The following is a 57,671-nucleotide window of genomic DNA, read 5'->3' as shown; positions in this document are numbered from 1 at the left end:
CAGGTAATTCTTGACGGGGGAATCCGGCATGGTGCCGACATGGCCAAGGCCCTTTGCATGGGTGCGGACGCGGTAATGATGGGGCGTCCGGCTCTCTGGGGTCTTTCTCATTCTGGCGCCGAGGGGGTTGCAGGGGTCTTGCGACTGCTCATCGACGAGTTTCATGAGGTCATGGCCTTGATGGGCTCGCCGACTGTCGCCGATTTCGGGCGGTCTGGAGTCTCATATCCCATGTGGGGCCATCTTTCGCCACGCTGACGCCCGCCAGGGCCTGCTGGGCCGTACGCGTCATGCCGGACGCGCGTGAAAGCCCCGCGCGCCGCCTCGCCGCCACACCGGCAGCCGCCCAGCGCGTTCCAGCATGCGTGCCACTGGTGCCCCGGGACGCCGCTGCACTGGGCCGTGCTCAACGGCTCGGTGGGGGAGGCCGTGGCACGCCTTCATCGACCGCCGCCTGTATCTGCCCGACGAATGGACGGCCGACCGCGAGCGGTGCCTCGAGGCCGGAGTGCCGGCCGACGCCGGCCACGGCCGTGATCCGCAGCTTCGGGCCTGGTGTCACGGGCAGAAGGTGCCGTACGTGTTCGGCGTCCCGGTCGACCTCCCGCTCGACGGCCCGCCGGGCAAGCCGGCCGTGAAGCGCGCCGAGGGCCCCGGTCAACGGCTTGGGGGGGGGGGGGGGGGGGGGGGGGGGGGAGGGGACAAAAGTAACGGTCATCTGCCGCCCCTCACTCCCTCCAGGCGCTATGCTTCCCACCCCAACCTCTCTGGCCTCTACCCCTCTCGCCCTATCATTCGCCACCCTCCACCCCCCCCCTCTCCCCCCCCCCCGCCCCCCCCTTCCCCCCCCCCCTCCCCCCCCCCCCCCCCCCCCCCCCCCCCCCCCCCCGCTCCGGTGCCATTCCGTGCTCCCAGAGGCGCATGAGCGTGCATGGCGCCACCATCACTCAGGTCGCCCTCTTCACGTTTCCGCAGTTCAGGACGCCCGTCCTTGAGTCAGCCCCCCATGTGGCACCACTCGGACTTGCGTATGGCGCCATCATGGTGCCATGATGGCATTATGGACCTCACCCCGTATGTCGACACCCTCCGCCGCGAACTCGCGGTGGCCGCCGAAGCCGGCGGCGACGAAGCCCGTGAGCTGGCCGAGAGGCTCACCGCTCCCCTGGAGTCGGCGACCCGGCTGACCATGCTCAACGTGCTCTCCGCCGCGATGGACGAGATCACCCGCGAACTCGCCCCCGGCTCGGTCGACGTACGGCTGCGCGGGCTCGACCCCGACTTCGTCGTGACACCGCCGCCCACCGGCGGCGGCGCCCCCGCGGAGCCCGCCGCGCCCGTCGAACCGCTCAAGACCCCGGCCCCGGCGGACGCCGACGAGGGCGGCACCGCCCGCGTCAACCTGCGCCTGCCGGCCCATCTCAAGGCCCGCGCCGAGGAGGCCGCGAGCCGCGAGGGTCTGTCGGTCAACGCGTGGCTGGTGCGCGCCGTGTCGGCCGCGGTCGACGGCGGTACCCGGCCGCGTACGACGGAGAAGACCCAGACCGTCGGACAGAGCTACACGGGCTGGGTGCGCTAGCCGCGCCCCCGCCCGCACCACTTCACCCACACCACGTCCCACCAGCGGGGACGCCCTGAAGACCCAAGAGGACGGGACAGCCATGCCTTCTTTCGACACTCCCGAACCGATCTCGGCCACGGCGCACGTGGAGGCCGGTTCCATCCAGTTCACCGCGGGCGACCGTCTCGACACCGTCGTCGAGGTGCGGCCCCGCGACCCGAAGCGGGACCAGGACGTACGGGCGGCCGACCAGACCGAGGTCACGTACGTGAGCGGCGTCCTGACCGTCAGGACGCCCAAGCAGCGCTATCTCGTCGGGCGCACCGGCACCGTCGATGTGACGGTCGAACTGCCCACGGGCTCGCGCGTCGACATGACCGGCGCCTGGGCCCAGGTGCTCGGCGAGGGCCGGCTCGGCGAGGTACGAGTGAAGACCTCGTCCGGTGACGTCCGCCTCGACACGACCGGGCCGCTCCAGCTGACCGCCTCCCACGGCTCGATCACCGTCGACCGGATCGAGGGCATGGCTGAGATCACCACCAGCTCCGGCAGCCTGCGCGTCGGCATCGTCGACGGTCCCGCCGTCCTGAAGAACTCGCACGGCACCACGACCGTCGGCACCGCGACCGGCGACCTGCGGGTGAGCGGCGCCAACGGCGACATCGACATCGCGCGCGCCGAGGGCTCGGTCGTCGCGACCACCGCCCATGGCACCCTGCGCGTCGCCGAAGTCGCCCGCGGCACAGTCCAGTTGGAGACCTCCTACGGCGCCATCGAGGTCGGCATCCGCGAGGGCACCGCTGCCTGGCTCGACGTCAGCTCCGGCAACGGGCAGGTACGCAACACACTCGCCACCTCCGAGACCCCGGAGAAGACCGAGGACACCGTCGAGGTCCGCGCCCGTACCCGCTACGGCAACATCGACGTGCGCCGCGCCCGGGCCTGACACCGGCCCCGCCAACTCGCCCACTCCCACTCCCACTTCCCAGTGACTTCAGCCTTCGAAAGGGAGGGCTCCGTGCCTTCTTCTGTCATGCCCACATCCAGGCGGGGCGGCGGTCCGCTGTCGCCCGCCGCCGTCTCCGCCATCGGTCTGCGCAAGTCGTACGGCGACAAGACCGTGCTCGACGGCATCGATCTGCGTATCCCGGCCGGGTCCGTGTTCGCGCTGCTCGGGCCCAACGGCGCCGGCAAGACCACCGCCGTCAACATCCTCTCCACCCTCATCACCGCCGACGCCGGCGACCTGCACGTCGCCGGTCACGACCTGGCCACCGACCCGCAGGCGGTGCGCGCCGCGATCGGCGTCACCGGGCAGTTCTCCGCCGTCGACGGCCTGATCACCGGCGAGGAGAACATGCTCCTCATGGCGGACCTGCACCACCTCTCCCGCAGCGAGGGCCGCCGAACCGCCGCCGAGCTGCTGGAACGCTTCGACCTCACCGACGCCGCGAAGAAGCCCGCCTCCACCTACTCCGGCGGCATGAAGCGCCGCCTCGACATCGCCATGACCCTGGTCGGCAGCCCGCGCATCATCTTCCTCGACGAGCCGACCACCGGCCTCGACCCTCGCAGCCGCCACAACATGTGGCAGATCATCCGGGAACTCGTCTCCGACGGCGTCACCGTCTTCCTCACCACCCAGTACCTGGAGGAGGCCGACCAGCTCGCCGACCGCATCGCCGTGCTCAACGACGGCAAGATCGCCGCCCAGGGCACCGCGGAAGAGCTGAAGCGGCTGATCCCCGGCGGCCATGTCCGGCTCCGCTTCTCCGACCCGTCCGCGTACCAGTCCGCCGTCCTCGCGCTGCGCGAGGTCACCCTCCCCCAAGCTCTCGGCTCCGCTCGAGCAGGGGGTGCCCCCATCGACGACTCCCTCACGCTGCAGATCCCCAGCGACGGCACCCAGCGCGAGCTCCGCTCCATCCTCGACTGGCTGGACGCGGCCGGCATCGAGGCGGACGAGCTGACCGTGCACACCCCCGACCTCGACGACGTGTTCTTCGCCTTGACCAGCGGCACCAACCCGCCCCCCAAGGAGGCTGTCCGATGAGCTCCCTCTCCCTCGCCGTGCGCGACTCGTCCACGATGCTGCGCCGCAACCTGCTGCACGCGCGGCGCTACCCGTCCCTCACCCTGAACCTGCTGCTCACGCCGATCATCCTGCTGCTGCTCTTCGTCTACATCTTCGGCGACGTGATGAGCGCGGGCATGGGCGGCGGCGGCGCAGACCGCTCCGAGTACATCGCCTACCTCGTGCCGGGCATCGTGCTGATGACCATCGGCGGCACCGTGGTCGGGACCGCGGTGTCCGTCTCCAACGACATGACCGAGGGCATCATCGCCCGCTTCCGCACGATGGCGATCCACCGCGGGTCCGTGCTCATCGGGCACGTCGTCGGCAGCGTGCTGCAGTCGGTCATGAGCGTGGTCCTCGTGGGCGCCGTCGCGGTGGCCATCGGCTTCCGGTCCACGGATGCCACGGCCCTGGAGTGGCTGGCGGCGTTCGGGCTGCTCGCGCTGGTCGCCCTGGCGCTCACCTGGATCGCCGTCGGGATGGGCATGGTCAGCCCGAACGCCGAGGCGGCCAGCAACAACGCGCTGCCGCTGATCGTCCTGCCGCTCATCTCGAGCGCCTTCGTCCCGGTCGACGCGATGCCGGGCTGGTTCCAGCCGATCGCCGAGTACCAGCCGTTCACGCCGGCCATCGAGACCCTGCGCGGGCTGCTGCTCGGCAGCGAGATCGGCCACAACGGGTGGCTCGCGGTCGCCTGGTGCCTGGGCCTCACCGTGCTCGGCTACTACTGGTCGAAGGCGGTCTTCAACCGCGATCCGAAGTAGCCAAGACGACCGCGCGGGACCCGCCTCCCGCATCTCGTCCCACCCGAGGGCGGCGTACCCCGACACGGCATCGGCGTACGCCGCCCCGCCCCGTACACCGGGAACGAGCGGGTTGAGCGAACGAACGGCTATACGTACAAGGTGGTTGGGAAGGTCGGTACGACGTCGCCGTTGGCCACCCGTAGAGGCCCGGTTTCAGCCGGTGCCAGCCGGACTCCGGCACCTGCCGGACCATCTGCGTTGACCCGAATTCTTCGCGAGCACATCAAGGCCGAGGAACTGAAGCCCGGCGATCTGCTCTTCTCGGGAGAGGGGGCGCCATGTTGGCCGGCTCGGTCTTCCGCCGTGCCTGGCGCACGGCCCGCGTCGACCTGACGCAGCTGGACGAATAGGGGCGATCGGCGAGCCTGGTGACCATTGGAGCGGGGAGCCTGCTGAGGTTGAGTCGCAACCTCAGCAGCACCTCCGTGGTCTGGCAATGTGTATTTGTGCATGAGTTCTTGGATGACCGGCCCGAACCGCTGACGGCTTGCTGGATCGACTGGATCGCGGTTCCCACCGGAGATCAGTCAGGAGTCATGGAGGTCCTGGGTCTGGCTCAACCCAGGCCTGTGACGTTCGCGCTGGCCAACGACGTGGTTGATTCCGACAGCCACGGAGGAACTGCCGCGGACTTCGGCCCCCTCGCGCGGGTATTCGTGACCCCCGAACTCGACGGCTGGACCTTGGTCATCGGCCGCTGGTGCAGCCCAGTCGTGGACGAGCGAAGCGAGGACGTTCTGCGGCTGTGTGCAGCGCTGAGCGCCCGCTACGGCCAGGCGCAGGCCTACTACTTCGGATGGCAAGGCGACGGTTCAGCGTGGATCGTGGCCGAGGACGGTGCCGTAGTTCGACGCTACTGCGAGACGGGTGACGGCGAGGATGAGCTGCTGACCCTCGGGGAGCCGCTTCCCTTTGAACGGGCTCGGCGGGCAGAGCTGGGTTTGTCGCCGGAGTGGGACGCGGCGGAGGAGAACGAAGACGACGAGGACGAGTGGAAGTGGGCCGCACACGACATGGCCCCTGAGATCGCCGAGGCGCTCGGCGTCAGCCCGCTCGCCATCACGCCGGACACACCGGTACGGGGAACCGGCGTACTGGCCCTGACTCCGTACGGTGTCGCCCACGGCGTCCCGCCGGGCGCCTCACCTCACAGCCGGGCAGGAGAAGCGTGATCGGCGCCCCGGAAAACGCCACCGTCGTATCCACCGTGGCCACCCGCAGAGCCCCGGTGACAGCCGGAGAGCGACTCTTAGTCTGCTCAATGAGCAGGCTGAAAGTCCCTGGCGTTGTCGAAGATCGACGCAGGCCTGACCTGCAAAAAAGCCCTCCGCGAGGGAGGGCTGAACACCGGCAGAAAGAGTGCCCCCGGCAGGACTCGAACCTGCGGCCAAGCGCTTAGAAGGCGCCTGCTCTATCCACTGAGCTACGGGGGCCGGAAGGTGGCCGTGGTGGCCTGGAGCCCCGGGGTGGGGGTGGGACCGTGACCTTGCCGGGTCAAGGATAGGGCTCCGGTTGCCTTGCCCCGGCTGCTTCGCCCGCGTGGCACGTTGTGGAGGTTCGGTGAAGCGGTCCCGATAATCGCAGGCAGGTACGAATCCTGCAGCGCTTTTGACGTCCCACGCCCCGGGTGTTGTGCACTCGTTATGCCTGCGCCCCAGTCGTCCCTTCTGTCCCTGGCGCCCGATCGGCGCGCAGGGGTTGCCATACGCTTCAAAAAGACTCCAAAATTGGGCATTCTTCGCATGTGGTGACCATGGATGTACGGCCTCAGCTGCTTGAAGCACTCTCCACCCTGCGCGACCGAGTCGCTGCCGTGCGTCTTCCGCTCCCCCTTCCGGGGGCGCCACGGGCGCGGCAGGCCCGGGCCGAACTGCTCGCGCAGCTCGACGACTACTTGGTGCCCCGCCTGACCGCACCCGAAGCACCGATGCTCGCCGTTGTCGGCGGATCCACCGGGGCCGGGAAGTCCACGCTGGTCAACTCCCTCGTGGGACGGCAGGTCAGCGAAGCCGGGGTGCTGCGCCCGACCACTCGTACGCCGGTGCTGGTGTGCCATCCGGAGGACCGGCACTGGTTCGCCGACACGCGCGTACTGCCTCAGCTCGCCCGCGTGTGGCGGCCGCATCAGGAGGAACGCGGCACCGGGCGGGAGCTGCGGGTCGAGACCGTGGGCAGCCTGCCGCGCGGGCTCGCGCTGCTCGACGCGCCCGACATCGATTCGCTCGTCGTCGAGAACCGCACGCTGGCCGCCGAGTTGATCTGCGCCGCCGACGTGTGGGTGATGGTGACGACCGCCTCCCGGTACGCGGACGCCGTGCCCTGGCATCTGCTGCGTACGGCAAAGGAGTACAACGCGACGCTGGTCACGGTGCTGGACCGGGTGCCGCACCAGGTGATCAACGAGGTGTCGCGGCAGTACGGCGCGCTGCTGACCAGGGCCGGCCTCGGGGACGTCCCCCGCTTCACCATCCCCGAGCTGCCCGAGTCGACCGGCGGTGGCGGGCTGCTGCCCGGCAACGCCGTCGCGCCGCTCGCCGCCTGGCTCGCACACCGGGCGCAGGATCCGGCGGCCCGGCAGCAGGCGGTGAGCCGTACCGCGGCCGGCGTCATCGCCTCGCTGAACCGCCGGATGCCCGGGCTCGCCTCGGCGGTGGCCGCTCAGCACGCCGCCGCCGTACGGCTGACAGGAGCCGTCGAGGAGGCGTACGGGCGCGAGGGCCGGCGCGTGCTCGGCCGGCTGAAGGCGGGTGCCGTGCTCGCCGGGGACGCGTTGACGCGGTGGCGCGGGTTCCCGCTCGACACCACCGCCGGCGAGCTCCTCGACTCCCTGGTGGAAAGCCTCACCGCGCTCCTGCAGTGCGCCGTGGCCGCGGCCGACGAGCGCATCGCCGAGACCTGGCGCCGGGAGCCCGCGGCCGCCGACGTCGGACGGGAGGGCCCGGACCGGGAGGCGGGCGAGCGCATCGGCATGGCCGTACGGCGCTGGCGGCGGGTGCTGGAGGAGCTGGCCGAGGAGGAGGTACGGCTGATGGAGCGCTCGGCGGCGCCCGACCCGGAGGCCGTGGCGGCCCTGCTCGCGGCGGCCCTGCTCGGCGGGCAGCGGGCCCGCACGGCCGGCGAGCGGCTGGCCGAACGGATCGGCGCCCAGGCCGCGCTGCGGCTGCGCGACCGCGGCGGCGAGCTGCTCACCACGCACCTGGACCAGGCGCTGCGGGCCGAGCGGGACCGCCGGCTCGCGCCGCTCGACGCACTGGAAGTGACACCGGAACCGCAGGCGGAGCTGATCGCCGCGCTGTCCGTACTGCAGAAGGAGAGGTGACCGCGGTGACTGCCGTGACCGACCAGGACGAACACAACGAGACCCGCTGGGACGACGGACTGATCGCGCGGCGCGTGCCGGACGCCCAGGCGGGGGCGGCGGACGCGGACACGGACGACGAGGACTGCCGGTTGCTCATCGACCTCGGCCTGGACGGCAGCGGCGGGATGGGCGGGACCGGCGGCGGGCACGGGGAGGACGGGGACCGGCTGTCCGGGGACCGGGCCGCGGTGGCGTCCGGCGGGCCTCTGCGCGTACGGCTGGACGCCCTGCGGGAGCTGATCGGGCTCTCGCACACCCGCCTCGACGGCAAGACCCTCGCCGAGGCGGGCCGGGTGCTCGACGAGGCGGCCGCCCGGCGCGGACTCTCGCCGCAGCACACCGTCGTCGCCATCGCCGGGGCGACCGGGAGCGGCAAGTCGACCCTCTTCAACGCCCTCGCCGGGACGCAGATCTCGGAGACCGGGCTGCGCAGGCCCACCACCGCCGCGCCCATCGCGTGCAGCTGGACGGACGGCGCCGCCGGACTGCTCGACCGGCTCGACATCCCGGGCCGGCTGCGCCGCAGGCCGATGAACGGCGGCGAGGCGGACGAGGCCATGCGCGGGCTCGTCCTGGTCGATCTGCCCGACCACGACTCCGCCATGGCCACCCACCGTGAGCATGTCGACCGGGTGCTGGCGCTGGTGGACGCGGTGATCTGGGTCGTCGACCCGGAGAAGTACGCGGACGCCGTCCTGCACGAGCGCTACCTCCGGCCGCTGGCCGGGCACGCCGAGGTCACCTTCGTCGTACTGAACCAGGTGGACCGGCTGCCCGGTGAGGCCGCGGACCAGGTGCTGGACGACCTGCGCAGGCTGCTCGACGAGGACGGCATGGCGCTCGGCGAACACGGCGAGCCGGGGGCCACCGTGCTGGCCCTCTCCGCGCTGACCGGAGAGGGCGTCGGTGAACTCCGGGAGATGCTCGGACAGTTCACCCAGGAGCGGGGCGCCGCGACGCGGCGGCTCTCCGCCGACGTGGACGGGGCCGCGTGGCGGCTGCGACCGGTGTACATGGCCGACGGGCGGCCGGAGATCAGTACCGCGGCGCGTGAGGAGTTCGAGAACCATCTCGCGGAGGCGGTGGGCGCGCTGGCCGCCGGCCAGGCGGCGGAGCGCGCCTGGCGGCGGAACGCGGGGCGGGCGTGCGGTACGCCGTGGCTGCGGCTGTGGCGCTGGTACCAGGCGCAGCGCTTCCCGCGCGGCCTGGTGCGCCTGCCCACCCCGTCCGCCGCGGCCGAGGTGGGGATCACCGCGCGCCAGCGGGTGGAGCAGGCGGTGCGTACGGTCGTGGACGACGCGGCCGCCGGGCTGCCCAGCCCGTGGGCGCAGGCGGTGCGCGAGGCGGCGGTACGGGGGGCGGAGGGGCTGCCGGAGTCGCTGGACGAGCTGTCGGTGACGGAGGGGGTGCCGCCGGGGCGGCCGCCGAGGCCCGCCTGGTGGCCGGCGGCGGTGCTCGCGCAGGCCTCGATGACGTTGTTGCAGATCTATGGCGGGCTGTGGCTGCTGGGGCAGATCGTCGGAGTGCTCGAGCCGGCTCTGTTGCCGCCCGTGCTGCTGATGCTGGCCGGGATCGTGGGCGGGCCGCTGGTGGAGTGGACCTGCTCGATGGCGGCCCGCGGTCCTGCGCGCCGGTACGGGCAGGACGCCGAACGGCGGTTGCGGCAGGCGGCGGCCGGGTGCGGCCGGGCGCGGGTACTGGAGCCGGTGGCGGCGGAGTTGCTGCGCTACCTGGAGGTGCGGCAGCAGTACGTGACGGTGGCCGAGTTGTCCACAACCCGTCACTAGTCCACAGCCCCGAGCGGGCTTCCGCCGATCGGCGCACCATGTGAGCAGGAGGACAGGCAGGGACGGGGCAGGCAGGGACGGGACAGGCAGGGACGGACGGGGAGGGACCGCCATGAACGACACGACGATCACACTGGTGGGGAATGTCGCTACACGGGTGGAATACAAGGAGTCGGCGGCGGGCGCGGTGGCCCGCTTCCGGTTCGCGGTGACCGCGCGCCGCTGGGACCGGGAGAAGGACGTGTGGACGGACGGGGCCACCAGCTTCTACACGGTGTGGGCCCGGCGCATGCTGGCCACGAATCTGGCCGGCTCGGTGTCCGTGGGCGAACCTCTCGTCGTGCACGGCCGTCTGAGGGTGCGCGACGAGGAGCAGCGGGACGGGAAGCGGTGGTTCTCGGCGGACATCGAGGCGCTGGCGGTGGGGCACGACCTGGCGCGCGGTACGTCGGCGTTCCGGCGGGTGGTGAAGGGCGAGCCGGCATTGACGGAGCCTCAGAAGGCCGCGGCGATATAGAGGTTACGGCGGCGGGACGGTATGCGGGTCGATTTGTCGGTAGTGCCGGGGCTGGGCGGGTGGGCGCCATAACGATTCCGATTCGGAATGGTTGTGGGGAGGCAGGACCGGGGAGCGTGATCCACTCCCTCTTTAGGATTCCGTCGTACTCACAGGGCACTTGAGTCTCAGGCGAGACGGCTCCCCCACACGCGTCACCGGCGCGAACGCCACTCGCCCGGAGGGGAATTCCTTGTTTTCTACGTTCTCCGCGCGAGGGCGGGGTCCCGCCCGCCTTGCTGCGGCACTCCTGGTATCCGGTCTCCTCGCGTCGGGGGCGACAGCCACCGCCGGTGCGGCGGCGGCCGATGAATCCCCCCACTACCAGGGGGGCGCCAGTGCCACCTTGGACGGCCTGAGGACTTTCGACAGCGCCGTACTGACACTGGAGGGCACGCGGCGGCAGATCCCCGCCGGGCTCTTCGAGATGAGAGTCGACAACGGGGGCACGCTCCAGACGTACTGCATCGACCTCCACAACCCGGTGCAGAAGGAGGCGAAGTACGTCGAGACTCCCTGGAGCGGCACCTCACTGGGCAGCAATCCCGATGCCGGCCGGATCCGCTGGATACTTCAGCACTCCTACCCGCAGGTGAACGATCTCGACGGGCTGGCCAAGGCGGCCGGTGCCACCGTGCTCAGCCGGGAGACCGCCGCGGCCGGGACGCAGGTCGCGATCTGGCGCTTCTCGGACGGCGCGGACGTGCAGGCGCTGGACCCGCAGGCCGAGAAGCTCGCCGACTACCTCCAGCAGAAGGCGGAGAGCCTGCCGGAGCCCGGCGCCTCGCTGACCCTGGAGACGAGCGCGGTCTCCGGGAGGGCCGGGGAGAGGCTGGGACCGGTCACCGTCCGTACGGACGCGCAGGACGTGACCGTGGCCGCGGCCACCGATCTCGCCCACCCCGGCGTCAGGATCGTCGGCAAGGACGGCACACCGGTCACCGCCGCGGCCAACGGCGCTCAGCTGTTCTTCGACGTTCCCGCCGACACCCCGGACGGCTCGACCTCGCTGACCGTGCAGGCCACCACCCGGGTCCCGGTCGGCCGGGCATTCGCCGGCGCGTCCAGAAGCCAGGCGCAGATCCTCGCCGGCTCCAGTGGGTCGACCGTCTCCGCCACGGCCAGCGCGACCTGGGCGAAGAAGGGGCCGATCCCGGCGGTTTCCGCCAGGAAGAACTGTGCGAAGGGGGGTGTGGACATCACGGCCACCAATGCGGGCGACGAGCCGTTCACCTTCGAACTCAAGGGTCTCCGCCACACGATCGCGGCGGGCCGGTCGCGGACCGTCACGGTCCCGGTGCCGGAGGACCAGGCGTACGACTTCACGGTCACCGGTGCCGACGGCTTCACCCAGCAGTTCACGGGGGTGCTCGACTGCAGGACGGCGGGCAGCACCGGCGGCGCGCCCGAGCAGCCGGCCTCCCGGCCCAGCCCGGCCGGTGGCGCGGACGACGGCGGCCCGGTCGACCTCGCGGAAACCGGCGCCTCCGGCGCCACCCCGGTGATCGCGGGCATCGCCCTGGCCCTTCTGCTGGGGGGTGGCGCGACGGTCTTCCTGCTCCGCAGGAAGAAGCCGACCGGAGGGGAGGAGTAGCCGGAGGGGCGGACTAGCTCGCGCCAAGGGCCTACGCAGGCCTCCGAGGGCCTCCGAGCGTAGGACTCGCCCCACATCCCCACCCTGGCCCGGCTCGAACACGGCTGGCCCCCTCCACAACGGGCCGGGGCTGTGGGGCCGCAGCACCCGACCGACGCAGGGCAGGAGCAGGGTACTGCCCAGGTGAGGGGCGCTCCCACCAGATTGCTCGGGCCGTCCGGGGGCCGTGCGAGGGGGCTGGGGGCGGGCACGTAGGGGCGGGCACGTCACGGGCGTCCCACCGGACTGGTTTCCGTCGCGGGGTGGACGTCAGGCAAGATGGGATGTATCTGCCCTCACGCGGCGGAGCCGCACATTGGCCCTTCTCGACCTGCCGGACGGTTTCTCTTGGCTGAGTTCATCTACACCATGCGCAAGACGCGCAAGGCGCACGGCGACAAGGTGATCCTTGACGACGTCACCTTGAACTTCCTGCCCGGCGCGAAGATCGGTGTGGTCGGCCCGAACGGTGCCGGCAAGTCCACCGTTCTCAAGATCATGGCCGGTCTGGAGCAGCCCTCCAACGGTGACGCGTTCATCTCGCCCGGGTACACCGTCGGCATCCTCATGCAGGAGCCGAAGCTCGACGAGTCCAAGACCGTCCTGGAGAACGTCGAGGACGGCGTCGCCGCGATCAAGGGCAAGCTGAACCGCTTCAACGAGATCGCCGAGCTGATGGCGACCGACTACTCCGACGCGCTGCTCGACGAGATGGGCAAGCTCCAGGAGGACCTCGACCACGCCAACGCCTGGGACCTCGACGCCCAGCTCGAGCAGGCCATGGACGCGCTCGGCTGCCCGCCCGGCGACTGGCCCGTGGTCAACCTCTCCGGTGGCGAGAAGCGCCGCGTCGCGCTCTGCAAGCTGCTGCTGGAAGCCCCCGACCTGCTGCTCCTCGACGAGCCGACCAACCACCTCGACGCCGAGTCGGTGAACTGGCTGGAGCAGCACCTCTCGAAGTACGCGGGCGCCGTCGTCGCCGTCACGCACGACCGGTACTTCCTGAACAACGTCGCCGAGTGGATCCTTGAGCTCGACCGCGGCCGCGCGCACCCGTACGAGGGCAACTACTCCACGTACCTGGAGAAGAAGCAGGCGCGCCTGAAGGTCGAGGGCCAGAAGGACGCCAAGCGCGCCAAGCGCCTCAAGGAAGAGCTGGAGTGGGTCCGCTCCAACGCCAAGGGCCGCCAGACCAAGTCGAAGGCGCGTCTCGCCCGGTACGAGGAGATGGCCGCCGAGGCCGACAAGATGCGGAAGCTGGACTTCGAGGAGATCCAGATCCCGCCGGGCCCGCGCCTCGGTTCCATCGTGGTCGAGGTCGACAAGCTCTCCAAGGCCTTCGGTGACAAGGTCCTCATCGACGACCTGTCGTTCACGCTGCCGCGCAACGGCATCGTCGGCGTGATCGGCCCGAACGGCGCCGGCAAGACCACGCTGTTCAAGATGATCCAGGGTATGGAGACCCCGGACTCGGGCGCGATCAAGGTCGGCGACACCGTCAAGATCAGTTACGTCGACCAGAGCCGCGCCAAGATCGACCCCAAGAAGACCCTCTGGGCGGTCGTGTCGGACGAGCTCGACTACATCAACGTCGGCCACGTCGAGATGCCCTCGCGGGCGTACGTCTCCGCCTTCGGCTTCAAGGGCCCGGACCAGCAGAAGCCGGCCGGCGTCCTCTCCGGCGGTGAGCGCAACCGCCTGAACCTGGCGCTGACCCTCAAGGAGGGCGGCAACCTGCTGCTCCTCGACGAGCCGACCAACGACCTCGACGTCGAGACCCTGTCCTCGCTGGAGAACGCGCTGCTGGAGTTCCCGGGCGCGGCCGTGGTCATCTCCCACGACCGCTGGTTCCTGGACCGTGTCGCGACGCACATCCTCGCGTACGAGGGTGAGTCGAAGTGGTACTGGTTCGAGGGCAACTTCGAGTCGTACGAGAAGAACAAGATCGAGCGGCTCGGCCCGGACGCGGCCCGTCCGCACCGCGCGACGTACAAGAAGCTGACTCGGGGCTGATGTGACCCGTCATATCTACTCCTGCCCCCTGCGCTGGTCGGACATGGACGCCTTCGGGCACGTCAACAACGTCGTCTTCCTGCGGTACCTGGAAGAGGCGCGGATCGACTTCATGTTCCGGCTGGCGCCGGGGGAGGGCAGCACGTCCTTCACGGGCGGGTCCGTCGTGGCCCGGCACGAGATCGACTACGTGCGGCCGCTGGTCCACCGGCACGAGCCGGTGACCGTCGAGTCGTGGGTCACGAAGATCGGCGCGGCGTCGCTGACGATCGCGTACGAGATCAAGGACGAGGACACCGTGTACGTGCGGGCCTCGACCATCGTCGTCCCGTTCAACCTCGCCGAGTCGCGGCCCCGCCGCATCACGGCCGAGGAGAAGGCGTTCCTGCTGGAGTACCTGGACGACGGCCGACAGGCGGAGGCCGTCGCGGCATGACGGCGCCCCGGCCTCAGCTGCTCCACTTCGCGGACTCCGGGGAGGCGGCGGACCTCGCCGCCTTCCTGGGCCGTCTGGTGCACTACGACCGTGCGGCGGCGGTGCGGTTGCAGGCCGCGGGCGGTGCTCTGGCCGTCTTCGGCCGGCCGCCGTCCTTCGACGTACTGGCGATCCGTACGGCGCGGCTCGCCGGGCCGTACGGCTTCGACGTCACCGTCTCCGCGGGGGAGCTGCTCGAATCCCTCGACGATGCGGCGGGCACCGCCGTCGTGCCGGCCGCCGTCACCGGTCCGCCGTGGGCGGGGATGCTGCCGCCGCGCGGCGGCTGGCGCCCGGTGCCCGGGCTGCCCGGAGTGGAGGCCATGCGGGCCGCGGTGGGCGCGGCCGTCGCCGAGTTCCGTGCGCGGGACGAGGCGTTGCCGCCGGGGCAGCGGACCCGGGCGGAGCGCGACCGTATCGGCCGCGAGATCTGGTCCCGGCCGCTCGGCGACACCGAACTCCCGCTGCGCGCGGTGCACGCCGCGCAGTCCCTGGGCTTCCTGCGTCCGATACGGACCACCGTGCCCCCGCGGGCCACGGGCCCCTCCGCCCCCGCCACCGGCCCGTCCGCCGCCCCGGCCGCCGCCGAGCCGGTGGCCCTGCTGCTGGCGGGCAGCTGGCTGCGGCTGCGCACGCCGTACGGTTCGATCGCCACCCGCCGCCCGACGGCCCTCGGCCCCCTGACGGTCACCCCCGCCTGACCACCGAGAACCCCGGCCGGACCGGTTGTTCCGGGCCGTGTGTCATCGCAGGGCCTACACGTCCCGCGTCGCTGCCGGGACTCCCGGGCCGCCGCCCGGGCGGACGGTGTCCCGGCCACGGCCGGAGCCGGCCCGTCGGCGTCAGCCGTCGGCGTTCACCATCGAGGCCGCGGCGTAGGTGAGGTAGTTCCACAGCTGCCGCTCGTGCTCCGCCGACAGGCCCAGCTCGTCGACCGCCGCGCGCATGTGCTTCAGCCACGCGTCGTGCGCGGCCCGGTCCACGGTGAACGGCGCGTGCCGCATCCGCAGCCGCGGGTGGCCCCGGTTGTCGCTGTAGGTGCGGGGGCCGCCCCAGTACTGGATCAGGAAGAGGACGAGCCGCTCCTCGGCCGGGCCCAGATCTCCCTCCGGGTACATGGGCCGAAGCAGCGGGTCCGACGCGACTCCCCGGTAGAAGTGGTGAACCAGGCGCCGGAAGGTCTCCTCGCCGCCGACCTGCTCGTAGAAGGTCTGCTCCTGAAGCGTGCCGCGCGGAATCTCTTTCACGCCTCCATCGTCTCAGACGCACCGGCCGAGGACTCAGGTCCTACGACTACTCGCCCAGCCGCCCCCGGCGCAGGAAAGTGGAGGTATGGGTGCACACCTGGACGCGCAGGAAGCGGCACACGCCGCGCTGGTACGGGAGATCGTCGCCACCGGGGCCTTGTCCGACCCGGCCTGGCGGGCGGCGTTCGCCGCCGTGCCGCGGCATCTGTTCGTCCCCTACTACTACGTCGGCCGGCCCGGCGGCTACGAGCGGCTGTGGGGGGAGGACCCCGACCCGGAACAGCGGGTGCGCTGGCTCAACGGGGCGTACGCGGACACCCCCATCGCCACCCGGGTCCGGGACGGCGAGCTGGTCTCGTCCAGCAGCCAGCCGTCGCTGATGGCCCGGATGCTGGACGAGCTGAAGGTACGGGACGGGGACGTCGTACTGGAGATCGGTGCCGGCACCGGCTACAACGCGGCGCTGCTCTGCCACCGGCTCGGGGACTCCCTGGTCACCACGGTCGACCTCGACCCGGAGATCACGGAGTCGGCCCGCCACCATCTCGCCGCCGCGGGCTACCACCCGGCGGTCGTCACCGGCGACGGCGCACGCGGCTGTCCGTCGCGCGCCCCCTTCGACCGCATCATCGCGACCTGCACGCTGCCCGCCGTACCGCACGCCTGGCTCGGCCAGTGCCGGCCCGGGGCGCGCATTCTCGCCCCGCTGTCCACCGGGCTGATTGCACTGCGGGTCCAGGACGCGAACTCCGCGGAGGGGCGCTTCCTGCACACCTCGGCGTACTTCGTCCCGCTGCGCGGGGCCGCGTCAGGTCTGGTACCGCCCTACGTGGGCGGGCTGCCGCGGCACGCGCTGGAGAACGAGCTCTTCCGCTTCCTGCTCACGCTCACCGCGGGCACGCTGGATCCGCACGAGGCGCTCTCGCTCTGGCGCCGCGAGAACCGCCCCGGGCGGGAGCGGTTCGGGGTGACCGTGACGGCGACCAGTCAGTGGGCCTGGCTGGACGACCCGCAGGGTCCGTACGCCTGGCCGCTGGGCCCCCCGGCGGGCTGACGGCTCGGCCCGGGACGCGCCCTCGGCCCCGCTCTCAGCCCCGGCGGACCGTGATCGTCGTCCAGGCGCCCACGTGTACCCGGTCGCCGTCCTGCAGCGGGACCGGGACATAGGGCTGGATCGGGTCCTCGCCGCCGTTGATCGTGGTGCCGTTGGTGGAGTTCTGGTCGACCACGGCCCAGGTGCTGTCCGGCTGCTGGACCAGGACGGCGTGCTGGTGGGAGACGCCCGGGTCCTCCGGCGGCACGGACAGGTCGATGTCGGGGGACTCGCCCGTGGAGTGCCGGCGGCGGCCGATGGTGATCTGGTTGCCGGACAGCGGAAGGTGCTGTTCCGGCGAGTAGGCGGGCAGGTTGAGACCCGCCGCGTCGGGTCCGCTGCGCTGCATCATCGCCATGAAGTACTCGCGGTCCGGGGCTATCGTCGCGGTCCAGCCCGCCGGTGTCTGGTACTCCGGCGCCTGGTACTCCGGTGTCTGGTACGGCTGATGCGGATGCTGGGACGTGTGCTGCGCGGGCGGCGGCAGCATCCAGTCGTCCCCGCCGCTCTGCGGATGCGGCTGCTGGTGCTGATGCGGCGACTGCTGCTGCTGCGGGAATCCGGGCGGCGGCGGAGGACCCTGCATGGGCTGGTACGGCGCCGGGTGCTCGGGTGCCAGCGGCTCGGCCGGGCGGTTCATCTGCGAGGGGCGCGAGCTCTGGTACTCGTACGGGTCCTGCGGCCGCGACGGCTGCTGCGGCTGGGCCTGGAAGCCCGGCGGCAGATTCGGACCGGGCTGGTGCGGCGGGGCGACCGGGGTGTAGGAGGTCGCCGTCTGCGTCAGGAAGTTGTACCGGCACTCCTCGCAGAACGGGGCCATGGCCTCGCGCGGGGTGCGGCACTGCGGGCAGAGCTCCGCCTGGGCGGTGGGCTCGCCGCCGGCCGGGGGGAAGCCGTATCCGTCGTATCCGGGAGCGGCCGGCGGGGGAGGCGGCGGCATGGCGCCGGAGGGCGCACCCGCGCCGGCCATGCGATGGCCGCAGACCTCGCACCAGTCGTCGGAACCCGACTGGTGTCCGTTCGGGCAGGTCGGCATGTCGGCACTTCCCCCTCTCCGAGTCCGGCCCCTCCCCGGGGCCGTAAATCAGGACTTCTTTACGCGAACCGTCTTCGTCGAGCGCGTTTCGAGAGTCATCTCGTCCGCGTCCGCGACCTTCGCCTTCAGCCGCACAGTACCGGTCGCCGCGTCGACGACATCCACCACCTTCGCCAGCAACTTCGCAGTGTCCCGGTTTCCGGAGGCGCTGGCGAGCTGCACGGCCCGGCCGAGTTTGGCGGTCGCGCCGTCGAAATCGCCCGACTTGCGGGCGTCCAGGCCCTGTTGGATGACCTGCGCCAGTTCGGCCTGACCCGTGTAGTGGGCGACCTGGGGGTTGATGGAGGTGGACGCCGCCATGTCGTCGGTCCACACGGCCCGTACGAGACCCTGCGACAGCGTCTGCGGAGCGCCGCCGGACGGGTCGGGCAGCACGAGGGAGACGCGGGCGGCCAGCATCTCCCGCCCGATGCCGGCCTCGGGCACCTGCACGCAGACGTGGTAGTCGCGGGACTCGTCGCCCCACGAACCGGTCGGGTAGTCCCCGGCGCGCGGGCCGGTCTCGGTGCGGCGGCCGGTCAGCTCCTCGACGGTGGGCGCCACCTGCTTGACGAACTTGATCTCCGTGTCCACCGGGGTCCACAGGCGCAGGGCGACGTCGGCGACCTCCTTGCCCATCGCGTTCTCCATCATCAGCGTGAAGTCCGCGGCCAGGGCCGCCGGGTCGGCGACGATGTCGGCGGTGCCGAGCAGCGCCGAGGCGATGCCGGTGACCTCCTTGACCTCCCAGTCCGTACCGACACCGCGCGCGTCGCAGGTGAAGCGGCCCGCGCAGGCGTCCAGGGCGGCCCGCAGGTCCTCGGGGGACTCGTGCTCGTTGCGGCCGTCGGTGAGCAGGATGCCGTGCCGGATCACCTCCCTGCCGTCCTGCGCGGCGGCCGCGCCCAGCAGCCGGTCGGCGAGCCGCAGCCAGGTGCCGATGGCCGTGCCGCCGCCCGCGCTGAGCCTGCGCAGGGCCTCCTTGGCCTGCGTGCGGGTCTGGTCGTCGGCCGTGGCCAGCCGCCCGTTGCCCGGGTAGACCTCCTTGGCCACATGCGTGCCGCCGACGACGGCGAAGGCGACGCCGTCGCGCAGGGTGTCGATCGCCGCGGCCGTCGCGTCGCGCGCGTTGCGCATCTTCGTCGGCGGGTAGTCCATCGAGCCGGAACAGTCGACCATGATCACCACGGCCGCGCCCGGGGCCTGGCCCCGGCTTCCGGCCTGGCCGGGTATGGACGCCGGCGAGGCCCCCGCGCCCGTCAGCGGCACACCCAGCGGCACGCCGCCGCTGGTCCCGCCACCGGTCGACGTGACGGTGACGATCGCGTTGACCTCGCGGCCGCCCTCCGGGAGGTATTCGTTCTGGTACACCTCGACGGAGAACTGCGGCACGTGCGACTTGGAGAAGTTGGCCATCGAATCGGCTCCTTGAGGCTCCGCATGCTGTTCAGCCAGTGATTCGGGGGTCGGTTCGCTCAGGCCGATCCTGCCCCTTGGGGCGGTACGGGGAACGGCAGCACGGCCACTGTTACGTTGTCGTGGCCCCCGCCGTCCAGGGCGTGCCCGACCAGCACCTGCGCGCTCTGCAGCGGCCTGTGGTGGGAATCGGCGGGCAGCACGCGCGCCATGTCCTCCGCCGCCTCCGCGTAGTTCCACAGGCCGTCCGTGCACACCACCACCACTCCCGGCCGGTCCGGCTTGAAGGACGCGGTGTGCGGCTCCAGTTCGTACGCGTCGGCGCCGAGCCAGCCGGTGATGGCGTGGGCGCGGTCGTCGGCGTACGCCTCGGCCTCGTTCATCAGGCCCGCCGCGACCATCTGCGCGGCCCACGAGTCGTCCTCGGTGAGCCGGGCCGGCGGGATCGTCCGGTCCACGGGCACCCAGTACACGCGGCTGTCGCCGACCCAGCCGACGATCAGCAGACCGCCCGCCACGATCGCGCCCACGAGCGTGCAGGCCGGGGCGTTCTGGTGGCGGTGCGCCTCGTGCTCCAGCGCCTGGGCGTGCGCGTCGGGGTGCGCCTGGGCCAGGGAGTTGACCGATTCCGCGGCGGCCACGATCGCCTCGTGCATGGCCTGCTGCGGGTGCGTACCGCGCGGCAGGGCGGCCAGCAGGAACTCGTTCGCCGCGCTCGCCGCGGCGGCCGAGGCCTCGTCGGGACGGCTCGCCGACGACACGCCGTCGCAGACGATCGCCACGACGGCGGGGGAGCCGTCCGGCAGTGCGGTGGCGGACACCGCGAACGCGTCCTCGTTGCGGTGGTGGCGCAGCCCGCGGTCGCTGACCGCCGCGACCGCACCGAGCTCCTGCTCCATGTGGTCGCGCTCACGCGGCTGGGCGTGGCCGCAGTTCTCGCAGTACCCGTCGTCGTCGACCCGGCCCGCCCGGCAGGCCACACAGACCGGCCCCGCGGCCGGACCGGGCGGGGCGGTCCGTGGGTCCGCGGCGGGTGCGGGTGCGGGGGCGTGGTTCGCGGTGGGGGCGGGGGCCTGTCCCGGGACCGGGGCCGGCTCGGGCGCGGCGGCCGCTCCGGGGGCGGCGAGCGGGTACTCGTCCGGGGCCGGCCGGCCGGGCTGCGCGGGTACCCCCGACGGCGCGTCGAACCGTACCGCCGAGGGAAGTTCGCCGCCGCCCGAGTCGGTACCGGGCAGGTCGGTCGGCCGGTGCACCGGCGCGGGCGTGTCGGAGCTGTCCGCCTCCGGCGCGCCGGGCCACTCCACCGGGGCATGCGGGGCCGCCCCGTTGAGGGCGGCGGTGGGGTGTTCACCGGGCGGCTGCGGGACGGCCGACAGGTCGTACCCGCAGACACCGCAGTACCTGTCACCCTCCTCCAGCGGTTCCTCGCAGCTGGGGCAGGCAGACAGCTGGTGCATCCGCGACATCACTCACACCCACGTCCGGGGTCGGAAACGGTTGGCCCGCTCCACCAGTTCGATCCTTTCCTCGCCACGCTGTGCAAGCCGGGCGAGGACGCGGTACGAGCGCTCCAGACCGAAGCGCAGGCCCCGCTCGTCCAGTTGACTGCCGAGCAGCGCCGTCTGCACGGGACGCGCCCCCCGGCTACCGGAGAGTACCCAGTCGAGCGCGGTCCCCAGTACCTCGGCCGACAGCTGCTCGCGGCGCACGGCGTCCAGACCGAACTGCCGCAGGGCCTCGACCTGGCCCGCGGCCGCGGTCAGATCGTCCATCAGCGGGTCGTGCGCGGCGCGCTGCCGCAGCCGGGCCCGTACGGCCGCGACCCGCGCGGCCGTGTAGTGGATGGACGCCTCCGGTACGGACTCCAGGGTCCGCACGGCGCTCGTCCGGTCCCCGGCGGCCAGCTGCACCCGTGCGAGCCCGAACGCGGCGCTCACGTAACCGGGGTCGGTCGTCCAGACGAGCCGGTAGTACTCGGCGGCGTTGTCCAGCTGACCGAGGACCTCGGCGCACACGGCGAGCGCGAGCTTCGGCGCGGCCTCGCCCGGGAACGCGTCGTAGATCGCGTCGAAGGACAGCGCCGCGCTCTCGTTGTCCCCCGTCACGAGCGAGGCGACGCCCCGGTACCAGACCACGCGCCAGTCGTCCGGGTGGTCGGCCTCCAGGGCTTCCAGCGCCGTGCCGGCCGCCCTGACTTCGCCCATCTCCAGCCGGGCGCGCAGCTCGCGCAGCCGCCGCTCGACGGAGTCGGCGGGCGCGGCCTGCAGAGCGGCTATCAGCTCGGCGGGCGCGGAGGCCATGAGCCCGGCGAGGAACCCGGCGTTGGGATCGTTCGGGTCCACCCGGGGCACGGGCAGCGCAAGCGCCGTCCCCCGCGAGTCGAGCGCGGCGAGATACGCGGTGGCGCCAGGGGCGCCGATGAAGTGCTGGGTGCCGCGCGCGGCGCCCGCCCCGCCGAGCGCGGTGCCGCTCCCGCCGGACGCGCCCGGGCTGCCGTAGGCACCACCGGCGCCGGCCGCGGTGGCGTAAGGGGCGTTACCGCTCTCGCCGCCGGCGACCACGCCGCCGTACCCCGGCGCGCCGGGGATGCCACCGGCTGGGCCAGCCCCCGTTGCGCCCGGAGCCCCGTATACCTCGGGGTTGCCGCCCATGGCGCCCGCCCCGCCGAGCGCGGTGACGCTCCCGCCGGACGCGCCCGGGCTGCCGTAGGCACCACCGGCGCCGGCCGCGGTGGCGTAAGGGGCGTTACCGCCCTCGCCGCCGGCGACCACGCCGCCGTAGCCCGGCGCGCCGGGGATGCCACCGGTTGGGCCCGCCCCCGTTGCGCCCGGAGCCCCGTATACCTCGGGGTTGTCGCCCGCCGCGGGGCCGTACGCTGCGCCCACGCCGCCGTAACCCGGCGTGCCGGGTCCTGTGGCCGTGCCGCCGTAGGGTGAGCCTCCGGCTGGCGCGGCGCCCAGGGGGCCGGCCGGCCGGCCTGCCGCGTGCGTTGCCGCTGCTCCGATCGCGCCCGCCCCGTGCGGGACGCCGCCAACGCCCCCGGCCGGGGTCCCGGCGGATGCGCCGCCCGTCTTCGGCTGGGGCGGGATCGCGCCCGGGGGAAGGGCGGCGGCCGGCGCCGGCCGCCGGCCGAGGAACCCGCGGCCCGCCGGGGCCCGGCGCGCACCCAGGCGGGAGACGTCCTCCGTCTGTTCGGCGAACAACACCGTGTCCGTCACCCGCAGTTCCGGGCCGAACAGCGTCGACAGCTGCGGCCTCGGCCGGCCCGTCTGGAGCGCCACCACCTCCCGCAGCACGCCGGTCAACTGCTCCGCCATCTCCTGCGCCGAGGCGAACCGCCGCGCCGGATCCGGGTCGGTCGCCCGGACCAGCAGCCGGTAGAAGGACTCGTACTGCTGGAACACCTCAATGCTGTCGGGGTCCGGCAGGCTGTCCACGAAGACGTTCGTGTACCCCTGGAAGTCGAACGTCAGCACCGCCAGCGTCCGCGCCACCGTGTACAGGTCGGAGGCGACGGACGGGCCGACCTCCGCCACCTCCGGCGCCTGGTACCCCACCGTGCCGTAGATGGCGCTCTCGTCGTCGTCCATCCGGCGGACCGCGCCCATGTCGATGAGCTTGAGCTGGTCCTGCTGCTGAATCGCGTTGTCGACCTTGAAGTCGCAGTACAGCAGGTTGCGGCTGTGCAGATGACCGAGCGCCTCCAGCGCCTCGATTCCGTACGCGCAGGCCTGCTCGACCGGCAGCGGATCGCGCTTGCCGGACGGCCCGCGCCGGTCGTTGGCGATCTCCTTGAGCGACTTGCCGCCGACGTACTCCATGACGATGTAGCCGTCCATGGAGCCGGTCCGCTGGTCCAGGTGCTCGACGAAGTTGTAGATGCGGACGATGTTCGAGTGCTCGATCTCGGCGAGGAAGCGCCGCTCCGAGATCGCCGCCTCCATGGCGTCCTGGTCGCCCGTGTCGAGCAGACCCTTCAGCACTACCCAGCGGTCCGAGACCGCCCGGTCGTACGCGAGATACACCCAGCCCAGGCCGCCGTGCGCCAGGCAGCCCGCCACCTCGTACTGGCCGTGCACGATGTCACCGGTGCGCAGCTTCGGCACGAAGGAGTACGGGTGCCCGCACTTGGTGCAGAAGCCCTCGGTACGGCCCGGCCGTTCACCCCGCGCACGCCCCACCGGCGCCCCGCAGTCCGAACGCGAGCAGAACCGCTTCCGCTCCGGGACCTCCGGGTTCTCCAGCACCGCCGCCGCCGGATCGGGACGCGGCACCTCCGGTACGGCGACCAGCCCCGCCCCGAGCCGGTTGCGGCCGGACGAGGCGGTGGTGGAACCGGAGCTGCGCACCGAGACGGACCGGGCACTGGCCGCACCGGAGAGCGAACGGGACAGCCGCCCCGACACCGAACGCCGCGAGGTGGAGGAGCGGGAGGAGCGGGCCGAGTGCGACGAGCGGGCGGAGGCCTGCGAACCGCTCCGCGCCGAACTGCTGTTGCTGCCCCCGCCACGCCCGCCGGCGATGCCGGTCGGGGGCGAGGACAGCGCGCCGTTCGGCGCTACGACGGGGGCCAGCCCGCACGTCCCGCAGTACAGCTCACCGCCGCCCATGTCCTCGTACGCGCCCTCGCACCCGGGGCGCTGGCACTTCGCCGCCTCACTCATGATTCCCCCCTGCGGTCGGTCCGCGGTCGGTGGGCCCGGACTGTCGCGGGACCAGGACTTCTGCCGCGGCCTGCTGATAGCGCAGCACCGCCTGCTCGGCGGCGCGCAGATCGCACGGCGCGCTCCACAGCATCCGGCGGGCCGCGTCGTACCGCTCGATCAGCAGCGGGTCCTCGGCCATGCCGTGCCGCGCGACCTTCGCCTTGTACGCGTCGAGGCGGCCACGCAGCTCCGCCCGCACCGCGAGCGGCGCCGTGACCGCTGTCAACGACTCCCGCGCGCGCAGCAGTTCGTCCTCCGCGCGGTGCTCCAGGGACTCCAGCAGCGGGGAGAGCCGGTGCCACTGCGCATGCCGGCGGTACTCCGACGCCGCCGCCAGCTGCTCCTGGAGGGCGGTCGGGGGGCCGCTGACCGCGGGCACCTCGGAGGCGGCGATCTTGGCCAGCACCTCGCCGCGCGCGGCCCGCGCCTCGGCGAGCGTGCGGTCGGCACGGGAGAGCAGGTCGCGCACGCTCAGCAGCCGCTGCTCGGCATCCTGGCGGACGTCGAGGACCGCCTCGATCTCGCGCCGGACGTCCTCCAGGGCGCGGGCGGCCCGGTCGTACCGCCCGGTGTCCGGACGTCCGCCGCCGGGCGCGGAGCTGCGGGGCGCCGGCACCCAGAACGCAAGCGGGTCGGACACCACCTGCGCGCGCAGCGCGGTCAGTTCCCCGGTGATCGACTCCAGGTCGTCGCCCGACGGGTGCTCGCCGGGCCGTACGCCGACGGAGTGCGCCAGCGAACGCGTGCGGTGCAGCTCGGCCGAGAGCAGGTCGATCCGGGCGGGCAGCGCCGACCACACCGCGTCCGCCGTCACCACCATGTCCAGCGACCGCGCGTACAGCTCGTTCATCCGGGCGACCAGCTCCTCGAGCGTGAACTGCTCGGTGAGCTTCGCGGGGCCGGTGATCGAGGGCGCGGTGTGCGCCGAGGAGCCGCCCGCGACGGTGACGGACCGGCCGCGCAGCAGCTCGGTCAGCTCCGTCAGGTCCTCACGGGCCGGCCAGCGCCGCCTGGCGCGCTTCTCGCGGGCATCGGTGAGAGCGGCGGTGTACGCGTCGAAGTAGGACCAGAGCAGCGAGACGGCCTGCTCGGTCCCGGCCCAGCGGTCCTTGGTGGTGCCGGTCAGCTCGGCGCCTTCCAGGAGACGGCGGCCCGCGTGGTCCTGGAGGGCGAGGAGCGAGGTCTCGATCGCCTCGTGCTCCGCGCCGAGCCGCGCCAGCGCACGGTCCACCTCGTCCCGGTCCATCACCGGCCCGGTGGATCCCGCGACGCCCATCGACCACCCCTCCGAGTTTCTGGCCACGTTGCCGCCGCCGTAGTTGCCGTGGCTGTTGTCGCCGCCGCTGTTGTCGTTGTCGCCGTTGTCGTAGCCGTCGAGCCGTGTCCTGCCGGACTCGCCCAATCCGCTCAGCCCGTCCGGTACTTCGGGGCGGGCGGTCCGGTGACGCCCGGCATGTCGGCCGCAAGCCACTTACGGTAGGCCTCCATCCAGGGGCTGTTCACGCCGCCCTGCCGGTAGGCGTCGAGCACCTTGTTCACCCGGCGTACCAGGTCGGTGGCGTTCTTGTTCATCGCCACGCCGTAGAACTCCTTGGTGAACGGGGTGCCCACCAGCTTCACCGACGGGTCCTGCGCGGCCTGTCCCGCCGCCAGGGCGTTGTCGGTGACCACGCCGTCGACCTCGCCCAGCTGCAGCCGGACCAGACAGTCGAGCTGATTGGGCACGGTGACGGATATGTCGGCACCGAACGACTGGGCCTTGAGCGCCGTCTCCGCCGTCGAGCCGCTGGCGGAGCAGATCTTCTTGCCCTTGAGGGTGGCGTCGTACCCCTTGATCGACGACCCTGCCGGGGCGAGCACCTGCTGGCCCGCCTCGAAGTACGCGGTGGAGAACGCCACGTCCTCCAGGCGCTTGCAGTTGATCGTCATCGTCCTGACCACGATGTCGACCCGGCCCTCCTTCAGCGCGGGTATGCGCTCACTGGTCGGCACGGCACGGTAGATGACCGCGTCGGGGTCGCCGAGGATGTCCTGCGCGATGGCCCGGACGAGATCGATGTCGAAGCCTTCGAGCTGTCCGGTGGCCGGATTGCGGTACCCCCAGCGGAAACTGTTCTGGTCCACACCGGCGACGAGGTGGCCCGCCTTCTTGATCCGGGCGATGGTGGCGCCGTCCGCCGCCGACGGCGTCAGGCTCGCCTCCGGGTTCTCGCAGGTGTCGGCCTTCTCCGGCTGCGCACCCGCTGAGCCGTGCGCGGCCGAGGCGACCCCCGTGTCGGTACTTCCGGCGTGGGTCAGCGGCAGGAGTACGGCGGCGGCCGTCAGCCCACACGCGACGGCCATGCCCGTCACGCCGCCCCAGCCGCGAAATCTGCTGGTCCTGGTCACCGCGCCCCCTCTCACCTGTACTCCGAAAGCCTGCGGCCGATGCCGAGGACCGCGGCCACCGCACCCAGTACGGCCAGTACGGCCGCACCCAGCGCCAGCCCGGTCATCGCCCCCCGGCCGTCCTCCGCCGCCTGCTCGAACTCACGTTGCTCATGGGCGAGTGCCTTCTCCAGCGAGGCGTCCACCACGTCGAAGCACTCGCCGGTGCTGTTCTTCGCGCCGATGATCCGCGTCAGGGCGCCGTCGTAGTCGCCCTTGTTGTCGGTGTCCCGCGCGGCCGTGTGCCGCTTCTTCCATTCAGTCATGCCCGCAACGGCTCCCGCCACCGGCTCGCGTCCCTCGCTGTCGTCGGCGATGCGCTCTGCCCGGGCGAGACCGCTGGTGAGGCTCTTCATGGCCGTGTTGTGGGCGTCCTCGTACTTGTCGGACTTCCCGTCCGCGGTGAGCACGGCTCCACGTGCGACCAGGGTGAGATTCTCGTTGGCCCGGGCCTGCAGCGAGCTGATCCGCGCGTCGTTGAGGACCTTCAGCGACTCCTGCCCCTGCGCCCGGGAGTCGCCCAGCCCCGACCGCGCCACCGTGTGCCCGACCGCCAGCCACAGCAGGACCACCGTGGAGGCCGCGGTCGCCGCCACCAGCCCGTGGTTGAACACACGGTTCGTACGGTGGTAGTTGCGGCGCTGCGCCCAGGCCAGGCCGCCGAGCGCCAGCACACCGAAGCCCAGCGCGACGAACGGCCAGGAGTTCGCGTCGTCGTAGTCCTCGTAGAGCCGGTTGGTCTCCGCCTCGTACAGCCTCTCGGCGGCCGGCAGCAGTTCCGTGCTCATCTTCTCGTTCGCCCGGCGCAGATAGGCGCCGCCCACCGGGAAGCCCTGCCGGTTGTTCGCCCGGGCCTGCTCGATGAGGCTGGTGTAGGCCGGGAGTTGTTCGTTGAGCTGGGCGATCTGCTTGCCCGAGTCGCCCGAACTGTCGGTGCTGGCCGCGGCCTTGACCAGCAGCCGCGAGGCGTTCGCGATGTCCTTGCGGTAGCGCTCGCGCACCGCGCGCGGCTCCTGCCCGCCGGCCAGGAAACCGCTCGCCGCCGCCGTGTCCGCGTCGGCGAGAGAGCGGTAGATGCTCGCGGCGTCGGCGCTGAGCGGCTGGCTGCGGTTCACCACGTCGTCGGCCGCGGCGGCGCGGTCCGAGATCTGCCAGGCCGTGGTGGCACCGAACGCCACGACGAGCGCCGCGATCACGGCGCCGATGATGCGCAGCCGGCCCGGCTCGGTCGTGGCCGCGGCACGCAGCCGGTCGACGCCCTCGGCCCAGGCGCTGCGGCGGGCGGGCGGCGCGGCCTGCGGGGGCGGCGGTGCCCCCGGCGCGGGCGGGTGCGGCACCGTGCCCGTGCTGGATGGGTGTGTCACTTGACCTCCCCCTGGTCACTTGACGGTGGCCCCGTCTCCAAGCCAGCAGTATGGCGGGAGGGACCGACATCCACACCACCGAGGCCTGGATCTTGATCGAACCGATTCGAACCGCGCCGAACTCCCCACCATGAATACGCGGGAGAGATCCCTTCGGTTCCCTTTTCGGTCCCGATTCACCCCAACTGCGCGTCACCCCAACTGCGCGCGCAGCCGGGCCATCGCCTCCGGTGGTGCCCCGGTGCGGTCCAGGCCCAGCAGGGCCGCGCCCAGTACCGGCGGGGCGGTCACCACGCGGACGACCGCCCTCGGCGCGCGGGCCGCCAGGAGTTGCACGATCCGCTCGTCGAGTTCCGGATGCCGGGCCGCCAGCACACTGCCGCCCAGCAGCACCGGCACGTCCTCCTCCAGCAGTCCGAGCCGGGACAGCGCGACCGTCGACAGGGCGACGACCTCCTCCGCCAGCCGGTGCACCACCGAGCGGGCGACCGGATCGCCCGCCGCACTCGTGGCGAAGAGCACCGGGGTCAGTTCGTGTCTGCGGGCATACGGGATGCGGCCCAGATGCAACGCCTCGATGAGCGCGTACATGCTGTCGAGGCCGAAGTGCGCCGGCAGCGTACGCATCAGCGCGGTCGTCTCGCCCCGCCCGTCCTCCGCACGGGCGGCGAACCACAGGGCCTCCTCGGCCAGTCCCGCGCCGCCGCCCCAGTCGCCCGAGATCCGGCCGATCGCCGGGAACCGGGCGGTCCGCCCGTCGGGGAGCATCCCGACGCAGTTGATCCCGGCCCCGCACACGACGGCCACGCCACGCGGCGCGGCGTCCCCCGGGAGTCCGGCGCGCAGGATCGCGAAGGTGTCGTTGCGCACCTCGGTGCTGCGCCCCCAGCCGCGTGCCTGCACCTCCGCCGCCAACGCGCGCTCCTCGACCGGGAGATCGGCGTTGGCGAGACAGGCGGAGACATGCGTGACGAAGGGGCCGCGCGGACCGGACCGCCGCACGGCACCGGCCGCCGTGGCCGCCGCGAACGCCGCCGCGACCGCCGCCGCGACGGTCTCCGCGAGGGCGTCGACGGCCGCCCCGACCCCTACCGCCGGTGGCTGGAACCCACCGCCGCGCGCCTTCCCCAGCACACTGCCGTCCGCGGCGACCAGCACCACGTCCGTCTTGCTGTTGCCGGCGTCGACGGCGAGGACCGTGCGGGACGTGCTGTCGGTCAGGCCCACGCGAGGTGCTCCCGGTTGTGTGCGATCAGACGGTCGGTGAGCGCCTCCGCGTACGCGTACTGGCCGACCAGCGGATGCGCGAGCAACGCCTTGAAGACCCGGTCCCGGCCGCCGCGCAGGGCCGCCTCCAGCGCCAGCTCCTCGTACGCCGTGACGTTCGCGATCAGCCCGGCGTACAGCGGGTCGAGTGCCGGTACGGCGAGCGGCACGGCCCCGGTTCGGTCCACCCGCGCCTGCACCTCGATCACCGCGTCGTCGGCGAGGAAGGGCAGGGTCCCGTTGTTGTACGTGTTGACCACCTGTACGGCGCCGGCTCCGTCGCCCAGCAGCGAGGCCGCCAGATCCACGGCCGCCTCCGAGTAGAAGGCGCCGCCGCGCCTGCCCAGCAGGGCGGGCTTCTCGTCCAGCGCCGGATCGCCGTACATGGCGAGGAGTTCCTTCTCCATGGCCGCGACCTCGGCCGCCCGCGACGGCTTGCTCCTCAGCTCGCGCACGACCTCGTCGTGCCCGTAGAAGTACCGCAGGTAGTACGACGGCACCACGCCGAGCCGGTCCAGCACGCTGCGCGGCAGCCGCAGGTCGTCGGCGACGGCGTCGCCGTACTCCGCGAGCAGCCTCGGCAGCAGGTCCTCGCCGTCCGGGCCGCCCAGACGCACACCCAGTTCCCAGGTGAGGTGGTTGAGGCCCACATGGTCCAGATGCAGCTGGGCCGGCGCCACGTTCAGCAGCTTCGCGAACTTCCGCTGGAGGCCGATGGCCACATTGCACAGGCCGACGGCCTTGTGGCCGGCCCGGAGCAGGGCCCGGGTCACGATGCCGACCGGGTTGGTGAAGTCGATGATCCAGGCGTCGGGACTGACCCGCCGGACCCGCTCGGCGATGTCGAGGACCACCGGGACCGTCCGCAGCGCTTTGGCGAGACCGCCCGCGCCCGTCGTCTCCTGGCCGACGCAGCCGCACTCCAGCGGCCAGGTCTCGTCGTGCTCGCGGGCGGCCTGCCCGCCCACGCGCAGTTGCAGCAGTACGGCGTCGGCGCCGGCCACCCCCGCGTCGAGATCGGACGTCGTGGTGATGCGCCCCGGGTGGTCCTGCCTGGCGAAGATACGGCGGGCCAGCCCGCCCACCAGCGCCAGCCGGTCGGCGGCGGGGTCGACGAGGACCAGCTCGGTGACCGGGAGGGTGTCCCGCAGCCGCGCGAAGCCGTCGATCAGTTCAGGGGTGTAGGTGGATCCGCCACCCACTACTGCGAGCCTCATGGACGGTCAACCCTTCACTCGGGAGGTGTCGAAGACCTCGTCGCGGGTGGCGGCCAGCGCGCTCTCCAGCGCCCCGCGCAGCACGGGGTGTTCCCGTACTTCGCCGATGACGAGCCGGGGCCGGGAGGCGGCCAGTTCGGCCAGTTCGGACTGCACCAGCTCGCGCAGGGGCTCCCCGCCGGCGGCGATGATCGCGCCGCAGAGCACGACGACTTCGGGATCGAGGACGGCCACCATCGAGGCGAGACCGGTGGCCAGGCCGGTGGCGTACGTTTCGAGCAGCCGGCGGTACGGGCCTTCGGCCGCGGCCGCCGCCCGGCTCACCAGCGCCACCACGGTGTGCGGGCCGTGGCCGACGCCCTCGATGCCGAGTTCGCGGGCCAGCCGGGGCAGCGCCTGCGCGCCGGCCAGCTCCTGGTAGCCGCCGCTGTTGGCCTTGGTGACCTGCCGCACGAGCGGCGTGCCCGGGACGGGCATGAACCCGACCTCGCCCGCGCCGCCCGTCCAGCCGCGATGCAGCCGCCCGCCGAGGACCAGGGCCGCGCCGATGCCCTCCTCGTTCCAGAGGAGGACGAAGTCCTCGTGGCCCCGGGCGGCGCCCAGGCGCTGCTCGGCGATCGCCGCGAGGTTGACGTCGTTCTCGTACGCGACGGGCATCGGCAGGACGGCCGCGAGGTCGTCGAGCAGGGTGGGGGAGTGCCAGCCCGGCAGATGGCCGGCGTACCGCAGCCGCCCGGTGCCCGGATCGAAGGCGCCCGGGGTGCCGATGACCACCCGGTGCACCTCGGAGCGGGTCAGGCCGGCGGCCTTCGCGGCGCCGTCCAGGGCCTCGCAGACCTGCCGTACGGCACTGTCCGCCTGTACGGCACTGTCCGCGCGGCGGCCGGGCGTGGGCAGGTCGAACGCGCCGACGGTCTGACCCGTGATGTCCGCGACGGCGGCGAGGATCCGCCCGGGTGTCACATCGAGCGCGCCGACATGGGCCGCCCGCGCGTGCACCGCGTACAGCTGGGCGCTGGGTCCCGGACGCCCCTCGCTGGTGCCGGTGGCGACGACAAGCCCGGCCGCTTCGAGGCGGGCCAGCAGCTGGGAGGCGGTGGGCTTGGACAGCCCGGTGAGCTTGCCGATCTTCGTACGGGAGAGCGGTCCGTGCTCCAGCAGCAGATCCAGCGCGGCCCGGTCGTTCATGGCCCGCAGGACGCGAGGGGTCCCGGGGGTGCCGGCCATGACCGCCTCCACTGTTAGGAAGGTTTCCTATCCACTGGGAAGGTAGAGCGCGCGTCGAGGCCCGGTCAATGGTTGACGAGCGTTCTTCGTTACTTCGCCAGATTGGCCGGCGGTATCGGGGACGCCGCCAGCGACTGGGGGGAGGTCGGGCTGGCGAGCGCCGACGGGGCCGCCACCGCGGCCGCAGGGTCCGCCGCCGTGGTCTCGGTGGCCGCCGGCAGGCCGCCGACGATCCGGATGCCGGCGGCGTCGAACGCCAGCTTGATGCGCCAGCGCAGCTCCCGCTCCACGCCCAGCGCCTTGCCCGGCATGGTCTTCGCCGCGACCCGGATCGTCACCGAGTCCAGCAGCACCGCGTCCAGGCCCAGGATCTCGATCGGGCCCCAGAGCCGCTCGTTCCACGGCTCGGCCTTCGCCATGTCCTCCGCGACCTCGTTGATCACCGTCCGGACGTGCTCCAGGTCCTCGTTCGGGCGGACCTGGACGTCCACGCCGGCGGTGGCCCAGCCCTGGCTGAGGTTGCCGATCCGCTTCACCTCGCCGTTGCGTACGTACCAGATCTCGCCGTTGTCGCCGCGGAGCTTGGTGACGCGCAGCCCCACCTCGATCACCTCGCCGGAGGCGACGCCCGCGTCGACGGTGTCCCCCACGCCGTACTGGTCCTCAAGGATCATGAACACGCCGGAGAGGAAGTCGGTGACGAGGTTCCGGGCGCCGAAGCCGATCGCCACACCCGCGACACCTGCGCTCGCGAGCAGCGGCCCCAGGTTGATGTCCAGCGTGCCCAGCACCATCAGGGCGGCTGTGCCGACGATCACAAAGGACGCGACCGAGCGGAGTACCGATCCGATCGCCTCGGACCGCTGCCGGCGGCGCTCGGCGTTGACCAGCAGCCCGCCGAGCGCGGTGCCCTCGACCGCCTGGGCGCTGCGGTTCATCCGGGTGATCAGCTTGGTGATGGCCCGGCGGATCACGCTCCGCAGGACCGCGGCGATGACGACGATCAGCAGGATGCGCAGGCCGATGCTCAGCCAGACCGACCAGTTCTCCTCCACCCAGCCCGCGGCGTTGGTGGCCGTCTCCTGCGCTTCGCCGAGCGTGGCGGGCGCTTCTGGTACGGGGCCGGCCCACAGGACGGACAACGACACGGCAGGAACCTCCGGGAGTGGTGGTCTGCCCGGCGGAAGGGGTGTGCGGGCAGACCAACCACACTAACGGGGCATTCGCCGTGCCTCGTTGCAATGTTCGAGGGAGAGACGAGCCTCACCTGGGGATGTACGGAGTGTGCTGCAAAACACTTCGGGCCCGTTACCCGGACGTGGTGGCGCTTCGACCAGCCATGAGGAGAGACTGAGAGCAGATCGTCCCGGCGCGAGCCACGCGCCGCCGGCGTACAAGGAGGCATCCGTGCCGCATGTCCTGGTCCTCAACGCGTCGTACGAGCCGCTCGGCGTCGTACCGCTCCGCCGCGCGCTCGTCCTCGTCCTCGAGAACAAGGCCATATGCCTCGAGGAGTCCGGCGCCTTCATGCACAGCGCGACCCGGGTCGTCCCCGCTCCCAGCGTGGTACGGCTCAAACGATTCGTGCGGGTCCCCTACCGGGGGCCCGTTCCACTCACCCGCCGGGCACTCTTCGCGAGGGACGGCGGCCGTTGTATGTACTGCGGTGGCGTCGCCACCAGCGTCGACCACGTCGTCCCGCGCAGCCGTGGGGGGCAGCACGCCTGGGAGAACGTCGTGGCGGCCTGCCGCCGCTGCAACCACGTCAAGGCCGACCGCCACCTGCTCGAACTGGGCTGGCGACTGCGCCACCAGCCCGCTCCGCCGTCCGGCCTGGCCTGGCGGATCATCGGCACCGGGCATAGGGATCCGCGCTGGCTGCCCTACCTGCAGCCGTACGGCGCGGAGGCCGCGATGGCCCGGATCGACGGCATCTCTGCCTGACGGATCCGGGCCTTTGTCGTGCGGGGGCGCCCACGGGCGCCGGAGACCTCGGGCCGGGCTGCGCACCGCAGGCCCCGCCGGCGGCGCAGCGGCCTGGGCCACCGGGGACCGGTGGGGGTCTTTCGGCCCGGCCGGCTGTTACGGCGCCGGGGTGTCCGTCTTCGGCGGGGCGCTGCCCTTCTCCGGCCCGGTCTCCTCCACCGCGTACGCCTCGACCGACCACAGTGAGTAGCCGAAGCGGGTCGCCCGCCGGTCGCCCTGGATGCGGATGAAGCGGGTGTCCTTCGCGTCCATCCGGACCGGCTCACGGCCGCCCCTGCCGTCCGCGACCGTGGCCGCGGTGCGCCAGACGCGGCCGTCCGACGAGACCTGGACGCGGTAGCCCGCCGCGTACGCGTCCTGCCAGTGCGGGACGACCTGCCCCAGCCGCACCGGAGCGGTGAGCTCCGCCTGCCACCACGCGCCGTCCTCGGCCGGCGAGGACCAGCGGGTACGCGGGTCGCCGTCGGCCGCCGCCGAGGCCGGGAAGTCGGGGGTCTCGTCGCCGGACGAGGTCGCCCGCGCGCCCCGGACCAGGTCGGGGCCGCCGGTGCGCGGGTAGGCCCGCACCGTCAGGGTGCGCTCCTCGCCCGCGAAGGAGACCGGTACCTCGTAGCTGCCCGCCGGGGTTCCCGCCGGGACGGTGACCTCGACCGGCACCGCCACCCGCGCGCCGCGCGGCACCGTCGTCTGCGCGGGCACCTTCACCTCGATGCCCTTGGGCGCCCTGGCGGCCATCGTGCCGCGCACCTCGCCCGCGCGCAGGGCCGCCAGCTCGGCCGCCACCCGCTGCGGGCGGCCGCCGATCTCGGCGTACGTCTCGCCGCGGGCCAGCTCGAAACGGGCATCCGGCTCGTCCGCGAACCACGGCACGACCCGGTGGACCGCGGGCGCGTCCCCGCGCCAGGCCAGCCGGATCGCGTCGGCACGGACGCCCTTGGCGTCCGTCTGCGTCCAGCCGTCCGCCGACACGTCGCCGACCTTCCGCCAGCCCTCGCCGGGTACATGCGCCTCGACGGTCGCGCCCGATCCCTGGCCGGGGGCCGTCATGGCGGTGACCGTCTCGACGGGCCGCGGCCGCTTCAGCCGTACGGTGTACGCGCCGGGGGCCTCCGTGACCGTGCCCGCGGTGCGGTCCGCACCCGTCCAGGCGTCCGATTCCTTGGCCGCCTTCGCCAGGAACGGGCCGAGCACGCCCTTGCCCACCGTGACCCGGCTCGCCGCCGCCGTCCGGCGTGCCTCCGCCAGGTCCAGCGAGGTCCGCCACGCCGCCGCGCCGTCCCCGCGCGACTGGGCGCGCAGGGTGTCGACCGCCAGCTCACCGGCCCGGCCGTAGCGGGCCAGCTGGTCGATCCAGGGCTTCACCTCGTCGTCCAGCGCGCCGTCCGCCGGGCCGGACAGCCGCTGCGGGGCCTCCCGCATCACGGTGAACGCGGCGCGCAGCCGGTCCGCGGCCGCGTCCAGCGCCGCGCGGTCCGTACCGCCCCTGGCCTGCCAGAAGGCGTCGATCAGCGGGCGCAGATAGGCGGACTCGTCGCCGCCCAGCACGGACGAGGCGTCGTTCCCGGCCAGCGCGCCGAGCGCCTCCCGTGCCTTCGGGTCGCCTCCCGCCAGGTCGTCGATGGCTGCCCGCCAGGACTCCTGGGGCCGGTAGCCCTTCGGGTTCCACGCGAAGTCGGCGGCGGTGAAGAGCGGGATACGGGAGGCGGACGCCTGTTCCATCGCGTTGGCCAGCAGGGCGGCCGAGCCACCCGCGACGGCCGGCTCGCGGCCCATGTAGGGGCCGAGGAAGATACGGTCCTGCGCGTAGTCGTTGACGGGGTAGTTGTCCATCGTGACCAGCGGATGGCGGAACACCTCCCGCGCGCCCACCAGTTCCCGTCCCGTGATCGTCTTCGGTACGACCCCGACGCCCGTCCACGCCACCTCGACCCGGGCGTCCAGCTCCCGGGCGAGCGCCTGCCGGTACTCCGTACTGCCGTCCTGGTAGTACTCGGTCGGCATCAGCGACAGCGGCCCGGCGTCCGGGTATCGGGCGGCCAGATGGTCCGCGACCGCGCCCGCGACCCGGGACTGCGCCTTCGCGGCCGCCTCCGGGCCGGAACCGAAACGTTTCCGGTCGGCGCCGCAGTGCCACTCGCTGTAGCTGACGTCCTGGAACTGCAGCTGGAACGCCCGCACACCCAGCGCCCACATCGCGTCGATCTTGCGCGTCAGCGCCTTGACGTCGCCGTCCGACGCCAGGCACATCGCCTGCGCGGGTGCCACGGCCCAGGCGAGCGTCACATGGTTGGCGCCGGCACGCTCGGCCATCGCCCGGAACTCCGCCCGCTGCCCGGCCGGGTACGGATCGCGCCAGCGGGCCTGGCGGTACGGGTCGTCGCCGGGCGCGTAGAGGTAGCGGTTCTGCTTCGTACGGCCCATGAAGTCCAGCTGCGCGAGCCGCTGCTCCAGGGTCCACGGCCGGCCGTAAAACCCTTCGGTCATGCCGCGTACGGCCGTGCCCGGCCAGTCCCGCACGACGACACCGGCGACGGCCCGCTCCCGCACCAGCTGGCGCAGCGTCTGTACGGCGTGGAAGAGCCCGTCCGCGCCCTCCCCGGCCAGCGCGACCGTGTCCCGGCCGGCGGCCCGGCCGACCGCGATCCGGTAGCCGCCCGACGGCAGGTCGGCGCGTGCGGGCGCCCCCAGGGCGCGCAGCGCCTCCTCCGCGCCGGCGCCCCCCACGCGCACCACCGGGCCGCGCGCGGGCAGCGGCTGGTGGGCGGAGAGGGTGTGCACGGTACGCACGCCGGCCTCGCCCAGCACGGTCCGCAGCGCGGTCACGGCGTACGGATCGGTGCCGGGCGCGGTGACGAGCGAGACCTCGTCGCCGAGGGGCACCGCCGGGCCGGCGGCGCGCACCGACTGCGGCCGGGGCCAGACGGCGGGCAGTGCGCCGCCGTCCTGGTCGGGCACCGTCAGGGCCGGTGCGCCGGGGGCAGGTGTACCGGGCGCTGAGGGTGCCGCGAGTGCGCCGGGCGCGCCCCCGAGGAGTCCTCCGATGACGGCCACCGCGACGGCTGTCGCGCGCTTGCTGCGCCGGAGCTGCACGGCGTCTCCTCGTCATCGCTCGTCTGGGGTCGTGTGTCCGTCCGTACGAACACACAACCGGTACGCACGCGCCCGAGCCCACCACCCGCGCGATGAGGTGTCAATGTGTGTGGCCGTTGTGCCTGGTTTGCCCGGGGTGTTGCGGGTGGATATCCACCCCTGCGGTGAACTGACTGTGACTCAGGACACGTTCTGGCGTTGTATACGTCTGTGGCCGCTCCCGCTGGGTAGGCCTGCGGTGTCCACGCTCCCCACCCATGGAGGTCTCCATGGCCACGTCGGCCGATCTGCTCCTCTCCGCCCTCTCCAAACAGGTCACCGGTCCCGAGGGGACCTGCGCCTGCGGCTGCGCCGAGCCGCCGCTGACCAGCGAGCCGCCGCTCGCCAACGCCGCACCTCTGACCAGCGAGCCGCCGCTCGCGGACGCCGCACCTCTGACGAGCGAGCCGACCGCCATGGGCACCGCCTCGGACATGGGCGTGTAGAGGACCACTCACTCGTCCGGTACTCATCCGGCCCACCTCTTCGGGGGACTCCGCCATGGCCCTTGACCGGCTCGCCGCACTGCACGGTGTCGCCACCTCCTACGCGCCGTCCCCGGACGTCACGGTGCAGGTGCCCGACGGCACGGTCGCCGCGGTGCTCGCCGCGCTGGGGGTCGACGCGTCGACCCCCGCGGCCGTCCGTACGGCACTGGCGGCCGCGGAGTCCGCGGCGGCGCAGCGCCTGCTGCCGCCGACCGTCGTGCTGTGGCCGCCGCCCTCGCCGCTCCCGGCCGCGCTGCCGGCCCTCCCGCCTGACACGGTCCTGCGGGTCGAGACGGAGCAGGGCGAGACGGTCGACTGGGCGGTGCCCGCGGAGGCGTACGGCGCGGAGCCCGGGCAACTGCCCCTCGGGATCCACCGGTTGCACGCCCGTGCCCCGGACGGGCGGACCGGGCAGGCCGTGCTCGTCGTGGCGCCCGCGCGGCTGCCGCAGCCCCCCGCCCGCAGCCACGGCTTCCTCGTCCAGCTCTACTCGCTGCTCTCGCAGCGCTCCTGGGGCATGGGCGACCTCGGCGACCTCGCCGAACTCGCCGCCTGGTCGGGGCGGGCCCTGGGGACCGGGTTCGTCCAGGTCAATCCGCTGCACGCGGCGGTACCCGGGACGCCCACCGACCCGTCCCCGTACCGGCCGTCCTCCCGCCGCTTCCCCGATCCCGTACACCTGCGGATCGAGGACATCCCGGAGTACGCCCATGTGGCGGGCGCCGACCGGGCCGAGCTGGAGCGGCTGACCGAACAGGCCGCCCTGCAGCGCGAGTCCGTCCTGAGCAAGGGCGCGCTGATCGACCGGGACGCGGTGTGGTCGCTCAAGCGGGCGGCGCTGGACCTCGTACGGAAGGTCCCGCTCGGCCCCGGACGGCGGGCCGCGTACTGCGACTTCCTCGCCGAGCAGGGGCAGGCCCTGGAGGACCACGCCACCTGGTGCGCCTTCGCCGAGACCTACGGCCCGGACCGGCGGGCCTGGCCGGCCGGGCTGGCCGACCCGCGCTCGCCCGAGACGGACCGCGCCCGCCGCGAACTGCTCCACCGCGTCGACCACCACTGCTGGCTGGCCTGGCTGACGGACGCGCAGCTCGCCACCGCGCACCGCGCCGCGCGTGACGCGGGCATGGGGATCGGGCTCGTGCACGACCTGGCCGTGGGTGTGCACCCGGACGGCGCCGACGCCTGGGCGCAGCAGGACGCGTTCGCCGCCGGGATGTCGGTCGGCGCCCCGCCGGACGCGTTCAACTCGCGCGGCCAGGACTGGGGGCTGCCCCCGTGGCGCCCGGACGCGCTCGCCGCGGCCGGCTACGCCCCGTACCGGGACCTGCTGCGCGGGCTGCTGCGGCACGCGGGCGCGCTGCGTATCGACCATGTGATGGGGCTGTTCCGGCTCTGGTGGATCCCGCAGGGCTGCGAGCCGACCGAGGGCACGTACGTCGGCTACGACGCGGAGGCGATGGTCGCCGTGCTCGCCCTCGAAGCGCACCGGGCCGGCGCCGTCGTGGTGGGCGAGGACCTGGGCACGGTCGAACCGGGCGTGCGCGAGGCGCTGACCGCCCGGGGCGTGCTCGGCACCTCCGTGCTGTGGTTCGAGCGGGACTGGGACGGCACCCGCCGGCCGCTGCCCGCGGCGGACTGGCGGGAGGGCTGCCTGGCCACGGCCACCACGCACGACCTGCCGTCCACCGCCGCCCGGCTCAGCGGCGAGCACGTCGAGCTGCGCCACCGGCTCGGCCTGCTCACCCGGCCGCTGGCGGAGGAACGCGCGGCGGACGCGGTCGACGTCAGCGAGTGGCTGGCGCTGCTGACCGGGCTCGGGATGCTGCCCGACGGCGGCTACGACGAGGAGGCCGCGGTCCTCGCGGTCTACCGCTTCCTGCTCGCCACGCCGGCCCGGATGGTCGGCGTCTGGCTGCCGGACGCGGTGGGCGACCGCCGCCCGCAGAACCTGCCCGGTACCTGGGACCAGTACCCGAACTGGCGGCTGCCCGTCGCCGACGCCGAGGGCCGGCCGGTCACCCTGGAGGACCTGGCCGCGTCGCCCCGGCTGCATGTGCTGATGGACGCCCTGAGGACCGGGCCCGGATCCCGTACGGCACCCCCGGGCGCGCGGCGCACTTAGGCGTTCGATACGTTGGCACCGTGGACAAGAAGAACGCCCTGCGCGCCGGCGCCGTCACGGCCGGTACGACGCTGATGATGCTGCTCATGTCGTCCCCCGCGCTCGCGCTGACCCCCGACGACGGTGACGACCCGGGCCCCGGCCTGAGCGTGGCCGAGACGCTCGGTCTGTTCGTGGGTGCGCCGATCCTGCTCTTCCTGGTGATCGCGGGCCTCGTGATGGCCGGCGACAAGTCCCGCAAGCAGGGCTGACCGGCCCCGAACGCTGTGCCCGAGGGCGCCTTCGTCGTACGACGAAGGCGCCCTCGGCGCGTTCGCTGGACCGTCATCGTTCAGTTTTCCTGAAAGAACTGAGCGAAAAGATTCGATGGACCTGAGCATTTGTGCGGTGCGACGGTAGGTCACGTCAGCCTCACAGACGCAAGGGAGAACCGTGGCAGTCCTGGACACCGTCCGTACCGGCTCGCAGAAGCTCACCCGGGCGAAGGGGGCCGTCGGCCTCGGGCTCGTCCTCGCGGGCGTGGCGACGGTCGTCTGGTCCGGGAGCTTCGTCACCTCCAGGGCGCTGCACGACAGCGTCCCACCCGTCCAGGCCGCCTTCTGGCGCTGGATCATCGCGCTGGCCGCCGTCGCGCCCTTCGCGGCCGGGCAGGCGTGGCGGCAGCGCCGGCTGCTCCGCCGCCATCTCCGGTTCGTCGTCCTGGCCTCACTGCTCGGCGTCACCGTCTACAACACGCTGGTCAACCAGGCCGGAACCACCACCTCCGCCGGCAACATGGGCATGATCATGGCCGCGTCCCCGGTCCTGATGGCCCTGTTCGCCCGGATCGGCGGAGAACGGCTGGGCGCCCGGCGCACCGCCGGAATGCTGGTCGCCGTCGTCGGGGTGCTGCTCCTGATCAGCAAGGGCTCGCTCGCCATGGACTTCGCGCCGGGCGACCTGTGGATGATCGCGGCGGCCCTCAGCTTCGCCGGGTACAGCGCGCTGCTGCGCCGCAAGCCCGCCGGACTCGGCGGACCCGCCTTCCTGTTCTGCACCTTCGCGCTCGGCGCGCTGATGCTTCTGCCCGCGTACGGGATCAGCCTTGCGGTGCAGGGCGGCTTCGAGCCCGCCGCCGGGACGGTCGGACCGCTGCTGTACGTCGGCGTGTTCTCCTCCGCGGTCGCGTTCTTCGCCTGGAACAAGGCCATCGCGCTCATCGGCGCGGCCCGCGCCGGGGTCGTGTACTACCTCCAGCCGGTCTGTGTCGCACTGCTCTCCTTCGCCGTCCTGGGCGAGCAGACCGGACCGATGCAGGTCGTGTGCATGGCGCTGATCCTCGGCGGCGTCATGTGGGGCGCGGGGCGCGCGAAGTGAGCCGTACCCTGCCGGTATGGCCGAGTGGGACAGATGGGACATCAAGAAGCTGCAGATCCTGCGGACCCTCGGGGAGTACGGGACCGTGACCGCGACGGCCGAGGTGCTGATGATGACGCCCTCGGCCGTCTCGCAGCAGCTGACCAACCTGGCCCGGCAGCTCGGTGTCACCCTGCTTCAGGCGCAGGGGCGGCGGGTCCGGCTCACCGACGCCGCGCATCTGGTGCTGCGGCACGCGGAGGCCGTGTTCGCCCAACTGGAGCGGGCGGACGCCGAGTTGGCCGGATATCTGCGGGGCGATGCGGGCGAGGTCCGGGTCGGCGCCTTCTCGACCGCCGTGCCGGCCCTGGTCGTCCCCGCCGTGGCGCGGCTCCGCGCGGCCCGGCCGGGCCTGGAGGTACGGGTACGGGAGGCGGAGGCCGCCGAGGCGTACGAACTGCTCTCCTCGGGGGCCGTGGACCTCGCCCTCTCCCTCGCGGCGCACGCCCCGACCGCCCGGGATCCGAAGTTCACCCGGGTCCCGCTGCTCGCGGACCCGCTGGACGTCGCGCTCCCGGCCGCGCATCCGCTCGCGGACGCACCGGGGCTGCGGCTCGCCGATCTGTCCGGCGAGCGCTGGATCTTCGGCGGCAGCGGGCCCTGGTCGGAGATCACCACGACCGCCTGTGAGGCGGCCGGTTTCGTCCCCGAGCAGGCGCACTCCGCCGCCGGCTGGACCGCGATCCTCGCCATGGTCGAGGCCGGGATGGGTGTCGCCCTGGTGCCGCGGATGGCGGTGGCCGGCCGCGCGTCGGGGGTCGCCGTCCGGGTGCTGGAGGCCGACCAGCCGCGCCGCCATGTCGTGGCGGCGGTCCGGCGCGGGGCCGAGGAGGGGCCGGCGGTGGCGCGGGTGCTCGGCGCGCTGCGGGAGGTCGCCGAGGACCGCGTACAGCAGTCGGGTTAGTCAGCTGCTTCAACTCGCCGGGAATCCAGGCGCCACGCCGAACACCACCGTCTCGCAGCGCGTCCTCACGCGCCGCATCGTCGCCTCCCAGGAGGCGATAGTCGACCATGCGGCCGCACCTGGGGCATCCACGCCGCCCCGCCCACCCGCCTCCTCGACATCGGCTGCGGCGTCGGCGGCTCGCTGTACCGGGCTCAGGAGCACGTCGCCACCGTCACCGGACTCACCGTCACCGCCGAACACATTCCGGTCATCGCGGACTTCGCCCGCCAGGCGGGCGTGGCCGACCGGGTGACGCCCGGGCCTCGGCCAGACCACCAGCAGCACAACTGGGCTGCCGCTTCTGCTGAGCGCCGGCCACGGCCAACGTCACAGGCCCCTGGGAACGACCTCCATGGGAACGTGATCAGGGTGAGCCATCGCGGAGGCGGCTTCCTTCGGGGTACGCCCCGGAATGGGGCGTAGCTGCCAGCGGGCGAGGATCGTCGCCAGGGCGATGGTGGCCTCCGTCCAGGCGAAGGCATCCCCGATGCACTTGCGGTTGCCCGAGCCGAAGGGGACGAAGGCCTCGCGTGGCAGGTCGCCGCGACGCTCGGGCAGCCACCGATCAGGGTCAAACCGGTCGGGATCCACGTACAGGGCAGGATCCCGATGAAGGGCGTAGAGGCTGAAGGCGACTTCTGTGCCTGCGGGAATGCTGAACCCGCCCAGTTCCACCGGTTCGGTCGTGCGGCGCATGAGCAGCGTCACCCCGTGCAGGCGGATCACCTCATCCAGTACGCGCCGGATGCCCACCAGACGCGGGATGTCGTCGATGGTCACGGGCCGGGTACCGACGACTTCGTCGACCTCGGCCATCAACTGCTTCTCGACCTCAGGGGCACCGGCGATCTCATGGAGGGCCCAGGCCAGGGTGGAGGCTATGGTCTCGGTGCCGGCGAAGAGAATGGTGACGAGCTCGTCGCGGACCTCTTCGTCCGTCAGCGCCTCGCCGGTATCCGCGTCTCGCGCATCGAGCAGCACCGACAGCAGGTCGGCCTGGTCGGTCTGCCCCGAGCGGCGCGTCGTCGCGATCACATGGTCGATGACCTGGCGCATGCTCTGCGCCGCGGCGTCGAAATCGCGGTTGGGGCGGATCGGCAGCCGGTCCAAAAGCTTGGGCGACGCCGCACGAACCAGCATGTTCTTCAGAATGACGGGCAAGTCCCGGCGGACCGCCTCGACGGCAGGCTGCCCGATGTCGGTCGAGAACATCGTCGCGGCCAGCGTCTCGATGGCGAATTCCCCCATCACCTTCTCGACAGCGATGTGCTGACCAGGCGTCCAGGAGTCGGCCAGGGCACGTGCGTGGCTGCTCATCGTGTGCGCATAGTCGGCAATGCGCGCCTGGTGGAAGATCGGCTGAATCAGTCGGCGGTGCTTGCGGTGGGCCTCGCCCCCGGCCGTCGCGAGCCCGTTGCCCACCAGAGGCCGCACACGGTCGTACAGCCGGCCCTTCTCGAAGCTGCGTGCCTGGGTCACGGTGACTTCGCGGACCAGGGCGGCGCTGGTGACCACGTAGACCGGCATGGTGCCCAGGTCGACACGAACCAGATCACCGGCCTGCCTCAGCGACTTCAGAAACCCGAGCGGCTGCCGGCCCAGCTTCCAGGCGTGCCCGAGAAGCGGCAAACCGCCTGGGGCTCGGGGGACTGCCTTCAATCCAGCTGACACTTGAGGAATCCTTTCGTCTAACCCGCTTGCTGGGCCGTCAACGCAAGGACGGGCCCGACCCGGCTGGGACTGCCCTGAGGTTCAGCAGGCAGTAGGTCCCACCACCAGGAGATGGCTGGGATGTCCAAGGACTCGTGGCTGTCGTCGGTCGGCGTCTCACTGAACGTCGAGGGGAGGCCGGCCGGATCGTCCGGGGTGGTGTAGCGCAGGGAGGAGATGCCCCAGTCCTGCGAGCCGCGTATGAAGGACGCCAGGCCCTGGAGGTACTGCCGCAGCTGCGGGCTTGCCTGGCCCAGCAAGTGGTTCCACAGGCGCATGAAGAGGCACATCACTCGGTCGCGTTGGGCGATTGCCAGGCTCAAGGCCTGCTCGGGGGTGAGCGCGTGCTCGTGCTCCAGCACGCGTAGGACGTTGAGGTAGTAGCCCGCCCCCCGGCTCTCCTTGTGGTGGGAGAAGATGTCGTTGTCCCAGGTGATGATGAAAGAGGCCATCTCGGCCGCGGCGCGTACGGGCGTCCGGTCCCGCTCATGGGGCTGAAGCTCGTAGCCGTGTCCCATCTCCAGCAGCGGCAGCACCACCGAGGTCGCGCCGTCGTAGAGGCGCATCAAGGCGTAGTCGTTCAGGGTGGGCACGCTTCCCTCGCTGCGGTGGGACGCCTCCCACACCACGGAGAAAAAATACTCCCGCAGGGCGTCCACCCAGCGAGCCGCCTGCCCGGCTGTGCCGTACCGGGAGACCCTGCGCCGCAGGTCACGCAGCCCTTGGGCGAGGGGATCATCCAGCAGCATCGGGGCTTCCGGATTCTGTGCGACACGCAGGAGACGATGCAGGACAGCGGCCAAGGCGCCCGGTCTTCGGCCGAGTTGACCTTCCTCGCAATACCCGTCATCTACGCCGAACAGCCACAACACAAAGTCGGAAAGAAGTGAAACGACCTCTTCGCGGCCCTCGGGCAGGATCCGCGCGGAGAACGTGCCGATGTCCTGCACGACGAGCCTGCTGCGCAACTCGTCAGATCCGACGCGGAAACTCTCCGCCCAGACCGCGGTCCGGGCGTCGATCGCCGCGTGGCGAGGGTGGATGGCCGACGGGATGGGAGCGTACGTCGGCGGAACTATGAGGTCGGGCCCCACTCCTGGTCACCTCTCAGCTATCGGCGCAAAGCACTCCCTGCCTGACGTGAAAAAGTGGCGCGGCAACTGATGCGCGCCCACGCCACACAGGAGTGATCAACTAGGGCGCATAGTACCCAGCGGAATCAGCCGATCCAATAGGGCCTTCCGGCCGGCTACACGTAACGAGGCGGACCGGTCCTGTGCGGCTTCCCCGTCTCCTAGGGCAACCGAAGGAGCGACCTCCACCAGGACCGGCGAACAGGGCGGACGCCGGCCGATACGGGCGCCGCATGCGGGGTTTCCTGGGAAGCAGTGGCTGGCAGGGGCTGGGAGACCGGCGCTGCGAAGCGTGTGTTCGCGCCAGTGTCGGCTGTCCCCGGCGCGCGCCGGGGCGAGAACCTCACAGGCAGGGTGTCTACGCGCTGGGAGAGCCAGGCCGAACTCAGGTGCAGCTCGGCCTCGGACACTGCGAGCTCCATGCTGGGCAGCTCCGACAGCAAGGTGTCGATGCCGGCGTCTGCGATGGCCCGGCCGATGTCCTGGCCCGGGCATTCGTGCGGACCGCTGCTGAAGGCGAGATGGGAGCGGTTGCCGTGGACGGGGGCGGACAGGTCGGGCCGGATCTCCGGGTCGACGTTGCCGGCAGCCAGACCGAGCAGGAGCATGTCTCCCTTCCTGATCTGCTGGCCGCCGAGCATGGTGTCGCCGGTAGCCCAGCGGCCCGGAATCACCGAGAGCGGAGGCGCGTCCCACAACACCTGCTCCAGCGCGTCGGGCAGCGTCATGTGGCCGCCGGCCAGGTTGGCACGGAAGCGGGGATCGGTCAGTACCATCCGCAAGGTGTTGGCGATCAGGTTGACCGTGGTCTCGTTCGCCGCGACGAGCACCAGGCGCAGGTGCTCCAGGACCTCGTCGTCGGTCAGGTCGGCCTCGTGGCCTATCAGCCAGCTGGCGAAATCCCGCCCCGGTTCGGCCCGCTTGCGCTTCACCAGCTCGCGCAAGGTGTCCACGACGAAGTCGTTGCTGGCCAGGGCGGTCTCGGTGCCCTTCATCAGGTCCAGGCAGGCACTCACCAGTTGCGGCCCGTTCTCCTCGGGCATGCCGAGGAGCTGGGTCATGACGAGCATGGGGAGTCTCTCGGCGTACTGGGGGATCAGGTCGGCCTCACCGGATGCGGCGAACGCGTCGACCAGCTGCTTCGTGTACCGGGTGACGTAGCGGCGGACCCCGCGGCGGTCGAATCGCGCCAGGCCGTCGGTGACGGCGCCGCGAAGCCTCGCGTGCTCCTCGCCGTCAGCGAAAACGCAGAGCGGCTGCCACGCGATCATCGGGTTCAACGGGGAGTCAGCAGCCACCCTCCCCTCTTGGAACATCCGCCAGTGGCGCGAATCGCGGGAGTACGAGGAGGGGGTCCGCATCACGTCAAGGTTTTCCCTGTGCCCCACCACCAGCCAGGCGGGAAGGTCACCGTGCAGCAGCACCGGCGCCACCGGGCCGTACTTCCTGCGGAGCGTCTCGTACAGTGCCTGCGGATTGGCTTCCGCCTCAGGCCCATACAGGCGGTGCAGGCCAGCGGCGTCCTGACCATGCGCAGGACAGCCCGGGGGCGGCACGAGTCCGGACCCGTCGCTGGGGTGATCCGGGCGCAGGGTAGTCACAAGGCCTCCGAAGCCATGGTGCGGGGGGCGGACGAGCGAACGCACCTCGGAAATTCCGACATCGCGCGCTCACAGAGATCTATGGCACGGGCCGGACCGCCGGCCACAGATCTTTGCTGCGGTCGTACAAGATCCTGAGCCGCGCTAAGCATATCTCTGCACCGATTCCCCCCGGCAAGCGGTGAAGAGAGACAGCAGTCCTAAGTTCCCGGCAAGCAGACCGAGTTGAGGCTTGGCTACTCACTGGGATCGAGCCCTCGACGTTGGTCACGGGCAGTCGCGTCTGAGTCGCGCCCTGCTTCTCAGAGACCCATGACGGTCGTGGGGCGGCCGCTGTTCCACCGGCTGCCAGGCGGTCATCGGGGTCAGCGGATGGTCCGCCGGAACCCGGCCCTCCTGCATGTCGCGCCAGCGGCGCGGGTCGCGGGAGAAGCGCGCGGCGGTGCGCGCCACGTCCAGGTTCTCCCGGTGACCGAGCACCAGCCAGGCCGGCAGGCCCGGCGGGGTCGGGGGAGTGCTCACGATGCCTCCGGGGTCACGGCGAGGGTGTGCAGATAGCGCATGAGCGTCATCAGGACATCGCGGCTGGACTCGCGCTGCCGGGCGTCGCAGACGACGAGCGGTACGGACGCGGGCAGGTCGAGCGCGCCGCGCAGCTCCTCCAGCGGGTGCTCGGGCGCTCCGGGGAAGGAGTTCACGGCGACCACGAACGGCACCCCGCGTTCCTCGAGCCGGCCGATCACGTCGAAGCTGACCTCCAGCCTGCGGGTGTCGACCAGCACCACCGCGCCCAGTGCGCCTTCGAACAGGCCGTGCCACAGGAACCAGAAGCGCTGCTGGCCGGGGGTGCCGAAGAGGTACAGCACCAGCTCCTCGTTGATGCTGATCCGGCCGAAGTCCATGGCCACGGTGGTGGAGCTCTTGCGCTCCACACCCGCCGTGTCGTCGACGCCGACCCCGGCCCGGGTCATCGTCTCTTCGGTGGTCAGCGGCCGGATCTCGCTCACGGAGCCGACCAGGGTCGTCTTGCCGACCCCGAAGCCGCCCACGATCACGACCTTGACCGCGGCGGCGGCCGTCTCCGGCAGTACGTCCTCGCTCCGCGGGCCCGGCTCGGGGTACCTCTGGGGCTCAGAGTTTCTGAAGTCCATCGATCACTGCCTCAATCAATGCCAGGTCGGGAAGTTGGGCGGGGGCGACGGGCGGGCGTGCCAGCACCTGATCCGCGGTGAGCAGGTCGCCGAGCAGTACCGTGACCACGCTGACCGGCAGGCCGAGATACGCGGAGATCTCGGCCACCGACAGCGGAGCGTGGCACAGCCGCATGATCGCGGCCTGCTCCGGCTGCATTCCGGGCCTGGGCCCCGACCGGGCCACGATCAGGGTGACCAGGTCGAGGGTGGCGGGCACCGCCGCACCGCTGCGGCCGCCGGTGATCACGTAGAGCCGCTCGGGACTGCCGTCCTCCCAGTCACGGCCCGGGTTGCTCACGCGGTCTGCCCCTCGCTGCGGGGCGGGCTGCTGAGGTGTTCTCCGATCCGTGCCACCAGGTCCCGCATCCGCTGGCCCATCAGGCCGGCGTCGACGCCTTCGTCGGCCAGCACCGCGAGGTAGGCTCCGGCGCCCGCCGCCATCAGGTAGAAGAAGCCGCCGTCCATCTCGATCACGACGAGCCGCATCCGGCCCTTGCTGTGCGGGAGTTCGGACGCGACCGCGGCCGCGAGGCTCTGCAGCCCGGCGCAGGCGGCGGCCAGCCGGTCCGCGGTGTCGGTCGTGGCGCCGTGCTGCGCCATGCGCAGTCCGTCGGCGGAGAGCACGATGACGTGTCGGGTCTGCGGAACGCTCTCGGCCAGGTCCTTGAGCATCCAGTCCATGTTGGCCGACTGCAGCTGACTCATGGCTGTTCTCCCTTGCTCGCCGTGGTGGGCGAGGCGTTGTTGTTCTGGCTTGCGCCGGTCCGGCCTTCCGCGCTTCGGTCCTCGCCGGTCCGCTCCCCGCCGGTCACGCCGCTCTGGAAGGCGGCCAGCCACATGCCGGGCTGCACCTGGGGAGTGGCCTCCGGCTGCTCCGCGGGCTCGGCCTGCGCGGTGGCCCGGGTCTTGCGGCGGCGCTGCGGCAGCCCGTTCGGCGTGCGTTCGGTCACGACCGGATCCTCGTCGTCGTCCGCCGGGGTCCGTGGACCGGTGACGGGGCGAGCCTGCTCCGGGGCGGGGGCCGCGGCGCGGACCGGTGCGCGGCCCGCTGCGCGGGCCGGTTCCTGGGCCGACCGGGATACCGAGGCCGCGCCGATGCCGTGGGCCAGGCCGGTCGCCTCCGAGGTGGTGGTGATCAGCTCCTGCGGTACGACCAGGACGGCACGCACCCCGCCGTACGCCGAAGCCCGCAGCGACACCTGGAAGTTGTACGCCTGCGCCAGGCGGCCGACCACCGCGAGACCCAGCCGCGGAGTCTCACCGAGGTCGTTGAGGTCGATGCCCTGCTGCGCCTGCCGGAGCATGCGCTCGGCCCGCCCGCGGGCCTCCTCGCTCATGCTCACCCCGCCGTCCTCGATCTCCACGGCGATGCCCGACTGCACATCGACGGCCGTCACATGAACTCTTGTCTGCGGCGGTGAATAGCGGGTGGCGTTGTCCAGCAGTTCGGCCAACGCGTGGATGAGCGGCTCGACCGCCGGACCGACCACGGCGACCTCGGAGACCGAGTGCAGCTCCACCCGCTGGTAGTCGATGATCCGAGACATGGCGCCGCGCATCACGCTGTACAGCGGGACCGCCCTGCTCCACTGACGGCCGGGGCGCGCACCGCCGAGTACGGCGATGGAGTCGGCGAGCCGGCCGATCAGCGCGGTGCCGTGGTCCAGCCGCAGCAGGTCGCCGAAGACGTCCGGGGCGCGGCCGTGCCGGTCCTCCATCTCCCGCAGTTCCTGGGCCTGTTGGTGGACGATCGCCTGCACGCGGCGGGCGATGTTCACGAACGCCCGCTGCGCCGAGTCGCGCAGGTCCTCCTCGGCCACGACGGCGTCGAGCACCGAGGTCAGCACAGCCCGGTGGGCGGCCCGGAACTCCGGCGTGAGGCCCGGGCCGTGGCCGCCGCCCTCCGCGGTCTCGGACAGCGTCGCCAGTACGTCCTCCGGGAACTCGCCCCCGCGCAGCCGGGCCACCACCTCCGGCAGCAGTACCTCGGCCAGCCGTACCGTCTCGGCCTCCTGCCGGGACAGGGCCGCCTCGTGCGCCGCGGCCGTCTCCCGGAGCGCGGAGATCAGCCGGCCGCGCCGGGCGGCCACCGCACAGGAGAGCGCGACCGCCACGACGGCCACGGCACCCAGCCAGGCGACCGGGGTGCGGGCGGGTGCGGAGACCAGGGCGACGGCGACGGCGGTGGCCGCTGCGGTCGCGACGGCGGGCAGTGACCAGATGACGGGTGAGGCGGGCCCTGGACTTCCGGGCGACGATCCCTCTCGAACCATCAGAACCCTCAAACGATCGAAAGCGGAAGATCATTGGACGACGACCCGGAAGCTTATCGGTTCTTGTGAGTGCCTCTTGACATGCGCTCAGGATGCGTACGGATCCAGCCAGTTGGTCCCACATCCCGGCTGTCCCCGCACCTGTCCCGGCACACGAGAACGCCCCGGACCTGAACCAGGTCCGGGGCGCCTTTCGCGTACTCGGTGCGGCTAAGCGGAGGCGGCGTCCGCGGCCCGGGCGTTCAGCGCCCGCTCGACTCCCGCACGGGACTCCGACACCAGCCGGCGCAGCGCCGCGTTCGGCTCGGCGGAGGCCAGCCACGCGTCCGTCGCCTCCAGCGTCGCCGGTGAGACCTGGAGCGAGGGGTAGAGGCCGACCGCGATCTGCTGGGCCATCTCGTGGCTGCGGGACTCCCACACGCCCTTGACCGCGGCGAAGTACTCGTCGAGGTAGGGGGCGAGCAGCTCCCGCTGGTCGGTCTGGACGAAGCCGCCGATGACCGCTTCCTGCACGGCGTTGGGGAGCTTGTCGGACGCCACGACCGACGCCCACGCCTCCGCCTTGGCCTCGGCGGTCGGCCGGGCCGCCCGCGCCGTGGCCGCGTGCCGCTCGCCCGCCGCGGTCCGGTCCCGCTCGTACTCGGCCGTGATCTCCTGCTCGTCGAAGACACCGGTGGCGGCCAGCCGCTCCACGAACGCCCAGCGCAGCTCGGTGTCCACGGCCAGGCCCTCGATCGTCTCCTTGCCCTCCAGCAGCGACGTCAGCAGGTCGAGCTGCTGCGGTGTACGGGCCGCGGCGGCGAACGCACGCGCCCAGGCCAGCTGGTGGTCACTGCCCGGCCGGGCCGCGCGCAGGTGAGCCTGCGCCGCCTCCGTCCACTGCGCAAGGCCCGCCTCGCGCCAGTCGGGCGCCGCGTACAGGTCGATCGCGAGCTTCACCTGGCGGTGCAGCGACTGCACGACGCCGATGTCCGACTCCTTGGCGATGCCGGACAGCACGAGCGAGAGGTAGTCGCGGGTGGCCAGCTCGCCGTCCCGGGTCATGTCCCACGCGGACGCCCAGCACAGCGCGCGCGGCAGCGACTCGGTGAAGTCGCCCAGGTGCTGGGTGACGGTGGCCAGCGACTGCGCGTCCAGGCGGACCTTCGCGTACGACAGGTCGTCCTCGTTGAGCAGCACAACCGCCGGACGCCGGCGGCCCACCAGCGCGTCCACCGGGGTCAGTTCACCGTCGACGTCCAGCTCGATGCGGTCGGTGCGCACCAGCTTGCCGTCCTCGAGGTCGTACAGGCCGATCGCGATCCGGTGCGGGCGCAGCGTCGGCTCGCCCTTCGCACCGGCGGGCAGCGCCGGCGCCTCCTGCCGGACGGCGAAGGAGGTGAGCGTGCCGTCCTCGGCGGTCTCCAGCTCCGGACGCAGGATGTTGATACCGGCCGTTTCCAGCCATGCCTTCGACCATGCCTTGAGATCGCGGCCCGAGGTCTCCTCCAGCGCGCCCAGCAGGTCGGACAGCCGGGTGTTGCCGAAGGCGTGCGCCTTGAAGTAGGCCTGCACACCGCGGAAGAACTCGTCCTTCCCGACGTACGCGACGAGCTGCTTCAGCACCGACGCGCCCTTGGCGTACGTGATGCCGTCGAAGTTGACCAGTACGTCGTCGAGGTCGCGGATGTCGGCCATGATCGGGTGGGTGGACGGCAGCTGGTCCTGCCGGTACGCCCAGGTCTTCATGGAGTTCGCGAACGTCGTCCACGAGTGCGGCCACTTCGAGCCCGGCGCGTCCGCCTGGCAGGCGATCGAGGTGTAGGTGGCGAACGACTCGTTCAGCCACAGGTCGTTCCACCACTCCATGGTGACCAGGTCGCCGAACCACATGTGCGCCAGCTCGTGCAGGATCGTCTCGGCGCGCGTCTCGTACGCCGCGTCCGTCACCTTCGAGCGGAAGACGTACTGGTCGCGGATGGTCACCGCGCCCGCGTTCTCCATCGCGCCCGCGTTGAACTCCGGCACGAAGAGCTGGTCGTACTTCGCGAAGGGGTACGCGTAGTCGAACTTCTCCTGGAACCAGTCGAAGCCCTGCCGCGTGACGTCGAAGATCGCTTCCGCGTCGAGGAACTCGGCGAGCGACGGCCGGCAGTAGATGCCCAGCGGAACGGACTGCCCGTCCTTCTCGTACGAGCTGTGGACCGCGTGGTACGGCCCGGCGATCAGCGCGGTGATGTAGGTGGAGATCCGCGGCGTCGGCTCGAAGCGCCAGACGTTGCCGACGGGCTCAGGAGTGGGCGAGTTGGAGATCACGGTCCAGCCCTCGGGAGCCTTCACGGTGAACTGGAACGTCGCCTTCAGGTCCGGCTGCTCGAACGACGCGAACACGCGCCGCGCGTCCGGCACCTCGAACTGCGTGTAGAGATACGCCTGCTGGTCGACCGGGTCGACGAAGCGGTGCAGGCCCTCGCCGGTGTTGGTGTACGAGCAGTCGGCGACGACCTTCAGCTCGTTCGGGCCGGCGTGCAGGTGCTTCAACGCGATCCGGGAATCCCGGAAGATCGCGGCGACGTCCAGCGACTTCCCGTTCAGCACGACCTCGTGCACCGCCGGCGCGACCAGATCGATGAAGGTCTCGGCGCCGGCCTCCGCGGACGCGAAGCGCACGGTGGTCACGGACCGGTAGGTGCCGCCCTCCTGCGCCCCGCTCAGATCGAGATCGACCTCGTACGCCTCGACGGTGAGCAGGCGCGCCCGCTGCTGGGCCTCGTCGCGGGTCAGATTCGTGCCAGGCACGTGGGCATCTCCTCGGTTTGTGACCGTTCTTCCGGCCAATCCTTCCACGCGGCCGTCGCGCCTGTCGCGGCTGTATCGCACACCGGGGCGGCCCGCGGCGGGGGGCGGCGACCGTGGGGTAGCGCTCAGGGTGCTACCCTGGTAGTATCATTCGTATGAAGATTAGCGTGAGTCTTCCGCAAGAGGATGTGGCCTTCGTCGACGAGTACGCCGCGAAGACCGAAACCGAGTCCAGATCAGCCGTGATACACGCCGCCATCGAACTGCTGCGGGCCGCCCAACTCGAGGCGGAGTACACGGAGGCGTTCGCAGAATGGGACGCGAGCGAGGACGCTGCGCTCTGGGACCGGACGGTGGGGGACGGCATCACCGATGCGTAGAGGTGACATCTACCTGGTAGACCTGGAACCGGCCCAGGGCAGCGAGGCCAACAAAGTGAGGCCCGCGGTTGTCGTGTCCAACGACGGCGCCAATCAGTCGGTCGAGCTCAACCGAAGAGGCGTGGTCACCGTGGTGCCGCTGACCTCGAACACTTCTCGGGTCCTCACCTTCCAGGTCCTCCTCCGCGCCGACGAGTGTCGTCTGGCCAAGGACTCCAAGGTTCAGTGCGAGCAGGTACGGGCAATCTCGCCGGACCGTATCCTGCAGCGCGTCGGCTTCGTCCCTCGCCAGCGCATGGCCGAGATCGATGCGGCGCTGCGGCGGCATCTCGCGCTCTGAACACGCCGAGGGGCGGGCGCCGGTCGCGGCGCCCGCCCCTCGTTGCGTACCGGGTGTCAGCCCTGGAGCTCGGCCGCCACCAGCTCCGCGATCTGCACGGCGTTCAGCGCCGCGCCCTTGCGGAGGTTGTCGCTGGACAGGAAGAGCGACAGGCCGTTCTCGACGGTCTCGTCGGTGCGGATGCGGCCCACGTACGAGGCGTCCTTGCCGGCGGCCTGCAGCGGGGTCGGGATCTCCGAGAGCTCGACGCCCGCGGCGTACCGCAGCAGCTCGTACGCGCGCTCCACGCTGATCGGACGCTCGAAGCGGGCGTTGACCTGGAGCGAGTGACCGGAGAAGACCGGGACCCGGACACAGGTGCCGGAGACCTTGAGCCCGGGGATCTCCAGGATCTTGCGGGACTCGTTGCGGAGCTTCTGCTCCTCGTCGGTCTCGAACGAGCCGTCGTCGACGATGGAGCCCGCGAGCGGCAGCACATTGAAGGCGATGGGGCGCTTGTAGACGCCCGGCTCGGGGAACTCGACCGACTCGCCGTCGTGGGTCAGGTTGGCGGCGTTCTCGACGACCTTCTTCACCTGCCCGTCCAGCTCGGCGACACCGGCCAGACCCGAGCCGGATACGGCCTGGTAGGTCGTGGCGACCAGCGCCGTCAGCTCCGCCTCGGCGTGCAGCGGCTTGAGGACGGGCATCGCGGCCATGGTGGTGCAGTTCGGGTTGGCGATGATGCCCTTGGGGCGGTTCCTGATCGCGTGCGGGTTGACCTCGGAGACGACCAGCGGCACGTCGGGGTCGCGGCGCCAGGCCGAGGAGTTGTCGATCACGACGGCACCCTGGGAGGCGACCTTCTCCGCGAGGGCCCTGGAGGTGGCGCCGCCCGCCGAGAAGAGCACGATGTCCAGGCCTGAGTAGTCGGCCGTGGAGGCGTCCTCGATGGTGATCTCCTGGTCCTGCCACTGGAGGGTGGACCCGGCGGAGCGCGCGGAGGCGAACAGCCGAAGCTCGCCGACCGGGAACTTCCGCTCGGCGAGGATCTTGAGCATGACTCCGCCGACCTGACCGGTGGCTCCGACGATTCCGACCCTCACGCTGATCTCCTTGGTGCGTATCTGCTGGCTGCGGGTGCTGCGGGTGCTGCGAGTGCTGCGGATGCTCTCCATGATGCGTATGACCGGGGTCGGCTTGTCCAATCCATTCCATTGTCCGAGAGGCGGCACGACGGAGGGCGGGCGCCCGGGAAGGCGCCCGCCCCCTTGTCCTGCGGGTCGTGCGGGTGGTGCAGGTCACACCGTCGTTACGGAGTGACCTTCTCGATCTGGACACTGCCGGCGCCCGCGGCGGTGCCGCGGCCGTTCAGCAGCTTGACCTCGCCGAAGAACTGCCGGCCCTCGGGGGCCGCACCGTTCACCAGGACCTCGGCGGAGACCGGCGCCGACGCGCCGCTGGCGAGCTTCACCGTCGCCGACTCGTCGACCTTGACCGTGCCGAGCGAGGACGCGAAGAACACGTCCCGGTAGTCGTAGGTGGTGGAACCGGCCGGGACCGAGTAGCCGTCGACCTCGATGGTGTACGTACCGGCGGCCGGCTTGAGGAGGGTGACCGCCTCCTCGGAGTCGCCGTCGGCGGACGAGCCGACCGTCTTGCCGTCCTTCTTGACCGTGAGGTCGAGGTCGGCGGCCTTGTCGGAGACGTTGCCGATGGCGACGTCGAGGCGCTCGACACCCTCACCGATGACGACGGTGCTGGTCTGCGTCTCGTGGTGCGCGATGGTCGGCTTGGCGACCTTCGCGGAACCGAGCGAGCCGCCCTTCAGCTTGCCGTCGATGGCGGCGAAGCCGTTGGTGACCGTCCACTGGACCGGGGCCGGCGTGCCGACCTTGGCCTCAGGGAGGACCTGGACGGCCGGGTCGAAGGAGGCACCCAGGACCGCGACGTCCAGCTTGTACGGGTTGTCGAGCAGCGGCGACGTACGGCGCGACTCGACCTCGATCTCCCAGACGCCCGGCTGCGGCTTCGCGTACGAACGCAGGTCGGGGCGGCAGGTGTTGGCCGGGTTGGGGTAGTTCGGGTAGCAGTTGATCGTCGACGTCGGGTCAGACGGCACACCGTACGGGTGGATCGAGATGAACCGCGTCTGGCTGCCCTCGGCGAGTCCGCCGAGCGCGACCTCCAGGGACTGCGCGCCCTGCGGCACCGTCACGAAGTACGACTTCGGGGCGTTGCGCTGGACCGAGCCCTCGGCCGAGAACGCGTACGACGGCTTGGCCAGCTCGTGCGAGGCGACCACGGTGGTGAGGATCTGCTTGTCGATGCCCTCGGTGCGGGTGTCGGTCACCTCGAGGATCGCGCTGTGCACGCCGGCCGTGCGCGGCTTGGCGGAGACCTTGACGGTGACCGGCTGGTTCAGCGGGAGCTTGACCTCGTCGTCACCGACGATCCGGAAGGTGCCGTCGTTGTTCTCGAAGTGCAGCTCGTGGCGCAACGGACGGTCCGGTCCGGTGGTCCGGGTGATCGTGATGTCGTACGTCTTCTTCTCGCCGGTCTTCAGGCCGCCCTCGCGGTCGTACAGACCGGTGCCGAAGCCCGGGGTCTTCAGGAACTGGTCGATCGCGGTGTCGACCGGGGCCTTGACGCTGTACTCGTGGGCGGCGGCGCCGTCCTCGATGGCCTCCCAGGCGTCGACGACGTTGATCCGGCCGGCGCCTTCCTCGTGCGCCTGGACGCCGCGGATGTGGTCGGCCGTGCTGACCAGCGCGGTACGCAGCTTCGCCGGCGTGAGCTCGATCTTCTTCTGCTTGGCGGCGGAGAGCAGCAGCGCGCTCGCGCCCGCGGCCTGCGGCGAGGACATCGAGGTGCCCTGCAGCATGGAGTAGCCGGCCGGGAGCTGGTAGCCCGCCTCGGCGACCGGGCCGCCGGGCGACCAGGTCTGGGTGGTGTTGATGGAGGCGCCGGGCGCGGTGATGGTCGGCGTGAAGCCGCCGTCCTCGCGCGGGCCGCGGGAGGAGAAGGGCATCATCGCGTACTTCTTCTCCACGACCGAGCCGTAGTTGGCGGCCCAGGTCTCCTTGGAGATGGCGGCACCGACGCTGATGACCTTGTCGGCCAGCGCCGGGTCGCCGATGGTGTTCACACCGGGACCGCTGTTGCCGGCCGAGACGACCAGCTGGACACCGTAGGTGTCGATGAGGCGGGTGTAGAGCTCCGCGCGGGCGTTGTTGCCGTCGTTGAGCGCCGGCAGGCCGCCGATGGACATGTTGACGATGTCCACGCCGCGGTTCACGACGAGGTCGATCATGCCCTCGGTCAGCGCGACGTTGGTGCAGCCGCCGGACCAGGTGCAGGCGCGCGAGGAGACGAGCTTGGCGCCGGGGGCGGCGCCGTTCATCCGGCCGCCGAAGAGGCTGTTGGCGGCGGTGATGCCGGCCACGTGCGTGCCGTGCGAGCCCTCGATGACGCCGACGCTGACGTAGTCGGACTTGGCGCCGGCCGCGTTGTAGACGACGTCCTTGCGGATCTCGACGACGAACGGGATGCGCTCGACAACCTCGGTGGCCGGGTTGTCGGTGCCGAAGTAGCCGATCTGGAAACCGTCCTTGTACGGCTTCATGGCGTCGTCGTTGGTGAAGTCCGCGTCGTTGTTCAGGTCGACACGGGCGGTCCCGGCGGCCGGGTCGTAGAGCACGCCCCAGACGTCGGTGGTGTCACCGTCGCGGTTGAGGTCTCCCGCCATGTCGCCGCCGGTGGTGGCGGACTCGGCGAAGTTCCGGAACATGTACGAGCCGGCGGGGGCCGAGTACGTACGGGTGCCCGAGGTGAACGTCGGGCCGGTCACGGCGCCGTTCATCCGCAGCCAGGTGTCGTCGCCGTCGGCGACCGGGTCGGTGGCCGTCACCCAGTCGACGATCTTGCGCTCACCGGTGGTGGTCTTCTGCAGTGCGGGGTGCCCGACGTCGACACCCGAGTCGAGGATGCCGATGGTGATCCCGCGGCCGTCGGCCTTGGGGTTGTCCTCGACGAACTCGACCGCGCCGGTCTCGAAGGACGGGTTGTACGGGTTCTCCGCCGGGGTCTTCTTGCCGGGCGCCGGGTAGGTCCCCTGCGCCGCGGTCTTCGCGCCCTTGGCGCGGTCGGCCGCCGGCGTCGGGTCGTCCAGCTCGATCTCGTGCTTGAGGTCGATGCCGTGGACGCTGGAGAGCTTCGCGGCGGAGGCGATGGCCGATTCGGCCTTCGCGGTGGGGACGGTGGCCCGGACGTAGCCGAGCTTGTCGTACGTCTGGCCCACCGTGGCGCCCTGCACGCCGTCGAGCTGCTTGGCCACCTGCTCGGTGGCACCGGGGGCGGTGGCCACCATCAGCGTGACGTTCTTCTCGCCGCCGGCCTCGGCCTCGGCGAGAAGGTCGGCGTCCGCGTCTCCGAGCTTGTCGGAGGAGGACTTGACCGGGGCGGTGGCGGGGTCGTCCGCGACCGCCGCGAAGGCGGGTACGGGTCCGGTGGCGGCGAGAGCGGCCACGAGGCCCGCGGCGGCCGCGATACGCGCCGCCCGTCTCGCCCCGGATATGGAGCTGGGGGATTCGAGGGTCATCTGCATCCCTGTATGTGAAAGAACGGGTCCGGAATTCGGTGCCGGATGACCGGTCAGCTTTGCGCAAGTGACAGCCGTTTGGGGAGGGTTGTCAGTGGCGGAGGACCGACATGGCGTACTTCCGCCACGGCGCGGGATGCGTCAATGAGGGGCGTAACGGACGATATCGGGATCAGTCGATCGTTGAATGCTTTATCAGACCGGGAGTTGGGCGGTGGCTCCTCGTGAAGTACGGCCGCGGGGGGGGGGGGGGGGGGGGGGGGGGGGGGGGGGGGGGGGGGGGGGGGGGGGGGGGGGGGGGGGGGGGG

47 protein-coding genes and 1 tRNA gene (1 of these 48 running past the window's edge) are annotated in these 57,671 nt (G+C 72.0%); 22 read left to right on the top strand and 26 right to left on the bottom strand.

All coding sequences use genetic code 11. From position 1 onward, the window contains the following. The 6 genes from ACWV17_RS14880 to ACWV17_RS14855 form a co-directional block, all read left to right on the top strand. Positions 1 to 258: the end of an alpha-hydroxy acid oxidase gene (locus ACWV17_RS14880; RefSeq protein ID WP_455360072.1), read on the top strand. Its footprint begins 843 nt before the window's first position; only the last 258 of its 1,101 coding nucleotides appear in the window; its start codon lies beyond the left edge, outside the window; its stop codon occupies positions 256 to 258. Positions 259 to 1,060: 802 nt separating this feature from the next. Continuing rightward, positions 1,061 to 1,579, top strand: coding sequence for a toxin-antitoxin system HicB family antitoxin (locus tag ACWV17_RS14875; protein WP_455354433.1), 519 nt, complete (start codon positions 1,061 to 1,063; stop codon positions 1,577 to 1,579). A gap of 82 nt (positions 1,580 to 1,661) precedes the next feature. Continuing rightward, entirely contained in the window at positions 1,662 to 2,507 is an 846-nt protein-coding gene (locus tag ACWV17_RS14870; protein ID WP_455360071.1) for a DUF4097 family beta strand repeat-containing protein, read from the top strand. Positions 2,508 to 2,594: 87 nt separating this feature from the next. After that, positions 2,595 to 3,614: an ATP-binding cassette domain-containing protein gene (locus ACWV17_RS14865; RefSeq protein WP_455360070.1), complete on the top strand. Its 1,020-nt coding sequence runs from the start codon at positions 2,595 to 2,597 to the stop codon at positions 3,612 to 3,614. Next, on the top strand, positions 3,611 to 4,402 hold the full coding sequence (locus ACWV17_RS14860; RefSeq protein ID WP_455360069.1) for an ABC transporter permease: 792 nt from the start codon (positions 3,611 to 3,613) through the stop codon (positions 4,400 to 4,402). Before ACWV17_RS14865 ends, ACWV17_RS14860 begins: the two co-directional genes overlap by 4 nt. A gap of 440 nt (positions 4,403 to 4,842) precedes the next feature. Next, entirely contained in the window at positions 4,843 to 5,616 is a 774-nt protein-coding gene (locus ACWV17_RS14855) for a hypothetical protein (protein ID WP_455360068.1), read from the top strand. Between the two features lie 188 nt (positions 5,617 to 5,804). On the opposite strand, the gene ACWV17_RS14850 is transcribed toward ACWV17_RS14855, so the two are convergent. Next, positions 5,805 to 5,877, bottom strand: a tRNA-Arg gene (locus ACWV17_RS14850). Positions 5,878 to 6,197: 320 nt separating this feature from the next. On the opposite strand from ACWV17_RS14850, the gene ACWV17_RS14845 reads away from it, so the two are divergent. The 7 genes from ACWV17_RS14845 (at position 6,198) to ACWV17_RS14815 (ending at position 14,970) form a co-directional block, all read left to right on the top strand. After that, positions 6,198 to 7,763: a dynamin family protein gene (locus ACWV17_RS14845; protein WP_455360067.1), complete on the top strand. Its 1,566-nt coding sequence runs from the start codon at positions 6,198 to 6,200 to the stop codon at positions 7,761 to 7,763. 5 nt (positions 7,764 to 7,768) lie between these two features. Continuing rightward, the gene (locus ACWV17_RS14840) at positions 7,769 to 9,592 is read left to right on the top strand and encodes a GTPase (RefSeq protein WP_455360066.1); all 1,824 of its coding nucleotides are present in this window, start codon (positions 7,769 to 7,771) and stop codon (positions 9,590 to 9,592) included. A gap of 112 nt (positions 9,593 to 9,704) precedes the next feature. Further along, positions 9,705 to 10,109 (top strand): single-stranded DNA-binding protein, encoded by a 405-nt coding sequence (locus ACWV17_RS14835; RefSeq protein WP_455360065.1) that lies wholly within the window; start codon positions 9,705 to 9,707, stop codon positions 10,107 to 10,109. 232 nt (positions 10,110 to 10,341) lie between these two features. Continuing rightward, positions 10,342 to 11,742, top strand: a complete 1,401-nt coding sequence (locus ACWV17_RS14830; protein ID WP_455360064.1) for a Cys-Gln thioester bond-forming surface protein — start codon at positions 10,342 to 10,344, stop codon at positions 11,740 to 11,742. Positions 11,743 to 12,129: 387 nt separating this feature from the next. Continuing rightward, positions 12,130 to 13,794: an energy-dependent translational throttle protein EttA gene (ettA, locus tag ACWV17_RS14825; protein ID WP_455360063.1), complete on the top strand. Its 1,665-nt coding sequence runs from the start codon at positions 12,130 to 12,132 to the stop codon at positions 13,792 to 13,794. A 1-nt stretch (position 13,795) separates the two neighbouring features. Then, complete coding sequence (locus ACWV17_RS14820) at positions 13,796 to 14,230, top strand: acyl-CoA thioesterase (RefSeq protein WP_455354420.1); 435 nt, start codon at positions 13,796 to 13,798, stop codon at positions 14,228 to 14,230. After that, positions 14,227 to 14,970 carry a hypothetical protein gene (locus ACWV17_RS14815; RefSeq protein ID WP_455354419.1) on the top strand — a complete coding sequence of 248 codons (744 nt, stop codon included), beginning with the start codon at positions 14,227 to 14,229 and terminating at the stop codon, positions 14,968 to 14,970. Before ACWV17_RS14820 ends, ACWV17_RS14815 begins: the two co-directional genes overlap by 4 nt. 141 nt (positions 14,971 to 15,111) lie before the next feature. Here the strand turns inward: ACWV17_RS14815 and ACWV17_RS14810 are convergent, their stop codons facing one another. Beyond that, complete coding sequence (locus ACWV17_RS14810; RefSeq protein WP_455360062.1) at positions 15,112 to 15,516, bottom strand: globin; 405 nt, start codon at positions 15,514 to 15,516, stop codon at positions 15,112 to 15,114. A gap of 85 nt (positions 15,517 to 15,601) precedes the next feature. Between ACWV17_RS14810 and ACWV17_RS14805 the strand changes: the two genes are divergently transcribed. Next, positions 15,602 to 16,570, top strand: a complete 969-nt coding sequence (locus ACWV17_RS14805; RefSeq protein ID WP_455360061.1) for a methyltransferase domain-containing protein — start codon at positions 15,602 to 15,604, stop codon at positions 16,568 to 16,570. A 34-nt stretch (positions 16,571 to 16,604) separates the two neighbouring features. On the opposite strand, the gene ACWV17_RS14800 is transcribed toward ACWV17_RS14805, so the two are convergent. The 11 genes from ACWV17_RS14800 to ACWV17_RS14750 form a co-directional block, all read right to left on the bottom strand. Next, positions 16,605 to 17,645, bottom strand: coding sequence for an FHA domain-containing protein (locus ACWV17_RS14800; protein ID WP_455360060.1), 1,041 nt, complete (start codon positions 17,643 to 17,645; stop codon positions 16,605 to 16,607). A gap of 48 nt (positions 17,646 to 17,693) precedes the next feature. Continuing rightward, a complete protein-coding gene (locus ACWV17_RS14795; RefSeq protein WP_455360059.1) occupies positions 17,694 to 19,100 on the bottom strand; it encodes a vWA domain-containing protein in 1,407 nt (468 codons plus the stop codon). Positions 19,101 to 19,159: 59 nt separating this feature from the next. Then, positions 19,160 to 20,566, bottom strand: coding sequence for a PP2C family protein-serine/threonine phosphatase (locus ACWV17_RS14790; RefSeq protein WP_455360058.1), 1,407 nt, complete (start codon positions 20,564 to 20,566; stop codon positions 19,160 to 19,162). Between the two features lie 3 nt (positions 20,567 to 20,569). After that, positions 20,570 to 23,764: a tetratricopeptide repeat protein gene (locus ACWV17_RS14785; protein WP_455360057.1), complete on the bottom strand. Its 3,195-nt coding sequence runs from the start codon at positions 23,762 to 23,764 to the stop codon at positions 20,570 to 20,572. Next, positions 23,757 to 25,082, bottom strand: coding sequence for a hypothetical protein (locus ACWV17_RS14780; protein ID WP_455360149.1), 1,326 nt, complete (start codon positions 25,080 to 25,082; stop codon positions 23,757 to 23,759). Before ACWV17_RS14780 ends, ACWV17_RS14785 begins: the two co-directional genes overlap by 8 nt. Positions 25,083 to 25,213: 131 nt before the next feature. Further along, positions 25,214 to 26,149, bottom strand: coding sequence for a glutamate ABC transporter substrate-binding protein (locus tag ACWV17_RS14775; RefSeq protein ID WP_455356586.1), 936 nt, complete (start codon positions 26,147 to 26,149; stop codon positions 25,214 to 25,216). A 56-nt stretch (positions 26,150 to 26,205) separates the two neighbouring features. Further along, complete coding sequence (locus tag ACWV17_RS14770) at positions 26,206 to 27,597, bottom strand: hypothetical protein (protein WP_455360056.1); 1,392 nt, start codon at positions 27,595 to 27,597, stop codon at positions 26,206 to 26,208. A gap of 192 nt (positions 27,598 to 27,789) precedes the next feature. Then, positions 27,790 to 28,824, bottom strand: a complete 1,035-nt coding sequence (locus tag ACWV17_RS14765) for an N-acetylglucosamine kinase (RefSeq protein WP_455360055.1) — start codon at positions 28,822 to 28,824, stop codon at positions 27,790 to 27,792. Beyond that, complete coding sequence (locus ACWV17_RS14760; RefSeq protein ID WP_455360054.1) at positions 28,815 to 30,080, bottom strand: 6-phospho-beta-glucosidase; 1,266 nt, start codon at positions 30,078 to 30,080, stop codon at positions 28,815 to 28,817. The genes ACWV17_RS14765 and ACWV17_RS14760 overlap by 10 nt, the downstream gene beginning before the upstream one ends. Before the next feature lie 6 nt (positions 30,081 to 30,086). Then, positions 30,087 to 31,307: an ROK family transcriptional regulator gene (locus tag ACWV17_RS14755; RefSeq protein WP_455360053.1), complete on the bottom strand. Its 1,221-nt coding sequence runs from the start codon at positions 31,305 to 31,307 to the stop codon at positions 30,087 to 30,089. 89 nt (positions 31,308 to 31,396) lie between these two features. Further along, the gene (locus ACWV17_RS14750; RefSeq protein ID WP_455360052.1) at positions 31,397 to 32,455 is read right to left on the bottom strand and encodes a mechanosensitive ion channel family protein; all 1,059 of its coding nucleotides are present in this window, start codon (positions 32,453 to 32,455) and stop codon (positions 31,397 to 31,399) included. Positions 32,456 to 32,714: 259 nt separating this feature from the next. On the opposite strand from ACWV17_RS14750, the gene ACWV17_RS14745 reads away from it, so the two are divergent. Next, positions 32,715 to 33,251, top strand: a complete 537-nt coding sequence (locus tag ACWV17_RS14745; protein WP_455356576.1) for an HNH endonuclease — start codon at positions 32,715 to 32,717, stop codon at positions 33,249 to 33,251. A gap of 138 nt (positions 33,252 to 33,389) precedes the next feature. Here ACWV17_RS14745 and ACWV17_RS14740 read toward each other — a convergent pair whose 3' ends face one another. Continuing rightward, complete coding sequence (locus tag ACWV17_RS14740) at positions 33,390 to 36,383, bottom strand: beta-N-acetylglucosaminidase domain-containing protein (RefSeq protein WP_455360051.1); 2,994 nt, start codon at positions 36,381 to 36,383, stop codon at positions 33,390 to 33,392. Between the two features lie 269 nt (positions 36,384 to 36,652). Between ACWV17_RS14740 and ACWV17_RS14735 the strand changes: the two genes are divergently transcribed. From ACWV17_RS14735 to ACWV17_RS14715, 5 genes are all read left to right on the top strand, one after another. Beyond that, positions 36,653 to 36,868, top strand: coding sequence for a hypothetical protein (locus ACWV17_RS14735; protein WP_455356574.1), 216 nt, complete (start codon positions 36,653 to 36,655; stop codon positions 36,866 to 36,868). Positions 36,869 to 36,923: 55 nt separating this feature from the next. Then, positions 36,924 to 39,035 (top strand): 4-alpha-glucanotransferase, encoded by a 2,112-nt coding sequence (gene malQ, locus ACWV17_RS14730; RefSeq protein WP_455360050.1) that lies wholly within the window; start codon positions 36,924 to 36,926, stop codon positions 39,033 to 39,035. Between the two features lie 20 nt (positions 39,036 to 39,055). Continuing rightward, on the top strand, positions 39,056 to 39,286 hold the full coding sequence (locus ACWV17_RS14725; protein ID WP_455356572.1) for a hypothetical protein: 231 nt from the start codon (positions 39,056 to 39,058) through the stop codon (positions 39,284 to 39,286). Positions 39,287 to 39,467: 181 nt separating this feature from the next. Then, positions 39,468 to 40,391, top strand: a complete 924-nt coding sequence (locus ACWV17_RS14720; protein ID WP_455360049.1) for a DMT family transporter — start codon at positions 39,468 to 39,470, stop codon at positions 40,389 to 40,391. Positions 40,392 to 40,407: 16 nt separating this feature from the next. Next, positions 40,408 to 41,334, top strand: coding sequence for a LysR family transcriptional regulator (locus tag ACWV17_RS14715; protein WP_455360048.1), 927 nt, complete (start codon positions 40,408 to 40,410; stop codon positions 41,332 to 41,334). 9 nt (positions 41,335 to 41,343) lie between these two features. Here ACWV17_RS14715 and ACWV17_RS14710 read toward each other — a convergent pair whose 3' ends face one another. The 10 genes from ACWV17_RS14710 to pepN all read right to left on the bottom strand — a co-directional run bounded on the left by ACWV17_RS14710 (position 41,344) and on the right by pepN (position 52,064). Then, complete coding sequence (locus tag ACWV17_RS14710) at positions 41,344 to 41,661, bottom strand: hypothetical protein (protein WP_455360047.1); 318 nt, start codon at positions 41,659 to 41,661, stop codon at positions 41,344 to 41,346. A gap of 42 nt (positions 41,662 to 41,703) precedes the next feature. After that, on the bottom strand, positions 41,704 to 43,047 hold the full coding sequence (locus tag ACWV17_RS14705; protein ID WP_455360046.1) for a cytochrome P450: 1,344 nt from the start codon (positions 43,045 to 43,047) through the stop codon (positions 41,704 to 41,706). Positions 43,048 to 43,064: 17 nt separating this feature from the next. Continuing rightward, positions 43,065 to 44,180, bottom strand: coding sequence for a selina-4(15),7(11)-diene synthase (locus ACWV17_RS14700; RefSeq protein WP_455360045.1), 1,116 nt, complete (start codon positions 44,178 to 44,180; stop codon positions 43,065 to 43,067). Between the two features lie 200 nt (positions 44,181 to 44,380). After that, entirely contained in the window at positions 44,381 to 45,820 is a 1,440-nt protein-coding gene (locus tag ACWV17_RS14695; protein WP_455360148.1) for a cytochrome P450, read from the bottom strand. A gap of 267 nt (positions 45,821 to 46,087) precedes the next feature. Continuing rightward, positions 46,088 to 46,342, bottom strand: coding sequence for a hypothetical protein (locus ACWV17_RS14690; RefSeq protein ID WP_455360044.1), 255 nt, complete (start codon positions 46,340 to 46,342; stop codon positions 46,088 to 46,090). Continuing rightward, the gene (locus tag ACWV17_RS14685) at positions 46,339 to 46,971 is read right to left on the bottom strand and encodes a GTP-binding protein (RefSeq protein ID WP_455356566.1); all 633 of its coding nucleotides are present in this window, start codon (positions 46,969 to 46,971) and stop codon (positions 46,339 to 46,341) included. Before ACWV17_RS14685 ends, ACWV17_RS14690 begins: the two co-directional genes overlap by 4 nt. Continuing rightward, on the bottom strand, positions 46,952 to 47,311 hold the full coding sequence (locus ACWV17_RS14680; RefSeq protein WP_455356565.1) for a DUF742 domain-containing protein: 360 nt from the start codon (positions 47,309 to 47,311) through the stop codon (positions 46,952 to 46,954). Before ACWV17_RS14680 ends, ACWV17_RS14685 begins: the two co-directional genes overlap by 20 nt. Continuing rightward, a complete protein-coding gene (locus ACWV17_RS14675; RefSeq protein WP_455356564.1) occupies positions 47,308 to 47,718 on the bottom strand; it encodes a roadblock/LC7 domain-containing protein in 411 nt (136 codons plus the stop codon). The genes ACWV17_RS14680 and ACWV17_RS14675 overlap by 4 nt, the downstream gene beginning before the upstream one ends. Next, on the bottom strand, positions 47,715 to 49,286 hold the full coding sequence (locus ACWV17_RS14670; RefSeq protein WP_455360043.1) for a sensor histidine kinase: 1,572 nt from the start codon (positions 49,284 to 49,286) through the stop codon (positions 47,715 to 47,717). Before ACWV17_RS14670 ends, ACWV17_RS14675 begins: the two co-directional genes overlap by 4 nt. A gap of 210 nt (positions 49,287 to 49,496) precedes the next feature. Next, positions 49,497 to 52,064, bottom strand: coding sequence for an aminopeptidase N (pepN, locus tag ACWV17_RS14665; protein WP_455360042.1), 2,568 nt, complete (start codon positions 52,062 to 52,064; stop codon positions 49,497 to 49,499). Positions 52,065 to 52,219: 155 nt separating this feature from the next. On the opposite strand from pepN, the gene ACWV17_RS14660 reads away from it, so the two are divergent. Together ACWV17_RS14660 and ACWV17_RS14655 are read left to right on the top strand one after the other, a co-directional pair. Continuing rightward, positions 52,220 to 52,444, top strand: a complete 225-nt coding sequence (locus ACWV17_RS14660; RefSeq protein WP_455356561.1) for a ribbon-helix-helix domain-containing protein — start codon at positions 52,220 to 52,222, stop codon at positions 52,442 to 52,444. Next, on the top strand, positions 52,437 to 52,784 hold the full coding sequence (locus ACWV17_RS14655; RefSeq protein ID WP_455360041.1) for a type II toxin-antitoxin system PemK/MazF family toxin: 348 nt from the start codon (positions 52,437 to 52,439) through the stop codon (positions 52,782 to 52,784). Before ACWV17_RS14660 ends, ACWV17_RS14655 begins: the two co-directional genes overlap by 8 nt. Positions 52,785 to 52,840: 56 nt before the next feature. On the opposite strand, the gene ACWV17_RS14650 is transcribed toward ACWV17_RS14655, so the two are convergent. Both ACWV17_RS14650 and ACWV17_RS14645 read right to left on the bottom strand, forming a co-directional pair. Beyond that, entirely contained in the window at positions 52,841 to 53,869 is a 1,029-nt protein-coding gene (locus tag ACWV17_RS14650) for an aspartate-semialdehyde dehydrogenase (RefSeq protein WP_455360147.1), read from the bottom strand. A gap of 206 nt (positions 53,870 to 54,075) precedes the next feature. Next, positions 54,076 to 57,363: a S8 family serine peptidase gene (locus ACWV17_RS14645; RefSeq protein ID WP_455360040.1), complete on the bottom strand. Its 3,288-nt coding sequence runs from the start codon at positions 57,361 to 57,363 to the stop codon at positions 54,076 to 54,078. Positions 57,364 to 57,671: the final 308 nt, after the last annotated feature.

This window comes from Streptomyces mabaensis, from assembly GCF_053763515.1.
Note: the sequence above shows the minus strand (reverse complement) of the source record. Positions and strands in the feature narration are given on the sequence as shown.

Coding starts and splice junctions, on each gene's coding strand:
- ACWV17_RS14875 (WP_455354433.1), top strand. CDS start 1,061: ATGGACCTCACCCCGTATGTCGACACCCTCCGCCGCGAACTCGCGGTG.
- ACWV17_RS14870 (WP_455360071.1), top strand. CDS start 1,662: ATGCCTTCTTTCGACACTCCCGAACCGATCTCGGCCACGGCGCACGTG.
- ACWV17_RS14865 (WP_455360070.1), top strand. CDS start 2,595: ATGCCCACATCCAGGCGGGGCGGCGGTCCGCTGTCGCCCGCCGCCGTC.
- ACWV17_RS14860 (WP_455360069.1), top strand. CDS start 3,611: ATGAGCTCCCTCTCCCTCGCCGTGCGCGACTCGTCCACGATGCTGCGC.
- ACWV17_RS14845 (WP_455360067.1), top strand. CDS start 6,198: ATGGATGTACGGCCTCAGCTGCTTGAAGCACTCTCCACCCTGCGCGAC.
- ACWV17_RS14835 (WP_455360065.1), top strand. CDS start 9,705: ATGAACGACACGACGATCACACTGGTGGGGAATGTCGCTACACGGGTG.
- ACWV17_RS14815 (WP_455354419.1), top strand. CDS start 14,227: ATGACGGCGCCCCGGCCTCAGCTGCTCCACTTCGCGGACTCCGGGGAG.
- ACWV17_RS14805 (WP_455360061.1), top strand. CDS start 15,602: ATGGGTGCACACCTGGACGCGCAGGAAGCGGCACACGCCGCGCTGGTA.
- ACWV17_RS14800 (WP_455360060.1), bottom strand. CDS start 17,645: ATGCCGACCTGCCCGAACGGACACCAGTCGGGTTCCGACGACTGGTGC.
- ACWV17_RS14795 (WP_455360059.1), bottom strand. CDS start 19,100: ATGGCCAACTTCTCCAAGTCGCACGTGCCGCAGTTCTCCGTCGAGGTG.
- ACWV17_RS14790 (WP_455360058.1), bottom strand. CDS start 20,566: ATGTCGCGGATGCACCAGCTGTCTGCCTGCCCCAGCTGCGAGGAACCG.
- ACWV17_RS14785 (WP_455360057.1), bottom strand. CDS start 23,764: ATGAGTGAGGCGGCGAAGTGCCAGCGCCCCGGGTGCGAGGGCGCGTAC.
- ACWV17_RS14780 (WP_455360149.1), bottom strand. CDS start 25,082: ATGGGCGTCGCGGGATCCACCGGGCCGGTGATGGACCGGGACGAGGTG.
- ACWV17_RS14775 (WP_455356586.1), bottom strand. CDS start 26,149: ATGGCCGTCGCGTGTGGGCTGACGGCCGCCGCCGTACTCCTGCCGCTG.
- ACWV17_RS14760 (WP_455360054.1), bottom strand. CDS start 30,080: ATGAGGCTCGCAGTAGTGGGTGGCGGATCCACCTACACCCCTGAACTG.
- ACWV17_RS14755 (WP_455360053.1), bottom strand. CDS start 31,307: ATGGCCGGCACCCCCGGGACCCCTCGCGTCCTGCGGGCCATGAACGAC.
- ACWV17_RS14735 (WP_455356574.1), top strand. CDS start 36,653: ATGGCCACGTCGGCCGATCTGCTCCTCTCCGCCCTCTCCAAACAGGTC.
- malQ (WP_455360050.1), top strand. CDS start 36,924: ATGGCCCTTGACCGGCTCGCCGCACTGCACGGTGTCGCCACCTCCTAC.
- ACWV17_RS14715 (WP_455360048.1), top strand. CDS start 40,408: ATGGCCGAGTGGGACAGATGGGACATCAAGAAGCTGCAGATCCTGCGG.
- ACWV17_RS14685 (WP_455356566.1), bottom strand. CDS start 46,971: ATGGACTTCAGAAACTCTGAGCCCCAGAGGTACCCCGAGCCGGGCCCG.
- ACWV17_RS14675 (WP_455356564.1), bottom strand. CDS start 47,718: ATGAGTCAGCTGCAGTCGGCCAACATGGACTGGATGCTCAAGGACCTG.
- ACWV17_RS14670 (WP_455360043.1), bottom strand. CDS start 49,286: ATGGTTCGAGAGGGATCGTCGCCCGGAAGTCCAGGGCCCGCCTCACCC.
- ACWV17_RS14660 (WP_455356561.1), top strand. CDS start 52,220: ATGAAGATTAGCGTGAGTCTTCCGCAAGAGGATGTGGCCTTCGTCGAC.
- ACWV17_RS14655 (WP_455360041.1), top strand. CDS start 52,437: ATGCGTAGAGGTGACATCTACCTGGTAGACCTGGAACCGGCCCAGGGC.
- ACWV17_RS14645 (WP_455360040.1), bottom strand. CDS start 57,363: ATGACCCTCGAATCCCCCAGCTCCATATCCGGGGCGAGACGGGCGGCG.